Annotated in this window: 47 protein-coding genes and 2 rRNA genes (1 of these 49 running past the window's edge); 35 read left to right on the forward strand and 14 right to left on the reverse strand. The window is 65.3% G+C overall.

The genetic code is table 11. The annotated features are described in order from the left end of the window. From AC56LU_RS03465 to AC56LU_RS03475, 3 genes are all read left to right on the forward strand, one after another. A 23S ribosomal RNA gene (locus AC56LU_RS03465) occupies nt 1-96 on the forward strand; the annotation flags it as partial. 134 nt (nt 97-230) lie between these two features. After that, nucleotides 231-343, forward strand: a 5S ribosomal RNA gene (gene rrf, locus AC56LU_RS03470). A gap of 413 nt (nt 344-756) precedes the next feature. Then, the gene (locus tag AC56LU_RS03475) at nt 757-1,299 is read left to right on the forward strand and encodes a hypothetical protein (RefSeq protein WP_497174212.1); all 543 of its coding nucleotides are present in this window, start codon (nt 757-759) and stop codon (nt 1,297-1,299) included. 467 nt (nt 1,300-1,766) lie between these two features. Here the strand turns inward: AC56LU_RS03475 and AC56LU_RS03480 are convergent, their stop codons facing one another. Continuing rightward, on the reverse strand, nt 1,767-3,209 hold the full coding sequence (locus AC56LU_RS03480; protein WP_497174213.1) for a DHA2 family efflux MFS transporter permease subunit: 1,443 nt from the start codon (nt 3,207-3,209) through the stop codon (nt 1,767-1,769). 86 nt (nt 3,210-3,295) lie between these two features. After that, entirely contained in the window at nt 3,296-3,868 is a 573-nt protein-coding gene (locus AC56LU_RS03485) for an acyloxyacyl hydrolase (RefSeq protein WP_497174214.1), read from the reverse strand. A 142-nt stretch (nt 3,869-4,010) separates the two neighbouring features. Between AC56LU_RS03485 and AC56LU_RS03490 the strand changes: the two genes are divergently transcribed. Next, a complete protein-coding gene (locus tag AC56LU_RS03490; RefSeq protein WP_497174215.1) occupies nt 4,011-4,709 on the forward strand; it encodes a suppressor of fused domain protein in 699 nt (232 codons plus the stop codon). After that, a complete protein-coding gene (locus AC56LU_RS03495; protein WP_497174216.1) occupies nt 4,709-5,602 on the forward strand; it encodes an NAD(P)-dependent oxidoreductase in 894 nt (297 codons plus the stop codon). The genes AC56LU_RS03490 and AC56LU_RS03495 overlap by 1 nt, the downstream gene beginning before the upstream one ends. Nucleotides 5,603-5,726: 124 nt before the next feature. Here AC56LU_RS03495 and AC56LU_RS03500 read toward each other — a convergent pair whose 3' ends face one another. Beyond that, a complete protein-coding gene (locus tag AC56LU_RS03500; protein WP_497174217.1) occupies nt 5,727-6,920 on the reverse strand; it encodes a M20 aminoacylase family protein in 1,194 nt (397 codons plus the stop codon). Nucleotides 6,921-7,068: 148 nt separating this feature from the next. Between AC56LU_RS03500 and AC56LU_RS03505 the strand changes: the two genes are divergently transcribed. The 4 genes from AC56LU_RS03505 to AC56LU_RS03520 all read left to right on the forward strand — a co-directional run bounded on the left by AC56LU_RS03505 (nt 7,069) and on the right by AC56LU_RS03520 (nt 13,904). Then, nucleotides 7,069-9,171, forward strand: coding sequence for a molybdopterin-containing oxidoreductase family protein (locus AC56LU_RS03505; protein ID WP_497174218.1), 2,103 nt, complete (start codon nt 7,069-7,071; stop codon nt 9,169-9,171). Nucleotides 9,172-9,196: 25 nt separating this feature from the next. Beyond that, entirely contained in the window at nt 9,197-10,273 is a 1,077-nt protein-coding gene (locus AC56LU_RS03510) for an aminopeptidase (RefSeq protein WP_497174219.1), read from the forward strand. A gap of 155 nt (nt 10,274-10,428) precedes the next feature. Further along, entirely contained in the window at nt 10,429-12,111 is a 1,683-nt protein-coding gene (locus tag AC56LU_RS03515) for a long-chain-fatty-acid--CoA ligase (protein ID WP_497174220.1), read from the forward strand. A gap of 110 nt (nt 12,112-12,221) precedes the next feature. Next, nucleotides 12,222-13,904 (forward strand): long-chain-fatty-acid--CoA ligase, encoded by a 1,683-nt coding sequence (locus AC56LU_RS03520; RefSeq protein ID WP_497174221.1) that lies wholly within the window; start codon nt 12,222-12,224, stop codon nt 13,902-13,904. A 42-nt stretch (nt 13,905-13,946) separates the two neighbouring features. Here the strand turns inward: AC56LU_RS03520 and AC56LU_RS03525 are convergent, their stop codons facing one another. Then, the gene (locus AC56LU_RS03525; protein WP_497174222.1) at nt 13,947-14,387 is read right to left on the reverse strand and encodes an acyl-CoA thioesterase; all 441 of its coding nucleotides are present in this window, start codon (nt 14,385-14,387) and stop codon (nt 13,947-13,949) included. Nucleotides 14,388-14,449: 62 nt separating this feature from the next. Here AC56LU_RS03525 and AC56LU_RS03530 point away from each other — a divergent pair, with 62 nt between their 5' ends. Continuing rightward, nucleotides 14,450-16,297: an ABCB family ABC transporter ATP-binding protein/permease gene (locus AC56LU_RS03530; protein WP_497174223.1), complete on the forward strand. Its 1,848-nt coding sequence runs from the start codon at nt 14,450-14,452 to the stop codon at nt 16,295-16,297. A gap of 137 nt (nt 16,298-16,434) precedes the next feature. Here AC56LU_RS03530 and AC56LU_RS03535 read toward each other — a convergent pair whose 3' ends face one another. Both AC56LU_RS03535 and AC56LU_RS03540 read right to left on the reverse strand, forming a co-directional pair. Further along, nucleotides 16,435-17,721 (reverse strand): metal-dependent hydrolase family protein, encoded by a 1,287-nt coding sequence (locus tag AC56LU_RS03535; protein ID WP_497174224.1) that lies wholly within the window; start codon nt 17,719-17,721, stop codon nt 16,435-16,437. An 80-nt stretch (nt 17,722-17,801) separates the two neighbouring features. Further along, on the reverse strand, nt 17,802-19,064 hold the full coding sequence (locus tag AC56LU_RS03540; RefSeq protein WP_497174225.1) for a dicarboxylate/amino acid:cation symporter: 1,263 nt from the start codon (nt 19,062-19,064) through the stop codon (nt 17,802-17,804). A gap of 196 nt (nt 19,065-19,260) precedes the next feature. Here AC56LU_RS03540 and AC56LU_RS03545 point away from each other — a divergent pair, with 196 nt between their 5' ends. The 7 genes from AC56LU_RS03545 (at nt 19,261) to AC56LU_RS03575 (ending at nt 24,514) form a co-directional block, all read left to right on the forward strand. Then, nucleotides 19,261-19,986, forward strand: a complete 726-nt coding sequence (locus tag AC56LU_RS03545) for an amino acid ABC transporter ATP-binding protein (RefSeq protein ID WP_497174226.1) — start codon at nt 19,261-19,263, stop codon at nt 19,984-19,986. Nucleotides 19,987-20,080: 94 nt separating this feature from the next. Continuing rightward, entirely contained in the window at nt 20,081-21,130 is a 1,050-nt protein-coding gene (pyrC, locus tag AC56LU_RS03550) for a dihydroorotase (RefSeq protein ID WP_497174227.1), read from the forward strand. A 5-nt stretch (nt 21,131-21,135) separates the two neighbouring features. Continuing rightward, nucleotides 21,136-21,930, forward strand: coding sequence for a DUF3025 domain-containing protein (locus AC56LU_RS03555; protein ID WP_497174228.1), 795 nt, complete (start codon nt 21,136-21,138; stop codon nt 21,928-21,930). A 10-nt stretch (nt 21,931-21,940) separates the two neighbouring features. Next, entirely contained in the window at nt 21,941-22,957 is a 1,017-nt protein-coding gene (locus AC56LU_RS03560; RefSeq protein WP_497174229.1) for a Gfo/Idh/MocA family protein, read from the forward strand. Between the two features lie 64 nt (nt 22,958-23,021). Next, entirely contained in the window at nt 23,022-23,360 is a 339-nt protein-coding gene (locus AC56LU_RS03565; RefSeq protein ID WP_497174230.1) for a hypothetical protein, read from the forward strand. A 1-nt stretch (nt 23,361) separates the two neighbouring features. Further along, nucleotides 23,362-23,730, forward strand: coding sequence for a glyoxalase superfamily protein (locus AC56LU_RS03570; protein WP_497174231.1), 369 nt, complete (start codon nt 23,362-23,364; stop codon nt 23,728-23,730). Between the two features lie 16 nt (nt 23,731-23,746). Then, entirely contained in the window at nt 23,747-24,514 is a 768-nt protein-coding gene (locus AC56LU_RS03575; RefSeq protein WP_497174232.1) for an NYN domain-containing protein, read from the forward strand. On the opposite strand, the gene AC56LU_RS03580 is transcribed toward AC56LU_RS03575, so the two are convergent. Next, nucleotides 24,507-25,280 carry a hypothetical protein gene (locus AC56LU_RS03580; protein ID WP_497174233.1) on the reverse strand — a complete coding sequence of 258 codons (774 nt, stop codon included), beginning with the start codon at nt 25,278-25,280 and terminating at the stop codon, nt 24,507-24,509. The two genes, AC56LU_RS03575 and AC56LU_RS03580, sit on opposite strands and share 8 nt — an antisense overlap. A 189-nt stretch (nt 25,281-25,469) precedes the next feature. On the opposite strand from AC56LU_RS03580, the gene AC56LU_RS03585 reads away from it, so the two are divergent. The 3 genes from AC56LU_RS03585 to AC56LU_RS03595 all read left to right on the forward strand — a co-directional run bounded on the left by AC56LU_RS03585 (nt 25,470) and on the right by AC56LU_RS03595 (nt 27,902). After that, on the forward strand, nt 25,470-25,925 hold the full coding sequence (locus AC56LU_RS03585) for a MarR family winged helix-turn-helix transcriptional regulator (RefSeq protein ID WP_497174234.1): 456 nt from the start codon (nt 25,470-25,472) through the stop codon (nt 25,923-25,925). A 106-nt stretch (nt 25,926-26,031) separates the two neighbouring features. After that, entirely contained in the window at nt 26,032-26,820 is a 789-nt protein-coding gene (locus AC56LU_RS03590; RefSeq protein ID WP_497174235.1) for an alpha/beta fold hydrolase, read from the forward strand. Between the two features lie 68 nt (nt 26,821-26,888). After that, complete coding sequence (locus AC56LU_RS03595; protein ID WP_497174236.1) at nt 26,889-27,902, forward strand: alpha/beta hydrolase; 1,014 nt, start codon at nt 26,889-26,891, stop codon at nt 27,900-27,902. Nucleotides 27,903-27,959: 57 nt separating this feature from the next. Here AC56LU_RS03595 and recG read toward each other — a convergent pair whose 3' ends face one another. Continuing rightward, nucleotides 27,960-30,023, reverse strand: coding sequence for an ATP-dependent DNA helicase RecG (gene recG / locus AC56LU_RS03600; protein ID WP_497174237.1), 2,064 nt, complete (start codon nt 30,021-30,023; stop codon nt 27,960-27,962). Nucleotides 30,024-30,202: 179 nt separating this feature from the next. Here recG and queA point away from each other — a divergent pair, with 179 nt between their 5' ends. From queA to secF, 5 genes are all read left to right on the forward strand, one after another. Then, the gene (queA, locus tag AC56LU_RS03605) at nt 30,203-31,234 is read left to right on the forward strand and encodes a tRNA preQ1(34) S-adenosylmethionine ribosyltransferase-isomerase QueA (RefSeq protein ID WP_497174238.1); all 1,032 of its coding nucleotides are present in this window, start codon (nt 30,203-30,205) and stop codon (nt 31,232-31,234) included. Between the two features lie 7 nt (nt 31,235-31,241). Beyond that, nucleotides 31,242-32,381, forward strand: a complete 1,140-nt coding sequence (gene tgt / locus AC56LU_RS03610) for a tRNA guanosine(34) transglycosylase Tgt (protein WP_497174239.1) — start codon at nt 31,242-31,244, stop codon at nt 32,379-32,381. 145 nt (nt 32,382-32,526) lie between these two features. Then, the gene (yajC, locus tag AC56LU_RS03615; protein ID WP_497174240.1) at nt 32,527-32,859 is read left to right on the forward strand and encodes a preprotein translocase subunit YajC; all 333 of its coding nucleotides are present in this window, start codon (nt 32,527-32,529) and stop codon (nt 32,857-32,859) included. Between the two features lie 83 nt (nt 32,860-32,942). Continuing rightward, nucleotides 32,943-34,829 carry a protein translocase subunit SecD gene (secD, locus tag AC56LU_RS03620; RefSeq protein WP_497174241.1) on the forward strand — a complete coding sequence of 629 codons (1,887 nt, stop codon included), beginning with the start codon at nt 32,943-32,945 and terminating at the stop codon, nt 34,827-34,829. Between the two features lie 2 nt (nt 34,830-34,831). Further along, nucleotides 34,832-35,854, forward strand: a complete 1,023-nt coding sequence (gene secF / locus AC56LU_RS03625) for a protein translocase subunit SecF (RefSeq protein ID WP_497174242.1) — start codon at nt 34,832-34,834, stop codon at nt 35,852-35,854. A 209-nt stretch (nt 35,855-36,063) separates the two neighbouring features. Here the strand turns inward: secF and AC56LU_RS03630 are convergent, their stop codons facing one another. The 6 genes from AC56LU_RS03630 to AC56LU_RS03655 all read right to left on the reverse strand — a co-directional run bounded on the left by AC56LU_RS03630 (nt 36,064) and on the right by AC56LU_RS03655 (nt 42,609). Beyond that, on the reverse strand, nt 36,064-37,476 hold the full coding sequence (locus AC56LU_RS03630; RefSeq protein WP_497174243.1) for an FAD-binding oxidoreductase: 1,413 nt from the start codon (nt 37,474-37,476) through the stop codon (nt 36,064-36,066). A gap of 358 nt (nt 37,477-37,834) precedes the next feature. Beyond that, entirely contained in the window at nt 37,835-38,452 is a 618-nt protein-coding gene (locus tag AC56LU_RS03635; protein ID WP_497174244.1) for a PEP-CTERM sorting domain-containing protein, read from the reverse strand. Between the two features lie 24 nt (nt 38,453-38,476). Beyond that, complete coding sequence (locus tag AC56LU_RS03640; protein ID WP_497174245.1) at nt 38,477-40,819, reverse strand: family 43 glycosylhydrolase; 2,343 nt, start codon at nt 40,817-40,819, stop codon at nt 38,477-38,479. Nucleotides 40,820-40,968: 149 nt separating this feature from the next. Continuing rightward, a complete protein-coding gene (locus AC56LU_RS03645) occupies nt 40,969-41,832 on the reverse strand; it encodes an HDOD domain-containing protein (RefSeq protein WP_497174246.1) in 864 nt (287 codons plus the stop codon). A gap of 76 nt (nt 41,833-41,908) precedes the next feature. Further along, nucleotides 41,909-42,190, reverse strand: a complete 282-nt coding sequence (locus AC56LU_RS03650; protein WP_497174247.1) for a hypothetical protein — start codon at nt 42,188-42,190, stop codon at nt 41,909-41,911. Beyond that, a complete protein-coding gene (locus AC56LU_RS03655; protein WP_497174248.1) occupies nt 42,187-42,609 on the reverse strand; it encodes a MarR family winged helix-turn-helix transcriptional regulator in 423 nt (140 codons plus the stop codon). The genes AC56LU_RS03650 and AC56LU_RS03655 overlap by 4 nt, the downstream gene beginning before the upstream one ends. A gap of 172 nt (nt 42,610-42,781) precedes the next feature. Here AC56LU_RS03655 and AC56LU_RS03660 point away from each other — a divergent pair, with 172 nt between their 5' ends. The 10 genes from AC56LU_RS03660 to AC56LU_RS03705 all read left to right on the forward strand — a co-directional run. Continuing rightward, on the forward strand, nt 42,782-43,723 hold the full coding sequence (locus tag AC56LU_RS03660; RefSeq protein ID WP_497174249.1) for a GlxA family transcriptional regulator: 942 nt from the start codon (nt 42,782-42,784) through the stop codon (nt 43,721-43,723). Nucleotides 43,724-43,874: 151 nt separating this feature from the next. Next, nucleotides 43,875-45,116, forward strand: a complete 1,242-nt coding sequence (locus tag AC56LU_RS03665) for an acetylornithine/succinyldiaminopimelate transaminase (protein WP_497174250.1) — start codon at nt 43,875-43,877, stop codon at nt 45,114-45,116. A 78-nt stretch (nt 45,117-45,194) separates the two neighbouring features. After that, on the forward strand, nt 45,195-46,235 hold the full coding sequence (locus tag AC56LU_RS03670) for an arginine N-succinyltransferase (protein ID WP_497174251.1): 1,041 nt from the start codon (nt 45,195-45,197) through the stop codon (nt 46,233-46,235). Between the two features lie 11 nt (nt 46,236-46,246). Further along, nucleotides 46,247-47,293: an arginine N-succinyltransferase gene (gene astA / locus AC56LU_RS03675; RefSeq protein ID WP_497174252.1), complete on the forward strand. Its 1,047-nt coding sequence runs from the start codon at nt 46,247-46,249 to the stop codon at nt 47,291-47,293. Beyond that, nucleotides 47,286-48,767, forward strand: coding sequence for a succinylglutamate-semialdehyde dehydrogenase (astD, locus tag AC56LU_RS03680; RefSeq protein ID WP_497174253.1), 1,482 nt, complete (start codon nt 47,286-47,288; stop codon nt 48,765-48,767). Before astA ends, astD begins: the two co-directional genes overlap by 8 nt. A gap of 5 nt (nt 48,768-48,772) precedes the next feature. Further along, complete coding sequence (astB, locus tag AC56LU_RS03685) at nt 48,773-50,116, forward strand: N-succinylarginine dihydrolase (RefSeq protein WP_497174254.1); 1,344 nt, start codon at nt 48,773-48,775, stop codon at nt 50,114-50,116. 120 nt (nt 50,117-50,236) lie between these two features. After that, the gene (locus tag AC56LU_RS03690) at nt 50,237-54,946 is read left to right on the forward strand and encodes an NAD-glutamate dehydrogenase domain-containing protein (RefSeq protein WP_497174255.1); all 4,710 of its coding nucleotides are present in this window, start codon (nt 50,237-50,239) and stop codon (nt 54,944-54,946) included. A gap of 4 nt (nt 54,947-54,950) precedes the next feature. After that, entirely contained in the window at nt 54,951-55,952 is a 1,002-nt protein-coding gene (locus tag AC56LU_RS03695) for a succinylglutamate desuccinylase (protein WP_497174256.1), read from the forward strand. Nucleotides 55,953-56,019: 67 nt separating this feature from the next. Further along, entirely contained in the window at nt 56,020-57,138 is a 1,119-nt protein-coding gene (locus AC56LU_RS03700; RefSeq protein WP_497174257.1) for an NADH:flavin oxidoreductase/NADH oxidase, read from the forward strand. A gap of 108 nt (nt 57,139-57,246) precedes the next feature. Further along, nucleotides 57,247-57,671, forward strand: partial view of a GIN domain-containing protein gene (locus tag AC56LU_RS03705; protein ID WP_497174258.1) — the start only. The gene runs 457 nt beyond the window's last position; only the first 425 of its 882 coding nucleotides appear in the window; it begins with the start codon at nt 57,247-57,249; the stop codon falls past the right edge of the window.

Here is a 57,671-nt window from a genome sequence, read left to right on the forward strand (position 1 = left end):
AAGGGTCGTTCGAGACCAGGACGTTGATAGGCTGGGTGTGGAAGTGCAGTAATGCATTAAGCTAACCAGTACTAATTGCCCGTACGGCTTGTCCCTATAACCTTGGTAGGCTATAGATCAAGTCAAGAATACAGCTGCAGTTTGTTGATACTGCTACCCCAAACAAGAAAAACTACTTCTTCCCGGATTGCGAATTTTGACCGTGTGGTCAAAGTTCGGACAAGTCAAAGCCTGATGACCATAGCAAGTCGGTCCCACCCCTTCCCATCCCGAACAGGACCGTGAAACGACTTTGCGCCGATGATAGTGCTGCAACCAGTGTGAAAGTAGGTTATCGTCAGGCTAGTTATAAGAAAAACCCCACCAGATGATTCTGGTGGGGTTTTTTGCTTTGGGCAAAGCAAAAAAACCCGCAGCACTGCGCATCTTTACGCTGAGCAGGCTGTTGTTTTTGGCATTGAGAATCCCGATTCCCGGACTACACTGAATCAGGGTCACCATTTCTGCAGGGGGCTGCCATGCATGCTCGACACCTGTGTGCGCTACGACGCGCGGCTACCGCCCTGTTGCTCGCCGCAAGCCTGGGGGGATGCGTCTACGATCCGGCCTATACCGCCTACGATCCCTATTACCCCACCTACGGTTACCCCACTTACGGTTACCCGACCTACGGTTACTCCGCCTATGGCTATCCGACCTACGTCGGTCCGCCGGTCGCCATCGACCTCGGATTCAGCTACTACAGCGGCCATCGCCATGGTCATCATTATGGCCACCGTGGCTACCACCACGGCGCCCATCATGGAGGACACCACCGTCGTCATCACGGAGGACAGCTCGGCGGCCACCACGGGAAACACCACGGAGGACACCACCGGGGACACCACGGCGGCGGGCATGGCCACGGCCGGCACTGAGCAAGCGCACGCGGCAGTTTGCCGACCGTCATCCCTTCTCGCCCCAAGCTCCTGCAAGATAGTTCCGGTAATCAACCACTGGAGAATGTGCATGAGCGACACCACGGAACAGGCTGGCCTGGGCGACAAGCTGATCGGGCCTATCTCCACCGTCATCGACAAGAAGCGGGCCGAGTTGCTGCCCATGCTCGGCGGCGGTGCCGGTCAGGCGGCCCAGACCGCCTTGCGCGACGATGACTGCGTGCGCAAGGTGGCGAGCTTCTGCTATCCCTTGCTGCCTGGTTTGGTGCGGCTTGCGATCAAGGAGCCGGTGTTCGTCGACTTCGTCATGAACAACCGCGAAAAGGTGTTGGGCAAGCTGACCCAGTCAGCGGCGGCATGAACGCGGCTTCCGCCTGCCGCCCTGGCAGGCGGACCATGCCCAGACGGGCAAGTGCCCGGTTAGCAAACGTAACTGTCGTTGAAATCACCCTGCATGAGCCTAGACTGGACAACAGTTCACCATCAGGGGGCTCAGATGATTGCTCGAAGCAAAGGTGTGTTGAAACGATGTGCGGCCGGCTTGCTGCTGGCTGCGGGACTCGGCGGATGCGCGGTGTATGGGCCGCCATACGCCGGCTATGATCCTTACTATGGCGGCGGCTATTCGACCTATGCCGGTCCTCCTGTTGAATTGAACCTGGGGCTCGGCTACTACGGCGGTTCGCGCCATGGCTATCATCGCGGCCATGGATGGCGCGACGACCGCGGACACCACCGAGGCCGCGGAGGTCCTGGCCGGGGCCGGGGCCGTCACTGACACCCGGGTTCCATCCCCGATTCCGAAAGCCCGCCCAGCGGGCTTTTTACTTACACGCCTTCGCTCGCCACCGGCTCCGCTTCCTTGGCCTTGGCCTGGCCACGGCTGATGCTGTCGCCGTCGTTGCGGCGCAGGCGCCAGAACACCGCCGAGGACAGCAGCGTCAGCACCGCCAGGGTCGCGAAGCCGTGGTGCAGCGCCTGCGCCACCTGCTCGCGGTTGTCCTGCGCCACCGGTCCAAGGAACCACGCGGTCACGATCGAACCGGCGGCCAGGCCGAAGCTCATCGACAGCTGCTGGAAGGAGCTCGACATCGTGCTCGCCATGCTCGAATCCTGCGGTTCGATGTCGGCGTAGGCCAGCGTGTTCATGCTCGAGAACTGCAGCGAATTGAAGAAGCCCTGCGCCAGGCTGATGGCGACGATGACGTAGAAGGGCGTACCCGGACCGACCAGGGCGAACAGCGAAATCGTCAGTCCGATCAGCACCGTATTCACCGTCAGCACCTGGCGGTAGCCAAAGCGCGCCAGCAGCCTGGGCGCGAACATCTTCATGCCCATCGCCGCGGCCGCCGCAGGCATCATCAGGAGACCCGACTGCCAGGCCGGCAGGCCGAGCCCGAGCTGGTACAGCAGCGGCAGCAGGAAGGGAAGGGCGCCCACGCCCAGCCGGGTCAGGAAGCCGCCCGCCACCGAGATGCGGAAGGTCCGCACCTTGAACAGCGTCAGCCGGAGCAGCGGATGCTTGATGCGCAGCGCGTGCCAGGCGTAGGTGCCCAGCAGGCCGAGCGACAGCGCCAGCAGCAGTGCGGCGCTGAGCATGTCGAGCCGGTGCTCGCCGAATACTTCCAGCAGCCAGGACAGGATCGCCGTACCGCTGCTGAACAGGAGCAGGCCGAGGACGTCGAGCGGCCGTTTCTCCAGGCCCCGGTAGTCGGGCATGTGCTTCCAGACCAGGTAGAGCGCAGCCAGCCCGACCGGTACGTTGACGAAGAAGATCATCCGCCACGACGTCCAGTGCACGATCAGCCCGCCCAACGTTGGTCCCAGCAGCGGCCCGATCAGCGCCGGAATGATGACGAAATTCATCGCACCCAGCAGCTCGTTCTTGGGGAAGGTGCGCACGATGGCCAGGCGGCCGACCGGCATCATCATGGCGCCGCCCAGGCCCTGCAGCAGGCGCGCGGCCGTCATCATGTGCGCGTTCGGCGACAGGCCGCACAGCACCGACGCGATGGTGAAGATGGAAATGGCGATGAAGAACACGCGCCGGGTGCCGAAACGGTCCGCCATCCAGCCGCTGAGCGGGATGCCGACGGCCAGGCCGAGGATGTAGCTGGTGACCACGGACTTCAGGCTCAGCGGCGTGACCTGCAGGCTGGCTGCGATGCTCGGGATGGCGGTATTGAGGACGGTGGCGTCGAGCTGCTCCATGAACAGGGCAGTCGCGACGAGCCACGGCAGGTAGCGTTTGATGGTGCTGGGATCAGTCAATCGGGCCTCGTGATACCGGCAGGCCGGGCGGCCCGCCTTAGCCCGATTGTGTCATAAATCGCCTCCAGGCCGCGTCACACTACCGATCAGAAACGGTAGGCCGCCTTGGCGACGATCCAGTTCGCGCCGCCGTTCGGGCTCTTGATGCTGGCGTTCGAGTAGTGCTGGAACTTCAGGCCAAAATCCCACTTGGCAGTGGTATAGCCCACGCCGATGTGATCGCCGAACTGGAAGGCGGTGGAGAGTTCCTTGTCCTCGTTCTTGTACAGCGTGGAAAAGAGACTCACGCCGACGCCGACCTCGCCGTACAGGCCGAGCTTGCTGTCGCTCTGGTAGCGAAGCACCGGGGTAAAGCCGATCACGGCGATGTTCTTCTTGCGGCCAGGGACATTCTGATAGGCGCTCAGGCGCCACAGGGCCAGGTTGGTGTCCCAGTAGCCCGACAGGTGATAGCCGTTGCGGGCGAACCAGCGCTGCTCCCAGTCGCTCTGCACGGCGACGCGGAGCATGCGCTGCTCGGGATTCGTGCCGAACTCGACCGACGCCGAATCGACCCAGCCGCCCAGCGGCTTTACCGTGGCTTGCGCCTGCGCAGCCTGGGCGCAGAAGGCTGCCGCGAGCGCAGCAGCGAGGCCGGCAATTTTCTTCACAAGAGACATATTCTTCTTTCTTGGCAATGAGGAAATATTGTGCACCGCACTATTGTACTAGCGTGAACGAATCGGTGCTGCCCGCCACCTTGTGCTGCCGCGAAGGTATGATAGACCCCCCGCAGAACGCGCATTTCACACCTCTATCCGCATGACCGAACCGACCATCACTCCCCTGTATCCGCTTGCCGCGCCGACCCAGCAGCAGGTGACGCCCGCCGTCCTGCCGCATGACCCTGTTGCGGAGCACATTGCCGCCCACCTCGGCCGGATCGACACCGTGTTCCACGACACCATCGCCGACCCGGTGCAGGTCGACATCCACGTGGTGCCGGCCAACGGGCGCACGCCCTTCCTGCGCCTGGTGACGTCCGGCATGAGCAGCCGCCCGATGATGGTACCGGAAGGCGCTCCGCCATTTGCCGAGCTGATGATGGCCTTGCCCGCGGACTGGAAGCTGGACGAGCAATCGGTGCGGGACGAGCGCTGGTACTGGCCGGTGGCCCTGCTGCGTCACCTGGCGCACTATCCGCACCAGCATGCGACCTGGCTCGGCCTGGGCCACACGCTGCCCAACGGTCATCCCGCCAAGCCGTATGCCAAGGGTGTCGGATTCACCGGCGCCATCCTGCTGCCGCCAGCCTCGGCGCCGGACGCCTTCGCCGCGCTCGAGCATGACGGCAAGGACATCTATTTCCACTGCGTCGTGCCGCTCTACGACGCCGAGCTGAACCTGGTCAAGCGCAAGGGCTTCCCGGCGCTGCTCGACGGCTTCAACGACAAAGGCGTGACCGACCTGGTGGTCCCGGGCCGCAAGAACACCGTCAAGAAATTCCTCGGACTGTTTTGATGACGACCATCGCCTTCCTCGGCATTGGCCTGATGGGAGGGCCAATGGCTGCCCGGCTGGCCCAGGCCGCTTATCCGGTGCGTGCCTGGAACCGGACCTTTGCCAAAGCAGAGGCACTGCGCGGCAGCGGGGCCGCGCCGGTGGCGGAGCTGGCGCAGGCGGTGCGCGGGGCGCAGGTGGTCATCTCGATGCTCGAGGCCGGGCCGGTGGTGGGCGAGGTGATCGCCGCCGCCCTGCCGGCGCTCGCGCCGGGCACGCTCTGGATCGACATGAGTTCGACCCGGCATGACGAAGCGCTGATGTTCCACGCGACCCTGGCCGCCCACGGCTGCCGCTTCATGGATGCGCCGGTGTCGGGCGGCGTCGGCGGCGCCGAAGCGGGGACGCTGGCCATCATGGCCGGCGGCGATCAGTCAGATTTTGAACAGGTGGTCAACATTCTCGAAGCCCTGGGCCGGCCACAGCGGGTCGGTCCGGTGGGCAGCGGGCAAGTGGCCAAGCTGTGCAACCAGCTGATCGTCGGCGCCACCTTGAACGTGGTGGCCGAGGCGCTGCTGCTGGCGCAGGCGGCGGGCGCCGATCCTGCCGCGGTGCGCGAGGCGATCCGCGGCGGCTTTGCGGGCAGCCGCATTCTCGAGGTGCATGGGCAGCGCATGCTGGAGCGGAATTTTGTCCCAGGCGGGCAGGTCAAAAGCCAGCTGAAGGATTTGCGCAATGTGCTGGCTGCCGCCGGGGCGGCGGGATTGACGCTGCCGGTGACGGAGCTGGTGACGCGGCAGTATGAGTCGATCGAACAGACCTTGCCGACAGCCGATCATGCGGCGGCCTTGCTGGCGCTGGAGCGGATGAATCCTGGATCAAGGCTGAGAAGCGAGCCGGACCAGCTCCCGTAGGGTGGGCGGCTTTGCCGCCCACGCGTTCAAACTTAGGTAATGCTGCCCGCTCGCCTCTTCGTCGGCTGGTTGAACGCGCGGGCGGGAGACCCGCCCACCCTACGAAAAGCAGCCCGCAACAAGATCACGCCTTCGGCAAACTCATCTCCACCAGCTTCACCCAATAACTCGCCCCGATCGGCAGCAGCGCATCGTTGAAGTCATAACTGGTGTTATGCAACTGGCACGGCCCCAGCCCATGCCCGCTCGCGCGGTGCGCACCTTCGCCATTGCCAAGGAACACGTAGCACCCCGGCTTCTCCTGCAGCATGAAGGCGAAGTCTTCCGCTCCCATGGTCGGCTCGACATCCGTGTCCACGCGCTCCGCCCCCGCCACCGCCCGCATCGCCTCGACCGCGAACGCGGTCTGCTCCGGATGATTGATGAGCGGCGGATAATTGCGCTTGAAGCTGAAGTCGACCGAGGCATTGAACGCCGCCGCCACACCCGCAGCGATCTCTTCCATGCGGCGCTGGATCAGATCCAGTACCTCGACCGAGAAGGTACGCACGGTGCCCACCAGTTCGGCCTCGTCGGGAATGACGTTGGTGGCGCTGCCGGCGTGGATCTGGGTGATCGACAGCACCGCCGACTCGAGCGGATTCTTCTCGCGCGACACGATGGTCTGCCAGGCCTGCGCGATCTGCACCGCCACCATCACCGGGTCGACGCCGCGGTGCGGCTGCGCCGCGTGGGCGCCCTTGCCGCGCACGACGACGCGGAACTCGTTACTCGACGCCATCATCGGTCCCGCCACCACGCCGAAGTTCCCCTCCGGGATGCCCGGCCAGTTGTGCATGCCGTACACCGCGTCCATCGGGAATTGCGTGAACAGGCCATCATCCATCATGCGGCGCGCGCCGCCGCCGCCTTCTTCGGCCGGCTGGAAGATCAGGTACACGGTGCCGTCGAAGTTGCGGTGTTGTGAAAGATGGTGGGCCGCGCCGAGCAGCATGGCGGTATGGCCATCGTGGCCGCACGCATGCATCTTGCCCGGGTGGCGCGAAGCATGGTCGAAGCCGTTGATCTCTTGCATCGGCAGCGCATCCATGTCGGCGCGCAGGCCGATCGCCCGGTTCGACGTGCCGTTCTTGACGATGCCGACGACGCCGGTCACGCCCAGGCCGCGCACGATCGGGATGCCCCATTCGGTCAGCCGCGCCGCCACCACGTCGGCGGTACGCTGCTCTTCGTAGCACAGCTCCGGATGCGCATGCAGGTCGCGCCGGATCGCTTGCAGTTGCTGTTGGAAGGCGAGGATAGGTTCCACGAGTTTCATCTGGCTCTCCATGTTTTGTCATGCTTGCATTGCATGTTTAGAACCATTGTAGCCTGCCTCAAACAGTGAGTGAAAGAGGAGGGTACGGACCTCGCCAAGATCGGATAGAGTATTGGTTTCACGAAGTATTTTCCTCTTGTTCCCACCCATGTCAGTCACACAAGTCCGCGCCGCCTGTCCCCACGATTGCCCCGATACCTGCGCCATCCTCGTCACCGTCGACAATGGCGTGGCGACTGAAGTGAAGGGCGATCCGGAGCATCCGACCACGGCCGGGGTGCTGTGCACCAAGGTGTCACGCTATGTGGAGCGCACCTACCACCCGGAGCGCGTGCTGACTCCGATGCGCCGGGTGGGGCGCAAGGGCGAGGGCAAATTCGAGCGCATCAGCTGGAGCGAAGCAATCGACGAGATCGCCGCGCGTTTGACAGAGATCGCGGCGCGCGACCCGCAGGCCATTCTCCCGTACAGCTATGCCGGCACCATGGGACTGGTGCAGGGCGATTCGATGTCTTTGCGCTTCTTCAACAAGCTCGGGGCCTCGCTGCTGGACCGCACCATCTGTGCCACCGCCGGCGCCACCGGCTACAAGTACACCATCGGCGGCTCGATCGGCACCGACATCGAACAGTTCCAGGACGCGAAGCTGATCCTGATCTGGGGCGGCAACCCGATCGCCTCCAACCTGCACCTGTGGACGCGCGTGCAGGAAGCCAAGCGCCGCGGCGCAAAATTGATCGCGATCGACCCCTACCGCTCCTTGAGCGCCGAGAAGTGCCACCAGCATATTGCCCTGCTGCCGGGCACCGATGCCGCGCTGGCGTTGGGCATGATGCACGTGCTGATCCAGGAAAATCTGATCGACCACGACTACGTCGCGAAGTACACGCTCGGCTACGACGAACTCAAAGCGCGCGCCCTCGAATGGACACCGGAACGCACCGCCGACACCTGCGGCATCACGGCGGAGGAGGTGGTCGAACTGGCACGCCTGTACGGCGAGACCGCACGCCGCGGCGAGGGCGTTGCGATCCGCATGAACTACGGCCTGCAGCGCGTGCGCGGCGGCGGCATGGCGGTGCGCAATATCGCCTGCCTGCCGGCCCTGGTGGGCGCCTGGCGCCACAAGGCCGGCGGCGTGCAGCTGTCGACCTCGGGCGCCTTCCCGGCCGACCGCGCGGCGCTGCAGCGCCCCGACCTCCTGGCGGGCCGCATGCCGCGCACCATCAACATGAGCACCATCGGCGACGACCTGCTCAAGGAGGCCTCGCCCGCGTTCGGCCCGAAGATCGAAGCCGTCATCGTCTACAACGCCAATCCGCTGGCGATCGCGCCGGAGTCCAGCAAGGTGCAGCAGGGCTTCGAGCGCGAAGACCTGTTCACCGTGGTGCTGGAACACTTCCAGACCGACAGTGCCGACTATGCCGACATCCTGCTGCCGGCCACCACCCAGCTCGAGCACGTCGATGCCCACCTGGCCTATGGCCACCTGTACATGATGGCGAACAACGCCGCCATCGACGCCGTCGGCGAAGCCAAGCCCAACACCGAATTCTTCCGCCTGCTGGCAGCGCGCATGGGCTTCGACGATCCCTGCTTCAAGGAGACCGACGACGAACTGGCCGCGCAGGCCTTCGACAAAAAACACGAGCGCGCGGTGCACTTCGACTGGGAGTCGCTCAAGCGCAAGGGCTGGCAGAAACTCGACATGCCGGAGGCGCCGTTCGCCGAGGGTGGCTTCCCGACGCCGTCGGGCAAGTGCGAATTCTATTCGAGCAGCATGGCGCGCGACGGGCTCGACCCGGTCCCGGCCTATATCCCGCCGTACGAGTCGCGCGCCTCCAATCCGGAGCTTGCCAAAAAATACCCGCTGGCGATGATCTCGCCTCCGGCAAGGAACTTCCTGAACTCGACCTTTGTCAATGTACAGAGCCTACGCGCAACTGAGGGCGAGCCGCACCTCGACATCCACCCGAACGACGCCGCACGACGCGGCATCAATCACGGTGACATGACGCGTATTTTTAACGACCGCGGCTCATTCGTTGCCCGTGCACGCGTCACCGACAAGGCGCGCGAAGGACTGGTGGTGGGTTTGTCGATCTGGTGGAAGAAACTCGCCAGCGACGGCAAGAATTCCAACGAAGTGACCAGCCAGCGCTTGACCGACATGGGCAGGGCGCCTACTTTCTACGACACCCTGGTGCAGGTTGAAAAATCTGCGCCTATCACGCGAGATGAAACCCTCTAGATTTTCCCAGGCCTTCAGGCCATTCATGGTCGCCGCAGCCGCGGCCCTGATGTTGTCAAGCTGCTCATCCCTCTCCTACTACTCCCAGGCCGCACAAGGCCAGCTCGAACTGCTGACGGATTCCCGTCCGATCGACGACTGGCTGGCCGACCCTTCCACCAACAGCAAGCTGCGCCACCGCCTGGAGAGCGCGCGCCAGATCCGCCGCTACGCGATCCAGGAAATGAAGCTGCCCGACAACGGCAGCTACACCAACTTCACCAACCTGAAGCGTCCCTATGTGCTGTGGAACGTGGTCGCCACGCCCGAGCTGTCGCTGAAACCCATGCAATGGTGCTTCCCGGTGGCCGGCTGCGTGAACTACCGCGGCTACTACAGCAAGCAGGAAGCCCAGGACTACGCGAAGGAGCTACGCAGGCAGGGCCACGACGTCGAAGTGGGCGGCGTCAGCGCCTATTCGACCCTGGGCTGGTTCAGCGACCCCTTGATCTCGACCTTCATCAACTACCCGGACGCCGAACTGGCGCGCCTGATCTTCCACGAACTGGCGCACCAGGTCGTGTACGTACCGGGCGATTCGAAGTTCAACGAATCCTTCGCCAGCGCGGTGGAGGCGGCCGGTGTCGAAGGCTGGCTGGAACGCTTCGGCAATCCGGCCATGGTCGACGCCTACGAACGCTACACCGTGCGCAAGAAGGATTTCATGGCGCTGCTGGTGCGTTATCGCGGCGAGCTGGAGCGGACCTATGCAGGCGGCCAGAGCCGCGACGAAAAGCGCGCCACCAAGACCCGCCTGTTCATCGCGCTGAAGGACGACTACCAGGTGCTCAAGGCGAACTGGGGTGGTTATGCCGGCTACGACCGCTTCTTCGCCGAGCCGCTGTCGAATGCCCACCTGGCGTCGATCGCCACGTATAACGACTTCGTCCCGGCCTTCCGCGCCCTGCTGCGCAAGGAACGGTCGTGGGGCGCCTTCTACAAGTCGGTCAATCGGATTGCCAAGCTGGACAAGACAGACCGGCACCGTGTGCTGGCCAGGCTGGCTGCGCCGGCTCCAACCGCGCCGCTTGTGGTGCGGCGCACCATGGGTGACGGAAAATAAGACAGGTAGAGTACACGTTCCAATCGACTTAAAAGAACTTGCGCGCATTGGCGCTGCCCGATAGCATCACAAACAGGCGATGGCAAAGGCGCAAGCTTCGCTCGCGCATGGCCGCTCGGACCACAACGATAATTACTCGAGACAAAGGGCATCCGATGGACAAGATCTGGTTGAAGTCGTACCCACCGAACGTACCCAGCGAAATCAATCCGGACCAGTACGGTTCGCTCGTGCACATGCTGGAGGAATCCTTCAGCAAGTACGCCGACCGCAACGCCTACGTGTGCATGGACAAGCACCTGACCTACGGCGAGCTGGATGCCTACTCGAAGAAGCTGGCGGCCTGGCTGCAGAGCCGCGGCATGGAGCGCGGGGCGCGCGTGGCGATCATGATGCCGAACGTGCTGCAGTACCCGGTCGCGATCGCGGCCGTGCTGCGCGCCGGCTACACCGTGGTCAATGTGAACCCGCTGTACACGCCGCGCGAGCTCGAACACCAGATCAAGGACTCGGGCAGCGAAGCGATCATCGTGCTCGAGAACTTCGCGCACACGGTGCAGCAGGTGATCGGCAAAACCCCGATCAAGCACGTGGTGGTGGCGAGCATGGGCGAGATGCTGGGCGGCGCCAAGGGGATGCTGGTCAACTTCGTGGTCCGCAACGTCAAGAAGATGGTGCCGGAGTTCTCGCTGCCGAACATGGTGCGCTTCAAGGAGGCGCTCTCGCAGGGCGCCAGGATGCCGTTTTCGAAGGTCGAGCTCAAGTCCTCCGACGTGGCCTTCCTGCAGTACACCGGCGGCACTACCGGCGTCTCGAAGGGCGCCACGCTCACGCACCGCAACGTGATCGCCAACGTGCTGCAGACCGAAGCCTGGTCGGCGCCGGCCATGGGCCAGTCGAACGAGCAGACCGTGATCGTGTGCGCCCTGCCGCTGTACCACATCTTCGCGCTGACGGCCTGCGCGATGTGGGGCATGCGTACCGGCGCGCTGAACATCCTGATCGTCAACCCGCGCGACATCCCGGGTTTCATCAAGGAGCTGGGCAAGTACAAGATCAACATGCTGCCGGCGGTGAACACGCTGTACAACGCGCTGGTGAACCACCCGGACATCGGCACGGTGGACTTCTCCGGCCTGAAGATATCGAACGGTGGCGGCATGGCGGTGCAGAAGGCAGTCAACGACAAGTGGAAGCAGGTCACCGGGAGCAGCATCATCGAAGGCTACGGCCTGTCCGAGACCGCGCCGGTGGCGACCTGCAACCGCGCCGATGTGAAGGAATTCACCGGCACCATCGGCCTGCCGATCCCGTCCACCGACATCGCGATCCTGGACGACGACGGCAAGCCGATGGCGATCGGCCAGATCGGCGAGATCGCGATCCGCGGCCCGCAGGTGATGGCGGGCTACTGGAACCGCCCGGACGAAACGGCCAAGGTCATGACGCCGGACGGTTTCTTCAAGTCGGGTGACGTCGGCATCATGGACGAACAGGGCTACGTGAAGATCGTCGACCGCAAGAAGGACATGATCCTGGTGTCCGGCTTCAACGTCTATCCGAACGAACTGGAAGGCGTGATCGCCGCCCACCCGGGCGTGCTGGAATGCGCCGTGATCGGCGTGCCGGACGAGAATTCCGGCGAAGCGGTGAAGGTGTTCGTGGTGCGCAAGGACCCGAACCTGAGCGCCGAGCAGCTGATGGACTACTGCAAGCAGCAGTTCACCGGCTACAAGAAACCGAAGTACATCGAGTTCCGCGACGAGCTGCCGAAGACCAACGTCGGCAAGATCCTGCGGCGCGCACTGAGGGACGAGAAGCAGGCGGAACACGCCTGAAGGCAGCACGACGGCCGGCACGCCAGCGCGTAGACCGGCCTGCAGAAGCCGCCATACCGGGCGGCTTCTGCTTTTATTGGACAGCATCGAACAAAGAAGGCGAGGCACGGATGGACAAGTTTTGGCTCAAGTCGTATGAGGGCGGCGTACCGGCGGAGATCGACCCGACGCAATACCGCTCCCTGACGCATCTGCTGGAGGAGGCGTTCCGCAAGTACGCCGACCGCAAGGCCTATGCGTGCATGGGCAAGACCCTGACCTTCGCCGAGCTGGACCGCCTGTCCGGCCGCATGGCCGCCTGGCTGCAGGGCCGCGGCCTGAAGCCCGGCGCGCGCGTGGCCATCATGCTGCCGAACGTGCTGCAGTACCCGGTGGCGATGGCCGCCGTGCTGCGCGCCGGCTACGTGATCGTCAACGTCAATCCGCTGTACACCCCGCGCGAACTCCAGCACCAGCTGGCCGACTCGGGCGCCGAGGCCATCGTGGTGCTGGAAAACTTCGCGCACACGCTCGAGCAGGTGATTGGTAACACCCAGGTGAAACACGTGGTGGTCGCCACCATGGGCGACCTGCTGGGCGGCCTGAAGGGCACGCTGGTCAACCTGGTGGTGCGCAAAGTGAAAAAAATGGTGCCGGCCTGGTCGCTGCCGGGCTCGATCGGCTTCAAGCGCATGCTGGCCGAAGCCTCGGGTGCGACCCTGCGCCCGGTCGCCATCGGCCACGACGACATTGCCTTCCTGCAGTACACCGGCGGCACCACCGGCGTGTCGAAGGGCGCGGTGCTGCTGCACAAGCACGTGATCGCCAACGTGCTGCAGAACGAGGCCTGGTTCGCACCGACGCTCGGCAAGATCAAGGCAGGGGAGCAGCCGCAATTCGTGTGCGCGCTGCCGCTGTATCACATCTACGCGCTGACCGTGTGCGCGCTGCTCGGCCTGCGCGTGGGCGGCATGAATTTGCTCATCCCGAACCCGCGCGACATCGCCGGCTTCATCAAGGAGCTGGGCGGCTACCGCGTCAACATCTTCCCGGCCGTGAACACGCTGTACAACGGACTGGTGAACAACCCGGAATTCGCCAAGCTCGACTTCTCGGGCATGCTGGTATGTCCGGGCGGCGGCATGGCGGTGCAGAAGGCGGTGGCGGACAAGTGGCTCGCCATCACCGGCACCCCGATCGTCGAAGGCTATGGCCTGTCGGAGACCTCGCCGGTGGTCACCGCGAACCGCTGCGACATCAGCGAGTTCACCGGCACCATCGGCCTGCCGCTGCCCTCGACCGAGATCCGCATCCTGGACGAAGCGGGCGTTGAGGTCCCGTTCGGCACCGCTGGCGAGATCGCCGTGCGCGGCCCGCAGGTGATGGCCGGCTACTGGCAGCGCGACGACGAAACCGCCAAGGTCATGACCCCGGACGGCTTCTTCAAGACCGGCGACGTCGGCATCATGGACGCGCAGGGCTATACCCGCATCGTCGACCGCAAGAAGGACATGATCCTGGTATCGGGCTTCAACGTGTACCCGAACGAGATCGAAGGCGTGGTCGCGGCCATGCCGGGGGTGCTCGAAGTGGCCTGCGTCGGCGTGCCGGACAAGAATTCGGGCGAGGCGGTGAAGCTGTACATCGTCAAGAAGGATGCATCCTTGAGCAGCGATGACGTGATCGCCTACTGCAAGGAACAGTTCACCGGCTACAAGCGTCCGAAGTACGTCGAATTCCGCGAGACGCTGCCGAAGACCAATGTGGGCAAGATCCTGCGGCGCGAACTGCGCGACGAGAAAACGTCGGCATAAGCAGCCGACACGGGCCGGCGCGCAATGCGCCGGCGCCGCCGCTTAGCCATGTGAGATCAGCGAATCCAGCGGCGGCAACTGCCTCGGCTTGCGGTCCGGCCCGGTGGCCACATAGGTCAGCTGCGCCTCGGTCACCTTCACGACGTCCGCCTGCAGGCGGTTGCGCTCCGCATACACTTCCACGCACACGGTGATCGAGGTATTCCCGACCTTGACGATCTCGGCATAGAAGGACAGCAGGTCGCCCACGAACACGGGCTGCTTGAACAGGAAGGAATTCACGGCGATGGTCGCCACGCGTCCGTTGGCGCGGCGGGTGGCCGGCAGCGAGCCGGCGACGTCGACCTGGGCCATGATCCAGCCGCCGAACACGTCCCCGTACACGTTGGCGTCGGACGGCGTGGGCATCACGCGCAGTTCGGGCATCTTGCCTTCGGGAAGGCGGGTGCGGGGGGCGGCAGGGGCATTTTGTGGCGTGGTCATCTTGTTTTCTCGGTAAAAGCTACAATCGTCCCGAATTGAACCATAAATCCCCCAGCCCTGCCATGCGACGCACTCCCGCTTCATCCGTACCATTGCCGCCCGATTCGAAGGGCGTGCCCCGCAACGACTGGGCCACCCTGCGCACCCTGTTCCCCTACCTGTGGGTCTACAAGTGGCGTGTGCTGGCGGCGCTCGCCGCGCTGATCGGCGCCAAGATGGCCAACGTCGGCGTGCCGCTGGTGCTCAAGCAGCTCATCGACCAGCTCGCCATCGACCCGAAAGACCCGCAAGCGCTGCTGGTGCTGCCGCTCGGCGCGCTGGTGGCCTACGGCCTGCTGCGCCTGTCCACCACGGTATTCACCGAGCTGCGCGAATTCCTGTTTGCGCGCGTCACCCAGCGCGCGGTGCGAACCATCGCCCTGCAGGTATTCCGCCACCTGCACGCGCTGTCGCTGCGCTTCCACCTGAACCGCCAGACCGGCGGCATGACGCGCGACATCGAACGCGGCACGCGTGGCGTGAACTCGCTGATCTCGTATTCGCTGTTCAACGTGCTGCCCACGCTGGTGGAGATCACGCTGGTGCTCGGCTACCTGGTGCTGAACTACGACATCTGGTTCAGCGCGATCACCGCGGTGGCGCTGGCGAGCTACATCGCGTTCACCGTGATCGTGACCGAGTGGCGCACCCACTTCCGCCGCACGATGAACGAGCTCGACTCCAAGGCCAATACCAAGGCCATCGATTCGCTGCTCAACTACGAAACGGTGAAATACTTCGGCAACGAGGAATACGAAGCCAGGCGCTACGACCAGGGCCTGCAAAGCTACGAGAACGCCGCGGTGCGCTCCCAGACCTCGCTCTCCTTCCTGAACACCGGCCAGTCCCTCATCATCGCCACCGCCGTGACCCTGATCCTGTGGCGCGCCACCGAAGGCGTGATCGCCGGGACCATGACCCTGGGTGACCTGGTGCTGGTCAACTCCTTTATGATCCAGCTGTACATTCCGCTGAACTTCCTCGGTGTGATCTACCGCGAGATCAAGCAGAGCCTGGCCGACATGGAGCGCCTGTTCTCGCTGCTCGACCAGAACCGCGAAGTGGCCGACAGCCCCGGCGCACAGCCCCTCGTCACGCGCGGCGCCCAGGTGGAGTTTTCGCACGTCGAGTTCAGCTACGAGGCCAAGCGCCAGATCCTGTTCGACGTCGACTTCAGCATCCCGGCCGGCACCACGACCGCCGTGGTGGGACACAGCGGCTCGGGCAAGTCGACCCTGTCACGCCTGCTGTTCCGCTTCTATGACGTGAACGGCGGGGCGATCCGCATCGACGGGCAAGACCTGCGCAACATCACCCAGGCGTCGCTGCGCGCGGCGATCGGCATCGTGCCGCAGGACACGGTGCTGTTCAACGACAGCATCGAATACAACATCGCCTACGGCAAACCGGGCGCGTCGCACGAGGACATCGTGGCGGCGGCGCGGGCGGCCTCGATCCACGACTTCATCGAGAGCCTGCCGGATGGGTATCAAACCATGGTGGGCGAGCGCGGCCTGAAGCTGTCGGGCGGCGAGAAGCAGCGCGTGGCGATCGCGCGCACCTTGCTGAAGAACCCGGCGATCCTGATTTTCGACGAGGCGACCTCGGCGCTGGATTCGAAGTCGGAGCAAGCCATCCAGGCGCAGCTGAAGGAAATCGCAAAGGACCGCACGACCCTGGTGATCGCGCACCGGCTGTCGACCATCGCGGATGCGCAGCAGATCATCGTGCTGGATCACGGGCGGATCGTCGAGCGGGGAACGCACGGGTCACTGCTCGCTGCGCGCGGGCTGTATCAGCAGATGTGGGAAAGGCAGCTGGCGCGGCCGGATGAGGAGCTGGCGTCGCCGCCGCTGGAGATCGCGAAGTAGAGCAGAAAGGTATTCCAGGTTTGGTGGAACGCGTGGGCAGGAGACCTGCCCACCCTACGGTATCGGGGGTTTCGCAGGGTGGGCGGCTCGTGTTCAAACAGTCGTCGATCAGTGGATAAGCAGTCTCGGTTCGCTTCTTACGGCTTCTTGTAGACGACGCCGTCTTTCATGACGAACTTCACCTGTTCTAACACCTTCACATCGCGCAGCGGATCGCCTTCGACCGCGATGATGTCCGCGGCGAAGCCCGGTTCGACGGCGCCCAGGCGCTTGTCCTGGTCGAGCAGGGCGGCTGCGTGCAGGGTGGCCGAACGGATGGCTTCAGTCGGCGACATCCCTGCTTCCACCATGTAGCCAAACTCCTTGGCGTTCTCGCCGTGCGGGAACACGCCGGCGTCGGTGCCAAAGGCGATCTTCACGCCGGCCTTGTGGGCGCGCGCAAACGTGGCCTGCAGCTGCGGGCCGATCGCGGCCGCCTTCGGGCGCACCAGGGCCGAATAGTAATTCGGATCCCTGGCCTTGTCCGCCACGTAGCGGCCGGCCGAGATGGTCGGCACATACCAGTGGCCGGTCTTCTTGAACAGGGCGATGGTCTCGTCGTCCATCAGGGTGCCGTGCTCGATCGAATCGACCCCGGCGCGCAGGGCGCGCTTCATGCCTTCGGCGCCGTGCGCGTGGGCCGCGACGCGGAAGCCGTAGTCCCTGGCGGTGCTGACGATGGCCTTCAGCTCGTCCTCGGTGTACTGCGAGTTCTGGCCGTTGGCGGCCTGGCTCAGCACGCCGCCGGTGGCGGTGATCTTGATCAGGTCGGCGCCTTCCTTGTAGCGCTGGCGCACGGCCTGGCGGCCTTCTTCCGGGCTGTCGATCACGCCTTTTTCGGGGCCGGGGGCGCCGATCTTCTCGCTCAGGAAGTGCGACAAATTGTTGGTCGGGTCGGCGTGGCCGCCGGTGGTGGCGATCGATTTACCGGCAGTGAACATGCGCGGCCCCGGAACCTCGCCGGCGGCAATCGCGCGCTTGAGCGACACGTTCAGGCCGTCGGCGGCGCCGAGGTCGCGCACCGTGGTGAAGCCCGCCATCAGGGTACGCTGGGCATACTTCACCGAACGGAAGGCCATGTCCTGCGGATCGGCGGTGAGGCGGTCGCGGTAGGCGTCGACCACCGGTGCGGTCTCGCTGGTCAGGTGCACGTGCATGTCGATCAGGCCGGGCAGGCAGCTATGGCGCGACAGGTCGACGTTCCCCGCAGCCTGGGTCATCGGGCCGACGGATTTCACGACGCCGTTCTCGACCACGATGCTGACGCGCTCGCGCCAGGTGCCGTTCTTGACGTCCAGCAGGCGGCCGCAGTCGATCGTCTGGGTGGCGGCGTGGGCGCCGCTTGCAACCAGCAGCAGTCCTGCCGCCACATAAACCTGTTTCATGTCTCGCTCCTCATTGTCGTTATGTGAAAAAGGCCCCCCATCGCTGGAAGGCCTTTCGTGGTGAAACCTGTCTTATTGAATCAGCGCAGCGGCGCGATGGCCGGATCCTTGTTTGGTTCGGCCAGGTCGCCTTCCCACTTCGCGACCACGGCGGTGGCGATGCCGTTGCCGATCACGTTGGTGGCCGAACGGGCCATGTCCAGGAAGTGGTCGATGCCCAGCAGGAGCAGCAGGCCGGCTTCCGGGATGTTGAACTGGGCCAGGGTGGCGGCGATGACGACCAGCGAGGCGCGTGGCACGCCGGCCATGCCCTTCGAGGTCAGCATCAGCACCAACATCATGGTCAACTGGGTCGCCAGGTCCAGCTCGATGCCGTAGGCCTGGGCGATGAACACGGCGGCGAAGGTGCAGTACATCATCGAGCCGTCGAGGTTGAACGAGTAGCCGATCGGCAGCACGAAGGCGGCCAGGCGGTTCTTGACGCCGAAGCGTTCCAGGCCTTCCAGGGTCTTCGGGAACGCCGCTTCCGACGAAGCGCAGGTGTAGGCCAGGATGGTCGGTTCCTTCAGTTCGGAGATCAGGCGCAGCACGCGGCGGCCGAGGAAGATGCCGCCGATCGCGATCAGGATCACCCACAGCAGGATGATGCCGAGGTAGAACTCGGCCATGAAGATGCCGTAGGTCGACAGCACGCTCAGGCCGCTCTTGGCGATGACGCCGGCGACTGCCGCGAACACGGCGATCGGGGCGAAGTTCATCACGTAGCCGGTGACCTTCAGCATGATGTGGGCGATGCCGTCCACCGCATCGACCAGCGGGGTGGCGCGCGCGCCGACGGCCGCCGCGGCGGTGCCGAAGAAGACCGAGAACACCACGATCTGCAGGATCTCGTTCTTGGCCATGCCGTCGAAGATCGAGGTCGGGATCAGGTGGGAGATGAAGTCCTTCAGGGTCAGGCTGGAGGTGGTGATGCCCGACGAGGCGCCGATCGGCGGCACCGCGCCCGACAGGGCCATCGCGTCGCCCGGACGGAACAGGTTCACCAGGACCAGGCCCAGCGACAGCGAAATGATCGAGGCGATGACGAACCAGCCCAGCGCCTTGACGCCGATGCGGCCGACTTCCTTGGCGTCGCCCATCCTGGCGATGCCGACCACCAGGGTCGAGAACACCAGCGGCGCGATGATCATCTTGATCAGGCGGAGGAACATGGTGGTGATCAGCGCCATCGTGTCCGCGAACCCGGTTGCGTCGGCGAAGCTGGTGTTGGCGACATAGCCGACAATGATCCCGAGCACGAGGCCGATCAGGATATAGGTTGTCAGGCGGTTCTTTTTATCCATAATGCTTCGTGCTTTCCTTGATAAAGGACTTGTGCATGACCCGCGGCAGGGGATGGCACTGTCGCAAGGCGAATTTTTGGGTATTTACTTAGGGAGAACGGTGAGTCGTTCTGGTAGGTAAGGCAAGTTCCGAAGTATCCTTGTCGCTAGAAATGCTGTCAAGCACGCTTACACGAGTACAACAGAACAGGCGCAGATGATCGAAATCGAGAATGTCAGCAAGTGGTACGGCAACTTCCAGGTGCTGCGCGAATGCAGCACCTGGGTCGCGCGCGGCGATGTGGTGGTGGTATGCGGGCCGTCCGGGTCGGGCAAGTCCACCCTGATCAAGACCGTCAACGGCCTGGAACCCTTCCAGCAAGGTGTCGTGCGGGTGGACGGCATCTCGGTGGGCGATCCGAAGACCAGGCTGTCGCAGCTGCGCGCCCGCATCGGCATGGTGTTCCAGAACTTCGAGCTGTTCCCGCACCTGTCGGTACGCGACAACCTGACGCTGGCCCAGGTCAAGGTGCTGGGCCGCAGCAAGGATGAAGCACTCGAACGCGGCCTGAAATACCTGGACCGCGTGGGGCTGCTGGCGCACAAGGACAAGTACCCGAGCCAGCTCTCGGGCGGCCAGCAGCAGCGGGTGGCGATCGCGCGCGCGCTGGCGATGGACCCGGTGGCGATGCTGTTCGACGAGCCGACCTCCGCGCTGGATCCGGAGATGATCGGCGAAGTGCTGGACGTGATGGTCGGGCTGGCGCAGGAGGGCATGACCATGATGGTGGTCACCCACGAGATGGGCTTCGCGCGCAAGGTGGCGGACCGGATCGTCTTCATGGACCACGGCAGCATCGTCGAGGACAGCCCGAAGGAAGACTTCTTCAGTGCCCCGCGTTCCGAGCGGGCGCGCGAGTTCCTGGCCCGTATTATTCATTAGTTAATCCGATGCGGTAAACAGCGGTGGCGCGCTGTGCGGGCGGCGCTGCGGGTAAAATGTCGGGATCTGAACCCCGCGCAATCCGAGAGCCGCCATGTCCCCCATCGAGACCCCAGACACCATCACCATCACCCGCCCCGACGACTGGCACCTGCACCTGCGCGACGGCGCGGCGCTGGCCGACGTCCTGCCGCATACCGCACGCCAGTTCGCGCGCGCGATCGTGATGCCGAACCTGAAGCCGCCGGTCACCACGACCGCCGCCGCCGCGGCCTACCGCGACCGTATCCTGGCGGCGCTGCCGGCGGGCGTCCGCTTCGAACCGCTGATGACGCTGTACCTGACCAATAACACCGATCCGGACGAGATCCGCCGCGCCATGGACAGCGGCTTCATCCACGCGGTGAAGCTGTACCCGGCGGGCGCCACCACCAATTCGGATGCCGGCGTCACCGACCTGCGCAACTGCTATAAGGTGCTGGAAGTGATGCAGGAAGTCGGCATGCCCCTGCTGGTGCACGGCGAAGTGACCGACAACGACATCGACCTGTTCGACCGCGAGGCCGTGTTCATCGAGCGCGTGATGCGCCCGCTGCGCCGCGACATGCCGACCCTGAGCGTCGTGTTCGAGCACATCACCACCAAGGAAGCGGCCCAGTACGTGGCCGAGGCCGAAGGCCCGATCGCGGCCACCATCACCGCCCACCACCTGCTGTACAACCGCAACGAGATCTTCCGTGGCGGCATCCGCCCGCACTACTACTGCTTGCCGGTGCTCAAGCGCGAGGAACACCGCCTGGCGCTGGTCACGGCCGCCACCAGCGGCGACGAGCGCTTCTTCCTCGGCACCGACTCGGCGCCGCACGCGGTGCACACCAAGTATGCCGCCTGCGGCTGCGCCGGCTGCTACACCGCGCTGCACGCGATGGAGATGTACACCGAAGCCTTCGCCCAGGCCGGCGCGCTCGACAAGCTCGAAGCCTTTGCCAGCCTGAACGGCCCGGCCTTCTACGGCCTGCCGGTCAACGAAGGCACGATCACCCTGAAGCGCGAAGCCTGGACCCTGCCGGAAACCCTGCCATTCGGCGAACACCAGCTGGTGCCGCTCAACGCCGGCGAAACCATCAACTGGAAGATGGTCTAGGTTTCATGCTGTCGCAGATCGACTGGTCGCACCCGTGGTACGACGCGGTGCGGCCGGCGTATCAACGCCTGGCGCTTGACGGGAATGACTTCCTCGACGCCTTCAACCGCAACGCCGCGGCGCTCGACCTGCGCAACCATGCCGGCCTGCCGCTGCGCTTCGTGCCGCAGTCGGCGCTGCCGGAAGGGACGGCCTACGAAGCGTTCATCGGCGCCACCGGCCAGGTGCCGACCCGCGACAACCTGCACGACTTCTTCAACGGCCTGGTGTGGCAGAGCTTCCCGCTCATCAAGCGCCGGCTGAACGCCTTGCAGGCGGCGCAGATCGCCCAGGCCGGCATCGGCAAGTCGCGCGGTCCGGCGCGCGACGCCGCCACCATCTTCGACGAGAACGCCGCCCTGCTCATGGTGCGTGACAGCAGTGCCGGGCGCGCCCTGGTGGACGCGCTGCGCGCCCACGGCTGGCTCGCCGCCCTGCATGAGAAGCGCGCCATGTTCGGCAGCGATGTACGGGTCTGGCTGTTCGGCCACGCGCTGATGGAAAAACTGGTGGCGCCGCGCAAGGCCATCACCGCACATACGCGTGTCATCTTCGTGGGCGATAATGTGCTCGCACTGGCGCCCGGCGCCCAACGCGCCTGGCTCGACGCCCACGTGGCTGAACAGCTGGCGGGCGAAGGATTGACAACTGCCGGCTTCACGCCGCTGCCGGTGCTCGGCGTGCCCGGCTGGTGGCCGGGGCAGGACCAGGATTTTTATCTCGACACGACGGTCTTCCGCCAAAAACGGCAGACCACCTGAAAGGAATACGATGGCAAACGCAGTACGCTGGGGCATCCTCGGCACGGGCAAGATCGCGCGCGCCTTCGCCAACGCATTGGCGGATGTGCCGGGCGCCGTGCTGGCGGCGGTGGCATCACGCAGCCTCGACAAGGCCCAAAGCTTCGCCCAGGAGTTCGGCGGCAGCGCTGCCGCCTACGGCTCCTACCAGGCGCTGGCCGACGCCGCCGGCATCGACCTGGTCTATGTCGCCACCCCGCATCCCCAGCATGCCGATAACGCCCTGATGGCGCTGCGCGCCGGCAAGGGTGTGCTGGTCGAAAAGCCGTTCACGATGAACCTGCGCGAAGCCGAGCAGGTGGTCACGCTGGCGCGCTCGCGCCGCCTGTTCCTGATGGAAGCCATGTGGACGCGCTTCCTGCCGGCCTTCGACGAGGTGCGCCGCATCATCGCCTCGGGCGAGATCGGCACGGTGCGCCAGGTGGTGGCCGACTTCGGCTTCACCGCCAACTTCGGCCTCGAGCACCGCGTGTTCAATCCGGAGCTCGGCGGCGGCGCGCTGCTCGACCTGGGCATCTACCCGCTGTCGATCGCCACCGCGCTGCTCGGCCCGGTCACCCAGATCAAGGCCCAGGCCGAGCTGGGCACGACCGGCGTCGACGTACAGACCGGCTTCACGCTGCGGCACGAAGGCGGCGGCCTGTCGGTATGCAGCTGCTCGTTCCAGGCACGCACGCCCTGCGAGCTGACCGTGTCGGGCTCGCGCGGGCATGTGCGCATGAACACCATGTTCCACCGTGCCAAGAGCGTCACCGTGTCCCTGGAGGACGGCAGCACGCGCACCGTCGACACGCCGTATATCGGCAACGGCTACGTGCACGAAGTGATGGAAGCGCAGCGCTGCTTCGGCGCCGGCCTGCTGGAAAGCCCGGGCATGCGGCTGGAGGAAACGCTGGCCCTGATGGGCGTGATGGACGAGATCCGGCGCCAGGTCGGGCTGGCCTACGACAGCGATCGCCGGAGCGTGCGCCCGGCGCATGCGGCCTGAATTGACAAGCCGGGAGCCTGCGCGAATACTGGAGCGGCATCCATCACCATCCAGCGGAGTCTCCATGCGCATTCTGTCATCCCTCGTCCTGGCCGCCGGCCTGGTTTCCAGCGCCGCCGCCTGGGCCGATCCCGTCCCGGCCGATAAAATGGATTACGTCGGCGACTGGCAGGGCAAGGACATGCAGCTGTCGCTGACAAAGGAAGGCAAGGTCGAGTACAAGCGTGGCCGGCCGAACGACCAAGTCAACCTCAGCATCGACCTGAAGGGCTTCAAGGGGAACAGCTTCGAGGCCGGCGTCGCCTTCGTGCGCACCACTTTCAAGGTCGGCAAGCCGCCGCACCGCGAGGACGGGAAGTGGAAGATGACGGTCGACGGGGTCGAGCTGACCCGGGCCGAGTGAGATGGCGCTGCGCAGCGTCGTCCCCATCCTGCGGATCTTCGACGAAACGAAGGCCCGCGAATTCTACATCGGCTTCCTCGGTTTCCGGGTCGACTGGGAGCACCGCTTCGAGCCCGGCCTGCCGCTCTACCTGCAGGTCGCGCGCGACGGCTGCATCCTGCACCTGAGCGAACACCACGGCGACTGCTGCCCGGGCGCGGCGATGCGTATTCAGGTCGACGACATCGATGCCTACCATGCCGAGCTGGCGGCGAAGGAATATGGCTACGCCCGGCCGGATATCGGCGCCACGCCCTGGGGTTCGCGCGACATGTCGGTGAAGGATCCGTTTGGGAACCGGCTGACCTTCACCAACGCCATCAGCACCTGATCCTGGAATCTCCTGGATGAATAATGAATCCCGTGTAGCTGTCTTGGTCGATTGCGACAACACGAACCCGGCTGCAGTTGAATTTGCATTACTCAATGTAGCCAAATTCGGCCGCGTCGTAGTGAAACGCGGCTACGGAAATCACGCGACCTTGGCCAACAAATGGCGAGAGACACTGGTATCGCTCGCGTTCACGCCCTGCCTGCAGTATCAGTATGCAGCAGGGAAGAACACCGCAGACATGGCATTAGCACTCGACGCGCTGGAAATCCTGTTTGACCAGCGCGCCGACTGCTTTTTCGTCGTCACCAGCGATTCCGATTTCGTTTATCTGTGCCGCAAGCTGCATGAGCGCGGCGCAACCGTCTATATCGTTGGCGAAGCGAAGACACCGGATGCGCTACGCAACGCGAGTGACCAATTCTTCGAATGGATACCTGTCCCCGTTGTGGCAGCTGCATGCAAGCCGCCCGCAAACGAACCTCAGGTGCGAACCAAGTCCGATACTCCCAAACCGCCGGCACCAAAGTTCAGACCGAGGTTCGTTGTCGATGCGGTGGCCCTGCTGACAAGCGACACCCCCGAAGGGAAGGTGTCGCTCGGTACCTTAGGCTTGTATCTAAGGCGAACTGATCCTGGTTTTTCGCCCAATAATTTCGGTCATACAGGGTTGCTCGATATGTTGAAGACCTATGACCTGCTTTACCTGAAGAAGGAAGAAGGAGGGCACTACACCGTTCGTTTGGCAAGCAATCCCTCCTCCGACGAGCAGGTGGTCAAGTAGATGCAGGCTTTCCAGTCGGTTTAGCGCCGGCGACTGCGGCATCCAGGCGCCGGAACAGCTCCCGGTGCAGCGCGAGCGTGTGTCGCGTCATGTGCCGGCGCGCGTGCTCGATTTCCTTGAGTTCGCGCTGCGCCACCGCCTCCTCGCGGTTGGCGATCGCCCACAGCGCCAGCTCGACGCGCGCCTCGATGCTGCCGAAACGCTCCACGACCGCGCTGAACCGGGCGCCGGCCTCGTCCTGCCAGCCCACGGCAGCGTAGGCGCGGCCCAGCACCAGGCCGGTTTCTTCGGGACGGTAGCCCGGCTGCTTTTCCTGCAGCGGCGCCAGCAGCGCGATCGCCGCTTCTGCCTGGCCGTTGGCCGCCCGCGCGCACGCCGCGCCCAGGATCACTTCAGCGTCTCCGGCAAACGGTCCCTGCAGACAGGCGTCGTACTGGGCCACGGCTTCGGCGGTTTGCCCGGCTTCAAGCAGGGCGGCAGCCAGGCGCATCTGGTTGTGCGCGGTCGGCGTCAAGTCGAAGGCGTCACGGGCTTCACGCACGTCGCGGCCGGGATCGAGCTTCTTCTGCAGTGCATGCCCGGCCATCCTGGCCTGGCGCTCGAGGCGCGAATGCGGCAGGAACACCGCGGCGAAATAGACGAAGCTGCCGAGCAGGGGGAAGGAAAAGAGGATCAGCAGCCAGTACATCTGTCGCCCGGTGCGCACGGCATGGACGGCGAAGAAGATGGCAACGATCAGGTGTAGTCCGAGTCCGAGGAAGGGCATGGGTGTAAGGGAAAGTGGTTTGTCGTAGCGGCGTCCCTGGCAAACGCTGCCGGAACGTAGCGGTCCAACGATATTCTTTCCTGTGGTGCAGATGTCTATCGGATTGTCACCGCGAAGCAATCAGGCCGGCATGTAAAATTTTTCAGAAATAGCTTGCAATTCAATAGCGCGCTATATAAACTGTTTTACATGGACAGCAAACATACCCCGGCAAGCCCGACACCCCTGCTCGATGAGCAGTTGTGCTTCTCGCTGTATTCGACTTCACTGGCGATGAGCAAGGTGTACCGCAAGCTGTTGAAGAAGATGGGCGTCACCTACTCGCAATACCTGGTGCTGATGGTCTTGTGGGAACAGGACGAGCAAACGGTATCGGGCATCGGCGAACGGCTGCAGCTCGACTCTGCCACCCTGACGCCGCTGCTCAAGCGCATGGAACAGGCAGACCTGGTCCAGCGCGTGCGTGCAACCGGCGATGAGCGCCAGGTGATCGTTTCCCTGACCGGGCATGGCAGTGAATTGCGCAAGGAAGCCGCGGCGTTTCAACCGCAGCTGCTGTGCGCCACCGGGTGCGCGCTGCCGGACGTCGTGGCGCTCAAGCAGCAGCTCGATGCACTGCGCGGCAACCTGGCAAAGAATTCGTAACACGGCAGTAAGAAGCATAGGACAGGCCGGGCCTCTTGTGTCCGGACTATCCGAACAAATAAGTAGTGCACGATCTAATCGCTAACAAACAATGAAAGGACTCACCATGAAAGCCATCACCAGCATCGCCCTCGCCCTGTCGATCACCGCCGCTGCCGCGGCGCCGGCACTGGCTGCTCCCGCGGCGAGCGTCAAGCCGACCGTCATCCTCGTGCACGGCGCCTTCGCCGACGCGACCAGCTGGAACGGCGTCGCCACCAGGCTGCGCGCCGATGGCTACACGGTGATCGGCGCAGCCAATCCGCTGCGCAGCGTGAAGGGCGATGCCGGCTCGGTGGCCAACATCGTCAAGAGCGTCAAAGGGCCGGTCGTGCTGGTGGGTCACTCCTACGGCGGCGCCGTCATCTCGGCGGCGGCAAACGGCCAGCCGAACGTGAAGAGCTTGGTGTACGTGGCCGCCTTTGCGCCGGAACAGGGCGAAACCGCGCTCGAACTGTCCGGACGCTTCCCGGGCGGCACCTTGGGCGGCGCACTGGCCGAGCCGGTCGCCCTGGCCGACGGCGGCAAGGACTTTTACATCCTGCAGGACAAGTTTCACCAACAGTTCGCAGCCGACCTGCCGAAGGCACAGGCCGAACTGATGGCAGTCGCGCAGCGCCCGATTGCCGAAGCGGCCCTGACCGAAGCGTCCGGCGTCCCGGCCTGGAAGAAGCTGCCGTCGTACTTCATCTACGGTACTGGCGATAAGAACATCCCGGCCGCGGCACTGGGCTTCATGGCCGAGCGCGCCAAGTCGGTCAAGACCGTCGCGTTGCCGGGAGCGTCCCACGTGGTGATGACGTCGCATCCCGTGGCCGTCGCCCGCCTGATCGAAGAAGCGGCCCAGGCCAAATAAGCAGCTCCAACCCCGTCATCCACCTGAAAAAGTAGTGCACGATCAAATAACAAGCAAAGGAAAATACCATGAGCACCGCTAAAACCCTCCTCGCCGCTGCCCTCCTGGCCGTTACCGCAAGCTACGCCAGCGCTGCCAGCCTGCCGGGTGTCGAACGCCAGACCGCCGGCTTCCTGCAGGCGATCGAAGGCGGCAAGCCCATCGAACAGATGAGTCCCCAGGAGGCGCGTGGCGTGCTGGTGGGAGCGCAGGCAGGCGCGACGGCGAAACTGGCCCCGGCCGAGGTGAGCGAAAAGACCGTCACCCTGGATGGCAAGCCGGTCAAGCTGACCATCGTGCGTCCTGCCGGCGCCAAGGGCACCCTGCCGGCCTTCATGTACTTCCACGGCGGCGGCTGGGTGCTGGGCGACTTTCCGACCCACGAGCGCCTGGTGCGCGACCTGGTGGCCGGGTCGGGTGCGGTGGCGGTGTTCGTCAACTACACGCCTTCGCCGGAAGCCGGGTATGGCGTGGCCATCCGCGAAGCCTATGCCGCAACCCGCTGGGTGGCCGAGCACGGCGCGCAGATCGGGGTGGACGGCAAGCGCCTCGCCGTGGCAGGCAATAGCGTGGGCGGCAACATGGCTGCCGTGGTCAGCCTGATGGCGAAAGAGCAGGGCGCTCCGGCCCTGCGTTCCCAGGTCCTGCTGTGGCCGGTCACCGATGCCAACTTCGATAACGCGTCGTACAAGCAGTTCGCGAACGGCCACTTCCTGACGCGCGACATGATGATCTGGTTCTGGGACAACTACACCCGCGATGCCGCCGCCCGCCGCGAGATCCATGCCTCGCCCCTGCAGGCTTCCACGTCGCAGCTGAAGGGCCTGCCGCCGGCGCTGATCCAGACCGCTGAGTTCGACGTGTTGCGGGACGAAGGCGAAGCCTATGCCCGCAAGCTCGATGCCGCCGGTGTCGAGGTCAAGTCGGTGCGCTACAACGGCATGATCCACGATTTCGGCCTGCTCAACGCTCTGAGCGAGGTTCCGGCCGTGCGCAGCGCCCTGCAGCAGGCGTCGCAGGAACTGAAGCAGCGCCTGCAATAAGCACAGGAAGGCCCCGCGCCACGCCGCAGACTGCCGGCGGGGCGCAGGCGCATGTGGCTACACCTTCAGGAATTCTTCCCGTCCGCCCAGCCAGCGCGTCAGGTGCGCATCCACGATCGCCATGTATTCCGGCCGATCGGCATTGTCCAGCAGGTACTGCGCCACATCGCGCGCCTTGTCCACGATCCACTGGTCGGCTTCCAGGTCGGCAAAGCGCAGCATCGCTTCGCCCGACTGGCGCGCTCCCAGGAATTCGCCGGGGCCGCGGATCTCCAGGTCGCGCCGTGCGATCTCGAAGCCATCGGTGGTTTCACGCATGGTCAGGAGGCGCTGCTTGGCCACCTGGCCCAGCGGGCTCTGATACAGAAGCAGGCACACGCTCGCGGCCGAGCCCCGGCCCACACGGCCGCGCAGCTGGTGCAGCTGCGACAGGCCGAAGCGCTCGGCATGCTCGATCACCATCAGCGAGGCATTCGGCACATCGACCCCGACCTCGATCACGGTGGTCGCCACCAGCACGTGGATCTCGCCGGCGATGAAGGCGTCCATGATGATCTGCTTTTCGGCCGGCTTCAGGCGGCCGTGCACCAGGCCCACCACCAGGTCCGGCAGGGCTTCGGCCAGGGTCTCGTAGGTTTCGGTGGCGGTCTGCAGCTGCAGCACCTCGGATTCCTCGATCAGCGGACAGACCCAGTACACCTGCCGGCCTTCCTGCGCGGCCGCATGCACCCGTTCGATGACCTCGTCGCGCCGGTTCTGGTCGATGGCGCGCGTGACGATCGGGCTGCGCCCCGGGGGCAGCTCGTCGATCACCGAGACCTCGAGGTCGGCGTAATAAGTCATGGCCAGCGTGCGCGGGATCGGCGTGGCCGACATCATCAGCTGGTGCGGCACCAGGCCGTCGCTGCCCTTGTTGCGTAGGGTGAGGCGCTGGCCTACGCCGAAGCGGTGCTGTTCGTCGACGATCACCAGGCCCAGGCGCGCGAACTGCACCGTGTCCTGGATCAGGGCGTGGGTGCCGATCACCAGGTTCGCCGCGCCGGATTCGATCAGCTCCTTGGCCGCGTCTTTTTCCTTCTTTTTCAGGCTGCCGGTCAGCCAGGCCACCTTGACGCCGAGCGGCTCCATCCAGGCCGCGATCTTGCGGAAATGCTGCTCGGCCAGGATTTCGGTGGGCGCCATCAGCGCCGCCTGGTAGCCGCTGTCGATCGCCTGGGCGGCGGCAAGCGCCGACACCACGGTCTTGCCGCTGCCGACGTCGCCCTGCAGCAGGCGCTGCATCGGGTAGCGTTCGCGCATGTCGGCGCCGATCTCCTTCACCACGCGCTGCTGGGCGCCGGTAAGCTGGAAGGGCAGGGCCGCCAGGAAGGCCTCGGACAGCGCACCGACCGCTGCCAGCTGCGGGGCGCCTTTCTCGCGCCGGGCGCGCTGCGCCCGCTTCAAGGAAAGCTGCTGCGCCAGCAGCTCGTCGAACTTCATGCGCGTCCAGGCCGGGTGGCTGCGCTCGGTGAGCGCGTATTCGTCCACGTCGGCCGGCGGGTAGTGCAGCAGGCGCACCGAGGGCTCGAAGTCCCACAGCTGCAGGCGACTCAGGAAAGCGTTGGGCAGGGTGTCGCGCCAGTCGACCCGCTTCATGGCGTCGGCGATGGCGCGCCGCATGAGGGTCTGCGACAGGCCTTCGCCGGCCGGATACACCGGAGTGAGCGAGGTGGGCAGGGGCGCCCCCTCGTTGATCACCTTATAGGCCGGGTGGACCATCTCGGCGCCGAAGAAGCCGTGTTTCAGCTCGCCGCGCGCGCGAAGTCGCACGCCTTCGGCCATCTGCTTGAGCTGGCTGCCGTAGAAATTCATGAAGCGCAGCTGCAGCTCGCCGGTCTCGTCGGCGATCTGCACCAGCAGCTGGCGCCGCGGCTTATGCGTGATTTCGTTCTTGACCACGACACCTTCGACCTGCCAGGTCTGCAGGCCGCGCATGCAGGCATCACGGATGGAGACGACCTTGGTCTCGTCCTCGTAGCGCATCGGCAGGTGCAGCACCAGGTCCATGTCGGTGCGCAGGCCCAGCCGGGCGAGCTTGGATTCTGTCGTTTTAGGGGCGGATGGGGTTTTGGTGGCGGGCATATTGCGAAATTTGTTGGGCGCCTCGAGAACCGTAGCGAGCATCGCAGGCCGCCAGTGCAACGCGCAGTAGGTTTTTCGAGGCGACCAAGGCTTTGCTGGCGTAAAATAGAGGGTTCGCCGCACGCACTGCAGCCCCTATTGTAAGGGTGACAGCACCCATTTTCCCAGAATTGACAAGAATGTACTCGCTTTCCGATTTCGATTTCGAACTGCCGCCAGAACGGATCGCGCAGCTTCCGCTGCCAGACCGCAGCGCCTCGCGCCTGCTGCAGCTCGACGGCGACCAGATCCTTGATCGCCATTTCGCCGACATCATCGACCAGCTCCAGCCGGGCGACCTGCTGGTGATGAACAATACGCGGGTGCTGAAGGCGCGCTTCTTCGGCGTCAAGGAAACCGGTGGCCAGGTCGAAGTGCTGGTCGAGCGCGTGCTGGACAGCCGCACGGTGCTGGCGCAGGTGCGCGCCTCGAAGTCGCCCAAGCCGGGCAACCGCATCCGACTGGCCGACGCGTTCGACGTGACGACCGGCGAGCGCGCCGGCGAGTTCTTCACGCTGCACTTTCCCGACGAGGGAGGGGACGTGTTCGAGCTGGTCGAGGCCCACGGCCGCCTGCCGCTGCCGCCCTACATCGAGCACAGCGCCGACGAATTCGACGAGCAGCGCTACCAGACCGTGTATTCGAAAGAACCGGGCGCGGTGGCCGCGCCGACCGCCGGCCTGCACTTCGACCAGCCGCTGCTGGACCGCCTGGCCGGGAAAGGGATCAAGCTCGCGTACGTGACCCTGCACGTGGGCGCCGGCACCTTCCAGCCGGTGCGGGTCGAGAACCTCACGGAGCACAAGATGCATACCGAGTGGTACACCATCCCGCAAGAGACGGTGATTGCGGTGCGCGCCGCCAAAGCCGCGGGCCGCGACGTGGTGGCGGTCGGCACCACATCGCTGCGCGCGCTGGAATCGGCCTCGCAAGCGGGCGAACTGGCGGCCGGCAGCGGCGACACCGCGCTGTTCATCACGCCGGGCTACACGTTCAAGACCGTCACCCGCCTGATCACCAATTTCCACCTGCCGAAGTCGACGCTCATGATGCTGGTGTCGGCCTTTGCCGGATATGAAGAGATTCGCAAGGCCTACCAGCATGCGATCGCCAACGAATACCGCTTCTTCAGCTATGGCGATGCCATGCTGCTGACGACCACTTCCCGTTAAGACCACGATGCTCGAATTTACCCTCCTTAAAAAAGACACCAGCGGCCTGTCGCACGCACGCCGGGGCCGCCTGAAACTCAACCACGGCACCATCGAAACCCCGATCTTCATGCCGGTCGGTACCTACGGCTCGGTCAAGGCAATGGACCCGATCGAGCTGAAGGAAGTCGGTTCGCAGATCATCCTGGGTAACACCTTCCACCTGTGGCTGCGCCCGGGCACGGCGGTGCTCGATAAATTCGGCGGCCTGCACAAGTTCATGGGCTGGGACGGTCCGATCCTGACGGACTCCGGCGGCTTCCAGGTGTTCTCGCTGGGCGCGATGCGCAAGATCACGGAAGAGGGCGTCAAGTTCGCCTCGCCGATCGACGGTTCGCGCCAGTTCCTGTCGCCCGAAGTGTCGATGCAGATCCAGCGTTCGCTGAACTCGGACATCGTGATGCAGTTCGACGAATGCACGCCGTATGAGATCGACGGCCGTCCGGCCACCAGCGAAGAGGCGGCCAAGTCGATGCGCATGTCGTTGCGCTGGGCCCAGCGTTCGATGAACGAATTCAATCGCGGCGAAAACCCGAACGCGCTGTTCGGCATCGTCCAGGGCGGCATGTACGAACACCTGCGCGACGAGTCGCTGGCGGGGCTGGAGGATATCAACTTCCCGGGCCTGGCCATCGGTGGCCTGTCGGTGGGCGAGCCGAAGGAAGACATGCAGCGCATCCTGGCCCACGTCGGCCCGCGCCTGCCGGAGAACAAGCCGCACTACCTGATGGGCGTGGGCACGCCGGAAGACCTGGTGGAAGGCGTGGCCAACGGCGTCGACATGTTCGACTGCGTGATGCCGACCCGGAATGCCCGCAATGGCTGGTTGTTCACGCGCTTCGGCGACGTCAAGATCAAGAACGCGCGCTACAAGGATGACATGGCGCCCCTGGACGAGAGCTGCGATTGCTATTGCTGCAAGAACTTCTCGCGGGCCTACCTGCATCACCTGCACCGCTCGAACGAGATCCTGGGCGCGCGGCTGAACACCATCCACAACCTGCACTTTTACCTGAAGATCATGCAGGAGATGCGCGATGCGATCGATGCGGACAAGTTCAATGAGTTCCGCATCCAGTTCCGGGCGGACCGGACGCGTGGGGTGTAAGCGATCGGCAGGCATTAAATTTCCTGCAACATCTTGCAATTTGGAATTGCAAGCCTACATACCTCCAGATTGTCTCCGGCATCATTGCCGGTGCTAGAATACACCGCTTATTTTTTAATCCTCACTGTACAACAACGGAGTCCTTGTGTTCATTTCTAACGCTTACGCGCAAACCACGGCCGCAGCTGATCCAGGCATCATGGGTAGCCTGACCACTTTCCTGCCGCTGATCCTGATGTTTGTGGTCATGTATTTCCTCATGATCCGTCCGCAGCAGAAGCGCCAGCGCGAGCTGAAAGCGATGATGGACGCACTGACCAAGGGCGACGAAGTGGCAACCGCCGGTGGCATCCTGGGTCGCGTGGTCAAGGTGGCCGACACCTATGTGACGATCGAGATCGCCACCGGTACCGAGATCGTGGTCCAGAAAAATGCAGTGGTGACGCTGCTGCCGAAGGGCACCATCAAGGCCCTGTAATTCCGTAAGCCAGTCAGCATCATCCGCGGCCCCGAAGTTCAACCAGGGGCCGCAGCGTGCACAACTTTGAACGCTGGAACACTATGAATCGCTATCCCGTCTGGAAATATCTACTGATCGCCGTCGCGCTGCTGCTGGGCGCGCTGTTCACGGCGCCGAACTACTTCGGCGAATCGCCGGCACTGCAGGTCACCACCGGCAAGACGACGGTGAACATCACCAGCGCCACCGTCGGCCTGGTCGAGGAAACGCTCAAGCGCAACGGTGTTCCAGCCACCAAGATTGGCCTGGAAGGGACCGGCAACAGCACCTCGGTGCGCGCCCGCTTCGCCAGCACCGACGCCCAGTTCAAGGCCAAGCTGGCCCTCGAACGCGACCTCAACCGCGACCGCGAGAACCCCGACTACATCGTCACCGTCAACCTGGCCAAGAACACTCCGGCCTGGATGGAATCGATCGGCGCCAAGCCCATGAACCTGGGCCTGGACCTGCGCGGCGGCGTCCACTTCCTGCTGCAGATCGACAGCAAGGCCGTGCTCGAGACCAAGGTCAAGGGCCTGCAGGCCAGCATCCGCAGCCAGCTGCGCGACCAGAACATCCGCCACGCCGGCATCGAGCGCATCGGCAACAGCATCGAAGTGCGTTTTCGCGACGCGGCCACCCGGACCGCCGCCCGTACCGAGCTGTCCAAGCAGGCCGACCTGGCCTTTGCCGACGCCGCCGACGGCACCGAGCTGAAACTGGTCGTTACCATGAAGCCGGACGCGCTCAAGCGCACCGTCGAAGAAGGCGTGAAGCAGAACATCGCCACCCTGTCCAAGCGGATCAACGAGCTGGGCACCAGCGAACCGCTGATCCAGCAACAGGGCGCCGACCGCATCATCGTCCAGCTGCCCGGCGTGCAGGACGTGGCGCGCGCCAAGGACATCATCGGCCGCACCGCGACCCTGGAACTGCGCATGGTCGATTCGACCGTGACCCCGGGTACCGAACAGACCGCCGCCATCCCGCTGAATTCGGAACTGTTCACCGAAGGCCGCGGCGCGCCGGTGGTGGTGTCGAAGGACATCATCCTGACCGGCGACTACATCTCGAGCGCCGTCGCCAGTTTTGATTCGAACCAGCAGCCGGCCGTCTCGATCGACCTGAACGGCGACGGCGGCCGCAGGATGCGCCTGGCCACCCGTGAAAACGTCGGCAAGCGCCTGGCGGTCCTGCTGAAGGAAAAAGGCGTGTACAGCGTGCCGACGGCCCCGACCATCAACCAGGAACTGGGTTCGACCTTCCAGATCACCGGCATCGGCAGCATCGAAGACGCCAACGAGCTGGCGCTGCTGCTGCGCTCGGGCGCGCTGTCGGCGCCGATGGAATTCATCGAAGAGCGCGTGATCGGCCCGCAGCTTGGCGCCGAGAACATCGACCGCGGCCTGAAGTCCACCATCTGGGGCTTCGTCGCGATCGCTGTCTTCATGATCGTCTACTACCACCTGGTGGGCTTCGTCAGTGCGCTGGCACTGGCCGCCAACGTGCTGTTCCTGCTGGCGCTGCTGTCCATGATGCAGATTACCCTGACCCTGCCGGGTATCGCGGCAATCGCGCTCACGCTCGGTATGGCGATCGATGCCAACGTCCTGATCAACGAGCGCATCCGCGAGGAGCTGCGCGCGGGCGCCGCGCCGCAGGTGGCGATCAACGCCGGCTTCAAGCACGCCTGGGACACGATCTTCGACTCCAACGTCACCGCCCTGATCGTCGGCCTGGCGCTGCTGATCTTCGGTTCGGGCCCGGTGCGCGGCTTCGCGGTGGTGCACTGCCTGGGCATCATGACCTCGATGTTCTCGGCCGTGTTCGTGGCCCGTGGCCTCATCAACCTCTGGTATGGCCGCAAGAAGAAACTGACCCACATCTCGATCGGCACGGTCTGGAAAGAAGGCTTCACGCCTAACAAGCAAAACGCGACTCAGGAATAACCATGGAACTTTTCAAGATCAAACGGGATATCCCGTTCATGCGTCATGCCGTGATCCTCAATGTGATCTCGGCGGTGACCTTCCTGGCGGCCGTGTTCTTCCTGGTGACCAAGAACCTGAATTACTCGGTGGAGTTCACCGGCGGCACCGTGATGGAGTTGAGCTATCCGCACGCGGCCGACCAGGAAAAAATCCGCGGCACGCTGCGCGGCATCGGTTATGAAGCGCCGGAAGTGACCAGCTTCGGCAACGCCCAGACCGTCCTGCTGCGCCTGCCGATCATCGAAGGCCAGGCCGCCGCCGGCGCCTCGACCAAGGTGTTCAATGCCGTCTGCACCTCGGAGCAAGGCACCCCTAAAGTCGCCCAGGTCACGACCGACAAGGGCGAGACCGTCAACCGCACCAGCTGCGTAAGCGCAAGCGGCCAGGAGCTGGCGAGCCTGCAGCGCGTCGAGTTCGTCGGCCCGGCGGTCGGCGAAGAGCTGGCCCAGAACGGCCTGAACGCGCTGCTGATGGTGATCATCGGCGTGATCATCTACCTGTCGGTCCGCTTCGAGTGGAAGTTCGCGGTCTCGGCGATCATCGCCAACCTGCACGACGTGGTCATCATCCTGGGCTTCTTCGCCTTCTTCCAGTGGGAATTCTCGCTCACGGTGCTGGCGGCGATCCTGGCGGTGCTGGGCTACTCGGTGAACGAATCGGTCGTCATTTTCGACCGGATCCGCGAGATGTTCCGCAAGCACCGCAAGATGACCGTACCGGAAGTGATGGACCACGCGATCACCAGCACCATCTCGCGTACCATCATCACCCACGGTTCGACCCAGATCATGGTGCTGTCGATGCTGCTGTTCGGCGGCCACGCGCTGCACTACTTCGCGCTGGCGCTGACCATCGGCATCTGCTTCGGCATTTACTCGTCGGTGTTCGTCGCCGCGGCGCTGGCCATGTGGCTGGGCGTGAAGCGCGAAGACCTGATCAAGCCGGTCAAGGAGAAAGACGAGACCGACGGCGCCGTCGTCTGACGTTATTTCGCTCCAGAAACGCCGCCCCAGCTCTGCTGCGGCGGCGTTTTTACTGTCCAGATCAAACCCGTGCACGCAAATTTCAATTTGCGTGTGGTAACGCACAGAGCCGTATTTTGGCGTTCCCTATAGTGGACCTGTCTCTTTCAGGACATCCCTAGTTTTGGACTTCACCCGCTCCCCAACCGGAGCGGGTTTTTTTTTTGCGCTTACAGGTACCTGGCCCACAATGCGTTGGTGAAGCGGCCTGCCGGGTCGACCCTGCGCTTGAGCGCGCGCAATTCCTGCGCTTCGGGATAGGCGCGCGCGAACTGGTCCTGCGTGGCGTGCAGCTGGTAAGGCAGGTAGTAGCGTCCGCCGAAGCCGAGCGCGGTCTCGATCATCGCGCGTGTCCACTCGCCCGCCTTGCGCCTGGCCGCGGCGTGGGTGCGCTGCTTGTAATACACTACGAAGGAAAACACCTCTTCCTTGGCCCAGGGCAGCAGGGCGGTGGTATCCGCGGGCGAATGCCGCACCGAGACATTCAACACCTCGGCATCGTGTTTGCGGATGGTCGCCGCCATGGCGCGGGTCCAGGCGGCAAAATGGCGCACCGGGATGAAGTATTCCTGCAGCACATAGGTCGAGACCCGGCGCGTACGCGGTTCCAGCTCCGCGACGTCGAGGCTGGCTTCATGGTTGCGCCACTTCACGGCCGGGCGGGCCATCAGCAGCGGGTGGATGAGTTTGCTGCGCAGCAGATCGCCGCGCGGCAGCTCGGTCATGGCGAACAGCAGGTTCTGCTCCAGGCCGTAGGATTGGCCGCGCGGCACCAGCCTGGCCGGTTCGGTCAGGGCCTTGGCGCTGGTGCGCCACGAGACCGCGACCGGCGCGTCGAACATCGGCGGCAGCAGGTCGGCGTTATGAAAGATGCAGCCGCCGGCCGCATGCATGCGCCCGAACCAGGCCGGATAGTCGTCCAGCGCCACCGCCTCCACGCTGCGTTCGATGCGGGTGTTCTGTGCCAGATCAAGCTCGACCTCGGTGATGACGCCCACCGCCCCGTAGCCGCCCGCCGCGGCGCGGAACAGGTCGGCGTGCCGGCTGCGCGTCGCTTCCACTACCGTGCCGTCCGCCAGCACCAGTTGCAGGGCGCGCACCGAATTCACCAGCGGCCCGTTGCCGACGTAGCGGCCATGGGCATTGACCGACACGGCGCCGCCGACCGTGAAGTTGGCAAAACTCTGCATCGTGTGCACGGCCAGGCCGAGCGGGTCGAGGGCATCCTGCAGGTCGCGCCAGCGCATCCCGGCCTGGACCCGGGCCACGCTTGCCCGCGCATCGAGACGGATGAGCCGGGTCATGCCGCGCATGTCGAGGTGCAGCCCGCCTTGAATCGCGACCTGGCCGCCCATGCTGTAGCGGCCGCCACCCACGGCGATCTTCCCGGGCCAGTCACGCACCGCCTGCGCGACCTCCTGCGTGGTGCTGGGGGCGGCCACGCGCGCCACCTCGACCGGATACAGGCCGGTGATGTTGGGAATGGCGATCCCGGGCGCGGCCAGGGCATGGGGCGGCGACAGGGACAGCAGGCCCGCCCCGGCCATGGCCTGGACGAGGAAGCGGCGGCGTGATGGATGCATGAGGTCCACAAGTAAAGGTAACGGAAGGGTGAAGTTTCCGATAACGATACTTCTCTGGCAAACAGTCTTGCGCCGGTAGCATTGCGCGATACCGGAGGTATTGCCTGGATATGCGCCGGCCCGCCTGGCGCAAACCTTGTTGCGGGAAAGCCGACAAAGTTGCCACTAAGTGAATCAGCGCACCGAACCGATGGGAATGAAGCCCTAAAGTGGAACCGTCTCTTTCAGGACATCCCTAGTTTTGGACTTCACCCGCTCCCCAACCGGAGCGGGTTTTTTTTTGCTGCTGCCGCCGCGAGGCCACGACGAGAGTGACGCGCTGTGTGAACCAGCGTACGGAAGCGGCCTCGTGCGGAGCTTATAGTGGAACTGTCTCTTTCAGGACATCCCTAGTTTTGGACTTTGCCCGCTCCACCCGAGCGGGCATTTTTTTTCTGCGCGACAGGGCCAGGCCGGCCAGGGTCGCGCCGAACAGGGCGATCGATGCCGGCTCCGGCACGGTGAACTCATCCATGGCCCATTGGGTACCGCTGCTGTTGTAGATGACCAGCGTATCGATGCCGGACCAGCCCAGGCCGATCCACAGCGGCGTGCTCGTATCCAGCACAAACGACGTGGCAGTGGAATACAGCAACTGCCCGCCGCGGTAGCCCTCGAAGGCGAGTTCCTGCTCGATCCAGGCCGAAGTGAAAAATGCGCCGACGAAGTCGAAGCCGTCCGCCCTGGAGATGGCCGCGATGCCGCCGTCGCGGTTGAAGGCGGTGTTGGCCAAGGAAACCGCTCCCGCGGCATAGCCGCTGCCGGGGTAGGCGCCGGCGCCGATCGCGCCCAGGTTGTCCCAGTCGAAGCCCTGGTAGCCATTGGCGATCGCCACGGTTTCGTCGCCGGGCAGGTCGTCGAAGCCGATGACGCCGGCCGAGGCGCTGGCCGATGCCAGCAGACAGAGGGAAAAGAGGGAAAAAAGGATGTTCTTCATGATCGTTCCTCGTTGAATGCTTGATCAGCGCGCCAGGGCGCTCACGTCGGCGTCGCCCAGCGCGCTGCCGTAGATGCGCAGTTCGTCCATTGATCCCCTATAGGGCGTATCCCACCAGTTCACGCCCAGTGCGAACACGCCGGCCGTATTGGTGAACACGTTGGGGAAGTTGGCGCCGCTGAAGCGCTTCACGCCGTCCACATAGACGTTGACGGCCCCGTTGCGGACGGTGAAGGCCAGGTGCGACCAGCGGCCGGCCGGGATGTTCATGCCCAGCCCGGCGTCGTACCAGGCCGTTCCCGACCACAGCATCGATGCGCCGTTGACGAAGCCGTGCCCCATCGGCAGCAGGCTGATCCAGGATTCAGGCGTGCGCGCACCAAAGAAGGTGGTCGAGAATGCCGTCAGCTGCGCCGGCTTGAGCCAGAGCGACACCGTGTAGTTATTGGACGAGATCAGGCCGTTCGGCAGGCGGATGCCGCTGGCGCCGTTGAAGACGGCGGCATTGCCGCGCACGCCCGCCTCGAAGCCGATGCTGCCCCCTGCGCTGTCGATCCGGCTGCCGACGACGCTGCCCGGCGCCGAGCCGCCGCTGCTGTCGAGCAGGTTGCCGTCGAAGGCGTAATGCGCCAGCAGGCCGCCGGCCTTGCGTACCGTGACAGTGAACGTCTTGATCGCGCTGGCCGTGCCCTTGCCGATGCGCGCGCTGAGGGTCAAGCTGACGTCGTTGGCGGCCGGGGTGACCACGCCGGTATGGCTGACGACTGCGGGGTTGGACGAGGTCCAGGTGATCGTCGTGCCGCGGGTGGCCGAGGTCGGCAGGGCCAGGTTGGCGCTGACAGCCGAGGTGTTGCCCAGGCTGAGCTCCGCATGCACGGCGGCGACCACCTGGGCATCGGTGCGCGGGATCAGGCGGCTGCCGAATACCGCTACCCCTTCGCGCGACAGGGCCGACAGGGTCATGACGTAGCTTCTCGAGGTCTCGTTCCACTGGTTCAGGAACCTGCCCTTGTAGGGCGAGGGGGCCCCGGCCAGGTGCAGCTCGACGCCGTTGGCGCCGGCCAGCTGCCAGGTGCCCGTCACCGCACCCGTGATCCTGCCGTCGCCGGCCAGCGTGATCGACTGCGATTTCTTGATCGCGGCGGAGATGTCCTTGCCATGGTTGACGAACAGGTAGTCGCCGACCACGAATTCGCGACGCACGGCCGCGGCCTTCTCCCTGGCGTAGCGGTAAGGCGCGACGACCGGCCAGCCGTCGGCATTCATGAGCATCTGGTGGACCCGGATCTCGTGCTGTTCGCCGCGTTCGGGGAAGCGGGCGTGGAAGACCAGGAAATGCTGGCCGGTCGCGGCATCGTAATACGCCGAGTTATGGCCTGGCGACACGTAACCGGTACCGATGCCGGCGCCCGGCTCGCCAAGCTTGCGCTCGAACAGGAAGTTCCCCATCAGCTTGACGCCATGGGGCGCGATCGAGGCGTCGTCGAACAGCGGCCTGGCGGGATCCGAGCGGACCTCGGCCATGTCCTTCCCTTGGGCGTCCAGGTAGGGACCGTCGGGCCTGAGCGAGCGCGCCACGCGCATGTTGTAGCCGCCGTTCGCATCCAGGCCGCCGAAGGAGGTGAACATGTAGTAGTAGGACGTCTCCGGGCTGTACATCACGAAAGCCCCTTCGATGCGGCTGTGGTTGCCGCCCATCAGGCGCTTGCCGTAGCCCTGGCCGGGCAGCGGCATGCCATTGCTGGGGTTCATCTGCATGATGAAGATGCCGCCCGAATACGACCCGTAGATCATCCACAGGCGTCCCGCATTATCGGAAAACACATGGGGATCGACCGCGTTCGGATGCTTCAGGGCGTCGTAGACCGTGCCGTCATGGCTGGCCTGGCCCCACATGCCGGAACGCAGGAAGATGCCTTTGTCGACATATGGGCCCTCGATGCGGTCGGCAACGGCGATGCCCAGCGCGGAACGGGGCGAATCGCCCTTGCAGGCGTTGTAGTACATGTAGAACTTGCCGTCCGCCAGCTGCCTGACGTCCGCCGCCCACAGGGTATTCGACTGCGCCCAGCTGAAGGTCTCGCTCAGCTCCGTCAGGACGTTGGCCGCGCCGTTCAGGAACAGCGGATTGTTGGCGCTGACGCCGTCGCTCACCTGTTGCCAGTTCATCAGGTCGGTGCTCTTGGCGGCGGCGAGGTGCGAGCCGAACACGTAGAAGGTATCGCCGGATTTCACGATCGAGGGATCGTGGACGGACGCGTTCTTGAAGCTGATCGGGGTGAATCCGGCCTGGGCCGCGGCATTCGGGGCAAGCAGGGACGAGGCCAATAACGCCCCCATCCCCCACAGCGTAAGGGTGTTCTTCATTGCATGTCTCCGTGATCGTTTTTATCGTCGGAAGGGCGGGTGCCCTATCTACGGTGCATACAAAGAGTGAAGAAATTTGGGTTGTGTGACCAATCAAATTAATCCGCGGGGCGATACCGGTATCGGTATCGGCCGGCGTCATGCCCTGGTCAGAGCAGGGCGGCAGTGAGGCTTTTGACTTCGTCGGCCGATTCGGCCAGCACCTGCGCCAGGGTGCCTTCGCCGACCGTGAAATCGATGGTGGCGGCCGAGTCGAGCGTGGTGGCGCCGGGGCGTTCGTGCAGCGGGGAGGGGAAGGGCGCCAGGTCCTTGGCCAGCAACAGGGTGTCGCCGAGGGTTTCCGGTGGCAGGGCGCGCATGCCGTTCCACAGCGCCTCGATGGCGCCCATCACGGGCACCGGCACGCCGAGCTTGAGCAGCACGCCGCGGCCGATCGCCACTTCGCCATGCTCGATCCAGTCGTCGGCGCTGCAGCTGGCGCCCACGGCGCCATCGGCCGCATCGTCGAGCAGGCCCGGGAATTCTTCGGCGCGCGAGAGCAGGTAGAAGCCGCCGACTTCGTGCACGATACCGGCGAACATCGCGGTTTCCGGATCGACGAAGGAGACGCGGCGCGCGATCACTTGCGCCAGCGCGGCCACGTGGGCCGAGTGGATCCACAGGGCGTCGGCCTTGGCGCGCAGGTCGGGGGCGACGATTTCGCTCGCCAGCTGGCGCACGATGACCGACGCCGCCAGCGCCCCGAGGGTACGGAAGCCGACGCGCTGCACGGCTGCGCGGACATTGGTGACGTCGTGGCCGGCGCGGTTGTAGGCCACCGAATTGGCGATCGCCACGGTGCGCGCGGCGAGCAAGGGTTCGGCCTGGACCAGGCGCGCCGCCATCTCGGTATGGCAGTCGGGTTCGTTCAGGGCGCGCTGCAGCCTGAGCGTCGCGTCGACGTTCGTAGGAAAGCTGAGTTCGCCACGGCTGGCCTGGGCGGCGATGCTCTTGAGAGCGGAGAGTCGGTCCATCGAAAAATTATACTCCGATCGCCTGCTCCCGCTCAAAAAGATTGCCTTAAAGTATTAATTTAACGCTTGAGCTACATCAAGGTTCGCCAAAGATGGCGTCGCAGCCTTCCTTTTGTTCTTCATTGTCCTGCAGCTCGTCCACCAGGCCGAGATCCAGCAGCTCTTCGCTTGCGTTCATGAAGCTGTTGAGCTTGGTGGCGCCGATCAGGCGGTAGATCTCGCCGGCTTCGTTGCGCACGCCGATCAGCATCGCTTCCTGCTTGACTTCGTCCAGCGGCGCGACGTCGAGCAGGATGTTGCCGATGATGTGCTTGTCGAAATGGGCAGGCTTTTTGCCTTCGATCAGGGATGTTTTCAAGGCAATTCCTTTGTTTGTGTTGAGTGGGGAGGAACGCCGCCGGCGGCGATCTGGTCGCGCAGCCTGCGCAGCACGCTTTCGAGGGCGTCGAAGTCGGCGTTGGCGTAGCTGGCGAACAGCTGCCTGCCGTGCGCCACGACCTTGGGGAACACGTCGCGGAATACCGCTTCGCCCGCGGGCGTGAGGCGCACGAAGAAGGAGCGCTTGTCGTCGCTGCTGCGTTCGCGCACTACCAGGCCTTTCTGTTCCAGCCGTTCGATCACGCCGGTGAGCGTGCCCTTGGTGATCAGGGTGCGCTCGCCGAGCTCCTTGTAGCTCATGCCGGGCGTGTTGCCCAGCGTGGCGATGATATCGAACTGCGCGTGCGTCAACCCGTGCTGGCGCACCGATTCGCCGGAAAAACGCTCGAAGCCTTGCATGCACTCGGCCAGCAGCCGGACACTCTTTAAATATCGTTCCCCCATGGGGGAGGATTATAGCTGGCCGGGCCAGGATTGTTCGTTGCTCAAGTATCTCCGGTATCATTACGCCCGATGCGTACCGCCACGGACGATGTCCACTTCTCTTCCATGACACTGCCAGTTCGTCCCGATGCAGCCTGCTGACCTGTCCGCCCTGGCGCAGGAGCGTCCGTTGCGCGTGCTGCTGGTAAACGCGGGCGAGCCGGACATGCTGACCTGGTCCGGCCTGGTCCAACCGCTGCGCCTGGCGGCCAAGCTGCTGGGGCCCGAACTGCTGCACGTCGACGTCCGCAGTCCCGACAAGTTCAGCGCCGACGCCGGGCGCCTGTGGCACCTGGTGCTGCTGGTGGCCGACGAGGCCGAGGCGGCCCTGAAACCCGCCAACTGCCGCGCCCTGGTCGAGCGCTGCCGCGCCGCGCCGTTCTGGGGCGGCGTCGGCGCCGGCGTGCTGTGGCTGGCCGATGCCGGCGCGCTGCACGGCGTGCGCACCGCGCTGCCATGGGCGCTGTACCCGGACACCAATGCGCTGGCCGAGCAGGCCCTGTTCACCCCCAACCTCTTCGAATTCGACCGCAACCGCCTGACCTGCTGCGGCGGCGCGGCCAGCATCGATTTCGCCCTGACCCTGGTCGAGATGCTGTTCGGCGCGACGGTGCAGGCGCAAGTGAAGGAAATCCTGTGCGTCGACCGGGTGCGCGGCAAGGACGAGCGCCAGCGGGTGGCGCTTCAGGCGCGCTTCGGCACCCTGCAGCCGAAGCTGACCGAGGCGGTGGCCCTGATGGAAGCCAACATCGAAGAGCCGCTTTCCACCGACGACATCGCCCAGCTGTCGGGCATTTCGCGGCGCCAGCTGGAGCGCCTGTTCAAGCAGTACCTCGGCAGCCTGCCGTCGCGCTATTACCTGGAGCTGCGCCTGCAGCGGGCGCGCAAGCTGCTGATCGAAACCAACTACTCGATCGTGCAGGTGGGGCTGATGTGCGGCTTCTCGTCCGGCTCGCATTTTTCCACTGCGTTCGGGGCCCTGTTTGGAAATACTCCCAGGGAAGAACGGCAGCGCAAGCTGGGGCAGTAGTGTGTACTTGTCACTTCCATAATATTTCTCTGGCCAAAAACGAAAATCCCTGTCGCACTTCTGCAAGAACTTGTCGAGGTGGCTTTCTATAATGGATCGAACCTGCGCGGCACCTGGTCCGCGTACAACCGTCATTGAAGAGGAAGAAGCCATGAACGCAAACCTTGACTCCGGTGTCACCACGCGGCCTGTCACCCGGCAGACCTTCGACGAAGTCCTCGTCCCCACCTATGCCCCGGCCGCGATGGTGCCGGTGCGCGCGGCGGGCCTGGATGTGTGGGACCAGGAAGGCAAGCGTTACCTCGACTTCACCTCGGGCATCGCGGTCTCGAGCCTGGGCCACTGCAACCCGGCCCTGGTCGCGGCAGTGACGGAGCAGATCAACACCCTCTGGCACCTGGGTAACGGCTACACCAACGAACCGGTGCTGCGCCTGGGCCGCGCCCTGACCGAAGCCACCTTCGCCGACCGCGCCTTCTTCTGCAACTCGGGCGCCGAAGCCAACGAAGCGGCCCTGAAGCTGGCCCGCAAGTATGCGCACACCAAGTTCGGCCCGCACAAGTCGCGCATCGTGTCCTGCCTGTCGTCCTTCCACGGCCGTACCCTGTTCACCGTCTCGGTCGGCGGCCAGCCGAAGTACACCGAAGGCTTCGAGCCGCTGCCGCAGGAAATCAACCACATCCCGTACAACGACATCGAGGCCGCGCGCGCCGCGATCACCGACGATGTCGCTGCCGTGATCGTCGAACCGATCCAGGGCGAAGGCGGCGTGATCCCGGGCGACCACGCCTACCTGAAAGCGCTGCGCGAGTTCTGCGACCAGACCGGCGCACTGCTGGTGTTCGACGAAGTGCAGTCGGGCGTGGGCCGCACTGGCGCCTTCTTTGCCTACATGGATACCGGCGTCACTCCGGACATCCTGACCTCGGCCAAGGCCCTGGGCAACGGCTACCCGATCGGCGCCATGATCACCACCGAAGAAATCGGCATGCATCTCAACGTCGGCTCGCATGGCACCACCTACGGCGGCAACCCGCTGGCCGGCACCGTCGGCCTGAAGGTGGTCGAGACCATCAACACCCCGAGCTTCCTGGCGCGCGTGCGCGAAGCCAGCGCCAGGATCTTCGCCAACCTCGAGAAGCTCGCCGGCGAGTACCCTCAGGTGTTCGGCAAGCCGCGCGGCCTGGGCCTGCTGATCGGCCTGCCGATGGCCGGCGAGTACAAGGGCCGCTCCAAGGACTACACCAAGATCTGCGAAAAGATGGGCCTGATGCTCCTGATCGCCGGTCCGGACGTGGTGCGCCTGGCCCCGGCCCTGGTGGTGTCGGACGAACAGATCGCGGAAGCGGACCGCATCATGCGCGAAGCCGTCAAGGCTTTCATCGCAGGCTGATCCAGCATCTGCATCCGGCCGGCGCACTGTCCAGCTGCGCCGGCTTCGCTGTTGAGTAGACCTCTTCCAGGAGTTCGCATGTTTGTAGTCCGACCGGTTGAACGCGCGGATATCGGCGCCCTCGAGGCGCTGGGCGCGGTGACGATCCCCGGCGTGCACACGCTGCCGCGCACGCGCGAAGCCATCGTCGCGGCGGTCGAGCGCTCCATCGCCTCGTTTGCCGCCCACGTCGATATCCCGAGCGAGGAGTCGTACCAGTTCGTGCTGGAAGACCTGCGCACCCGCGAAGTGGTCGGCACCTCGTCGATCCATGCATCGGCCGGTTCGAACGGCACCTATTTCGCGTTCCGCAACGACGTGATCCAGCAGGTCTCGCGCGACCTGAACATCAGCCACAGCGTGCATGCACTCACCCTGTGCTCGGAACTGACGGCCTACTCGCACCTGTCGGGCTTTTATGTCCGCAACCGCGAGGGCGCCGGTCTTGAGGCCGCGCTGCTGTCGCGCGCACGCCTGCTGTACGCCGTGCTGGCGCCGCACCGCTTCGGCGACCGCTTCTTCGTGCCGCTGGCCGGCGTCACCGATCCGGATGGCCAGTCGCCGTTCTGGAATGCGCTGGGCCGCAAGTTCTTCAAGATGGACTTCCTCGACGCCGAGCGCGTCATCGACGGCGCGCGCAACCGCACCCTGATCGTCGAGCTGATGCCGCACTACCCGGTCTACGTGCCGCTGCTGCCGGGCGACGCCCAGGCCGCGCTGGGCCAGATCCACCCGAGCGGCCAGTTGGCCTTCCAGCTGCTCACGCAAGAGGGCTTCGAGGCCGACGAATACATCGACATCTTCGACGGCGGCCCGATCCTGCAGGCGCATCGCAATGCCCTGCGTTCCTTCTGCGCCTCGCAGGTGCGCCAGGTCGAGAACGCCGGGCGCGCCGCGGGCACGGCCAATGGGCAGGATGAACTGGTCACGTATGCGGTGGCCAGCAGCGAACAACACTTCCGCGCGGTCATCGCCGCCTGCCCGCCAGCCGATTCAGCGCAGGTGATCTGCCTGCCGCGCGAGGCCCAGCAGGCGCTGGGCGTCTCGGCCGGTGACAGCGTCACTTGTGTACGCATCTGAAAGAGGACCCGATGCTCGTAATCCGTGCAGTGAAAACCGACGACCTGGACGCCCTGATCGAGATGGCGCGCCAGGCCGGCAGCGGCATGACCACGCTCAAGCCCGACCGCAAGATGCTGGGCGACCGGGTCGCGACCGCGGTGGCCTCGTTCAACCAGAGCATCCCGCCCGAGCAGCGCGACTACATGTTCGTGCTCGAACACACCGCGCAGGGTGAAGAACCCGCGAGCATCGCCGGCGTGTGCGCGATCAAGGGCGCGGTCGGCCTCACCGAGCCGTTCTACAACTACCGCATCGGCACCCTGGTGCACTGCAGCCGCGAACTGAACGTGTTCACGCGCATGGAAACCCTGTACCTGTCGAACGACCTCACCGGCTCGTCCGAATTGTGCTCGCTGTTCCTGCTGCCGCAGTTCCGCGCAGGTTTCAACGGCAAGTGGCTGTCGAAAAGCCGCTTCCTGTTCATCGCCCAGTTCCAGCAGCTGTTCACCGAGAAGATCATCGCCGAGATGCGCGGATTCCAGGACGAGAATGGCGTCTCGCCCTTCTACGAAGGCCTGGGCCGCCATTTCTTCAAGATGGACTTCGACCACGTCGACGGCCTCACTGCAATCGGCAAGAAGTCCTTCATCGCCGAACTGATGCCGCGCCAGCCGCTCTACGTCGATTACCTGCCGCAGTCGGCGCGCGAAGTCATCGGCAAGGTCCACACCTCGACCCAGCCGGCGCGCAAGCTGCTGGAAAACGAAGGCATGCACTACGAAGGCTATGTCGACATCTTCGATGCCGGCCCGGTGCTGCAGGGCCGCGTGTCCGAGCTGCGCGCGGTGCGCGACAGCGTGCTGGCCGTCGCCGCGGAAGGTCAGAACGAAGGCGAGACTGATCACCTGCTGGTGTCGAACACGAAGCTCACCGATTTCCGCATGATCCTGACCCGCGCCGTTCCCGGCGCCACCCGCGTCGCGCTGTCGGCCCAGGAGCTGTCGCAGCTGCACGTGCAGGCCGGCGACGAAGTGCGCACGCTGCCCCTCAATCCAAGGAAGAACGCGAATGCCTGAACTCTCGAATTACATTGGCGGCGAATGGCTCGCCGGCAGCGGCCCGGAGCTGGCCACTATCGATCCCTCGACCGGCAAGCAGACCTGGACCAGCAACGCATCCACGGAAGAAGACGTGGCGCGCGCGGCCGCAGCGGCGCGCGACAGCTTCGAATCCTGGGCGCTCACGCCGCTGGAGGAACGCATCGCCGTCTGCACCCGTTTCCGCGACCTGCTCAAGGAGCACGCCGAGGAACTGGCGTTGATCATCGCCGAGGAAGTCGGCAAGCCGCTGTGGGAAGCACGCACGGAAGTAACGACCATGGCCGCCAAGGTCGACATCTCGGTCCAGTCCCATGGCGCGCGCACCGGCGAGACGCTGGCGAAAGTCGCGGACGGCAATGCGGTGCTGCGCCACCGTCCGCACGGCGTGTTTGCCGTCTTCGGCCCCTACAACTTCCCGGGCCACCTGCCGAACGGCCACATCGTGCCGGCCCTGATCGCCGGGAACACCGTGGTGTTCAAGCCGAGCGAGTACGCGCCGCGCACCGCGGTGAAAACCGTGCAGCTGTGGGAACAGGCCGGCCTGCCCAAGGGTGTGCTGAACCTGGTGAACGGCGGCCGCGACACCGGCGTGGCGCTCGGCCAGCAGCCCGACATCGACGGCATCCTGTTCACCGGCAGCAGCCAGACCGGCATGGCCCTGCACAAGCAGTTCGGCGGCAAGCCGGGCAAGATGCTGGCGCTGGAAATGGGCGGCAACAATCCGCTGGTGGTGTGGGACATCCCTCAAGATTCGAAGCTGCTGGACGCCGCCGTGCACCACGCCGTGATGTCGGCCTTCATCTCGGCCGGCCAGCGCTGCACCTGCGCGCGCCGCCTGATTATTCAAGACACGCCGGCGGGACAGGCATTTCTTGACCGTTTGCTAAAAATCGCATCGACCCTGCAGCCGGGCCCGTCGAAGGCCGATCCGCAGCCCTTCATGGGCCCCGTGGTCTCGAGCGCGGTCGCCGCCCGCCTGGTGCAGGCCCAGGCCGACATGGCCGCGAAAGGCGGCACCGTGCTGCTGCAGATGACGCAGCTTGATCCGAACGCCGGGTTTGTTACCGCCGGCATCGTCGACACCACCGGCGCGCAGGGCATCCCGGACGAAGAGTGGTTCGGCCCGCTGCTGCAGGTGATCCGCGTGAAAGACTTCGACGAGGCCCTGCGCGTGGCCAACGCCACCGAATACGGCCTGGCCGCGGCGCTGCTGTCGCCGTCCGAGGCGCTGTGGAAGCGCTTCTCGGTGCGCGCCCGTGCCGGCATCGTCAACTGGAACCGCCCGACCACCGGCGCGGCCAGCTCGGCCCCGTTCGGCGGCGTCGGCAAGTCGGGCAACCACCGCCCGAGCGCCTACTACGCCGCCGATTACTGCGCCTACCCGGTCGCCTCGATCGAGACGGCGGAACTCGAACTGCCGGCCAAGCTGTCGCCCGGCCTGACCTTCTGAGACCTATGCTTACTGCGCGCGAATACAACTTCGACGGCCTGGTTGGACCGTCCCACAACTACGCCGGCCTCTCGTTCGGCAACGTCGCCTCGTTCAGCAATGTGCGCAGCGCCTCGAACCCGCGCCAGGCCGCCCTGCAGGGCCTGGCCAAGATGCGCGAACTGGCGGCACGCGGCTTCGCGCAGGCGGTGATGCCGCCGCAGGCGCGCCCGAATTTCCGCCTGCTGCGCCGCATCGGCTTCTCCGGCACCGACGCCGACGTGCTGGCGCGGGCCTGGCGCGACGCGCCGGTGATCCTGGCCTGCGCCTACTCGGCGGCGCCGATGTGGACCGCCAACGCCGCCACCGTCAGTCCGTCGGCCGATACGCTCGACGGCCGCGTGCACTTCACGCCGGCCAATCTGAACAACAAGCTGCACCGCTCGGAAGAGCACCTGCAGGCCACGCGCACCCTGCGCGCGATCTTCAAGGACTCGAGCCGCTTCGTGGTGCATGACGCGCTGCCGCCGGTGCCTGCTTTTGGGGACGAGGGCGCCGCCAACCACACCCGCTTCGCCGCCGCGCATGGCGCGGCCGGCGTGGAATTCTTCGTGTACGGCCGTGCCGAGTTCGACCCTTCGGCGCCGGCCCCGAAAAAGTACCCGGCGCGCCAGACCCTGGAAGCCTCGCAGGCGGTCGCGCGCCTGCACGGCCTGGACCCGGCGCGAACCGTGTTCGCCTCGCAGAACCCGGACGTGATCGACCAGGGCGTGTTCCACAACGACGTGATCGCGGTCGGCAACGGCAACGTGCTGTTCTATCACGACCAGGCCTTCGTCGACGAAGCGGGCACCCTGGACGCGCTGCGCCGCGCATTGGGGGCGGTCGACACCGACCTGGTGCCGGTGCGCGTCGCGAGCAGCCAGGTGCCGGTGGCCGACGCCGTGGCCAGCTACCTGTTCAACAGCCAGCTGCTCACCAAACCGGACGGCCGCATGGCGCTGGTGGTGCCGCACGAATGCCGCGAGAACCCGGCGGTCTCGCGCTACCTGGCCGCCATGGTCGCGAGCGGCGGCCCGATCGGCGAGCTGCTGGAATTCGACCTGCGCCAGAGCATGCGCAACGGCGGCGGACCGGCCTGCCTGCGCCTGCGCGTGGCCCTCACCGACGACGAAGCGCAGGCCATGCATGGTGGCGTGATCATGACCGAGACGCTGCATGCGCTGCTGGCCTCGTGGGTGGAAAAGCATTATCGCGACCGTGTCGAGCCGAAAGACCTGGCCGACCCGCAGCTGGCCATCGAATGCGCCACGGCGCTCGAGGAACTGGAACGCATCCTCGGCCTGCCGGGACTGTACGACCTGTCGTAAGAACCCGCGGCCATGTTTTAATAACGGATTCGGACGGGACACCCCCGCCCATATAAAGCCGGGGCGGCGCGAAGCCACAAGCAAGAGCGCGCCCGGGCACACAAACTTTGGAGAAGCAACATGAAAGACATGCCTCAAGATTTGCGCAGCCAGACGCTTAGCCTGGTTAACGCAAACCAGTCCGCCGCCGGCGCCAACGCCCAGGTGGGCGCGCTCATCAGCGCATGGCTCGGATCGCTCGACGACGAAGACCTGGCCGGCACCGCGCCCGAGAGCCTGGCGCCGGTGCTGTGGGAAGGATTCTCGCAGCTGGCCCAGCGCACCGGCCCTGGCTGCCAGATCGCGCAGATGCGCTACTCCGACGGGCGTGGCGGCATGGCGACTGCCCTGCTGATCCTGAACGACGACATGCCTTACCTGGTCGATTCCTTCGTCATGGCCCTGCGCAAGGAGCGCCAGACCGCCGCCGGCGTGATGAACGCCGTGCTGGCCGTGCGCCGTGACGCCAATGGCCTGGCCACCGGCGTCGGCGAAGCCGGCGCGCCGCTGGAGTCGATCGTCCTGATCCTGATGAGCGACGAGCTCGAATTCGGCGAACTCGATTCCCTGACCGCGCGCATCCGCATGGTCGCCAGCGACGCCGCCACCGTGCAGGGCGACGCCGTCAAGATGGCCGACCGCATGACCGCGGTGGCTGCAGCAAGCGCCAATGCCGGTACCCCCGAAGGCCAGGAAGTGGCCGCCTTCCTCGAGTGGGCCAAGAACGAAGGCTTCGAACCCTTCGGCTACGCCTACTACGCAGTGAAGGAAGGCGTGCGCGAACTCGAACGCGACATCCCGAGCCGCATCGGCGTGCTGGCCAACACCGCGCACCCGGTCTACGGCACCTGCCTGGCCAACATCCCGGGCGACTTCGAAACCCTGTCGCGCCGCGCCGACACCCTGTCGATCGTCAAGGCCGACGTCGAAGGCACCCTGCACCGCGACCAGCCGCTCGATTTCATCGGCGTGCGCAACACCGATGCGCAAGGTCGCATCCTGGGCGAACACTGCTTCGTCGGCCTGTTCACCCGCGCCGCCACCGCGACCCCGCTGGCGCGCCTGCCGTTCGCGCGCGGCCGCGTCGCCAAGGTGCTGTCGATCGCCGGCGTGCGCCAGGAAGGCTTCCGCGCCGAGAAATTCGTCGAGATCCTCGAATCGTTGCCGCGCACCGAAGCGCTGGAAGCCGATCCGGAATGGCTGGCCCAGGTGTGCAGCTCGGTCGTGTCGATGTACAAGCAGCCGCGCCCGAAAGTCTTCGCGCGCCGCGACGTGTATGCGCGCCACCTGAACGTGCTGGTCTACCTGCCGCGCGAGCGCTACAGCGCCGCGGTGGCCTCCAGCCTCGCCTCGGCCCTGAAGAACAGCTCGGGCGCGGTCGACGTGCGCGTGCAGACCCTGGTGGCCGACGGCCCGCTGGCCCGCGTCTACCTGATCGCCCAGGCCGCGCGCTACCCGCTCGACCTCGAAACCGACATCCAGCAGCCGCTGCTGGCGGTGCTGGACGGCTGGCACGACCGCTTCGCCGCCGTCACCAACAGCATCGAAGACGCCGGCCTGCGCAGCAGCCTGCGCAAGCTCGGCGCCAACCTGCCGGTCTCGTTTGTTACCAACACCGCGCCGGAAACCGCGTTCCGCGACCTGCAGGCCCTGCTGAAAAACTGCCAGCCTGGCCGTGTGGTCGCGCGCGTCGAACCGGGCGACGCCGCCAACGGCATCGACGCCTCGATCCGCCTGTATTCGGGCGAAGTCGTGCCTTCGCTGTCGCGCATCCTGCCGGCGCTGCAGAACGCCGGCATCGCCGTGGACCGCGAGCAGACCTGGTCGTTTACCACCGCCGACGGCACTCGCCACCACGTCACCGCGCTGGCCGTGGACGACGAGAGCGGCGCCAAGCTGGTCAAGCCGGGCATCATCTCGGTGGCCGAAGAACTGTTCACCGCGCTGTTCAACGACGAAGCCGAAGACGGCCGCATGAACGGCCTGACCATCGAGGGCGGCCTGTCGACGCGCGAAGTGCAGCTGGTGCGCGCCTACATCAGCTACTGGCGCCAGCTCGGCTCCAAGTTCTCGGTGCGCTACATGGCCGAGACCCTGCGCACCCAGTCGGCCCTGGTGAAGGAATTCGTCACCGGCTTCCTGCTGCGCTTCGATCCTAAACTGGGCGAAGCCGAGCATGCCGCCGGCACCGCCAAGCTGGCCGCGCTGAAAGCCGGCCTGTCGACGGTGAACCACGCCGACACCGAGGAAATCATGGCTGCCCTGGTTGACCTGGTCCTGGCCACCGTGCGCACCAACTACTTCCAGAACGCCGGCGAGAAGATCATCTTCAAGGTCGACACCAGCAACCTGGCGCTGGCCCCGGAGCCGCGTCCGTATCGCGAGATCTACGTGTTCTCGCGCCGTTTCGAAGGCGTGCACTTGCGCGGCGGCCCGGTCGCCCGCGGCGGCCTGCGCTGGTCGGACCGCATGGAAGACTACCGCACCGAAGTGCTGGGCCTGGTGAAGGCGCAGATGGTGAAGAACGCCGTCATCGTGCCGGCCGGCTCGAAGGGCGGCTTCGTGTGCAAGCAGATGCCGGCCGGCGCCGCGCGTGAAGTCGTGGCCGCCGAAGGCGAAGCATGCTATCGCGAGTTCATCGCCAGCCTGCTGGAAGTGACCGACAACCGCGTGCGCGGCGCCATCGTCCCGCCGGACAACACCGTGCGCCACGACCAGGACGATCCGTACCTGGTGGTGGCCGCCGACAAGGGCACCGCGACCTTCTCGGACATCGCCAACAGCATCGCCGTCAAGCGCGGCTTCTGGCTGGGCGACGCGTTCGCGTCGGGCGGCTCGAACGGCTACGACCACAAGAAGATGGGCATTACCGCCAAGGGCGCGTTCGAAGCGGTCAAGCGCCACTTCTACGAACTGGGCCACGACATGAGCAACAGCCCGGTGACCATGGTTGGCGTGGGCGACATGTCGGGCGACGTGTTCGGCAACGGCGTGCTGCTGTCGCGCCAGCTCAAGGTGGTGGCGGCCTTTGATCACCGCCATATCTTCCTCGACCCGACTCCGGATGTCGCGGTGTCGTTCAAGGAACGCGAGCGCATGTTCGCACTGCCACGTTCGTCGTGGGAAGACTACGACAAGAGCCTGATCTCGCAGGGCGGTGGTGTGTACCCGCGCACCGCGCGCTCGATCGACTTGAGCCCGGAAGTGCGCGCTGCGCTCGACATCAAGGAAACCTCGCTGTCGCCGGAAGAACTGATGCACCGCATCCTGCTGGCGCCGGTGGACCTGTTCTACAACGGCGGCATCGGCACCTACATCAAGTGCTCGAGCGAGACCCACGCCCAAGTGAAAGACCGCGCCAATGACCGCATTCGCGTCAATGGCAGCGAACTGCGCTGCAAGGTAGTGGCCGAAGGCGGCAACCTGGGCGCGACCCAGGCCGGCCGTATCGAATTCGCCCTGGCCGGCGGCCGCATCTTCACCGATGCGATCGACAACTCGGCGGGCGTGGACTGCTCCGACCACGAAGTGAACATCAAGATCTGGCTGGACACCGAAGTCAATGCCGGCGAGCTGTCCGAAGCGGACCGTAACCGCGTGCTGAACGAGATGACGGGCGCCGTGGAAGACCTGGTCCTGCGCGACAACACGCTGCAGACCCATCTGCTCACCCGCGAAGCGCAGGCGCAGGCCACCGCATCGACCGTGGACGGCTACGCCGCCCTGATCACCAACCTGGAGTCGGAAGGCGCGGTCAACCGCGAACTGGAACAGCTGCCGAGCGACACCGAACTGCAGCGCCGCAAGGCACTCGGCCTGGGCTTGACGGCGCCGGAACTGGCGGTGGTCATCGCCAACGTCAAGAACCGCTTCAAGCGCACCCTGGCGGCAATCGACCTGACCAAGGAAGTCTGGGCCGAGTCGCTGCTGCGTCCGTACTTCCCGGCCCAGCTGGTCGCCACCCGCAACCCGCTGAACCACCCGCTGGCCAACGCCATCCTGGCGACCGTGCTGGCCAACGAAGCGGTCAACCGCTGCGGTCCGCTGATGCTGCGCGACCTGGCGGCCGAACACCGCGTCGAGGAAACCGAGGTGGTCAAGGCCTGGGCACGCGCCTGGTCGGCGCTGCACCTGGCGCCGGTGTTCGACGCGCTCGACGCCGATGCGCTGAAGGTACCGCGTGACGTCTCGATGGCGGTCGATGCGCGTACCCGTGCGCTGCTGCGCGCCGTGATCGAAGGCGTGCTGTCGCTGCCGGCCGGCACCGACGGCATGGCCGAGCTGTCGACGCTGTTCGGCCAGGCCGACCAGCTGCGCGTCCTGAGCCCGACCCGTTCGGAAGCGGACGGCCACACTGGCCTGCCGACATCCTTCACCAGCGCCTGGAAGGCGGTCGAGACCATCGAGTCGCTGGCCACCTTCCTGTTCGCGGCGGTGTCGGTGCAGCGTCCGAGCGGCATGAGCCTGGCCCAGTTCCTGCAGGTCGGCATGGCGCTGCGCCAGCAGGCCGGCATCGACACGCTCGAACGCGGCCTGAAGCTGCCGGCGCAGAGCAAGGCGCAGGAACAGCTGCGCAACTACGCGATGCAGGCCCTGCGCCGCACCCAGCAGCGCCTGCTGCTGCAGGTGATCGAGCGTGCCGGCACGGGCGGCGATCCGCTGGAAGCCGTCAAGCAGGTCACGGAAGCGCGCGGTCTCACCGGCTTCGCACAGCCCGTCGAGCTCGAGCAGGCGATGCTGGACGTGTGGGCGCTGTCGGAAGGTTCGAGCCCGGACCGCCTGGCTGCCTGAGCAGATGAGCGCAGACCTTCCTGTTGCGCTGCCGGAAGCGGTGCGCGCGCTGGCCGAAGCTGATTTCGGTGCGGTCGCGCAGCGCTTCGCCGAGGCTGGCTTCGCGGTCAGCCTGCCGGCGAACGGCATCCTGGCCGTCAAGTCGGCCACACCCGACCAGGCACGCGCGAGCGTGCTGGTGTCGGTGGGCGTGCATGGCGACGAGACCGGGCCGATCGAAATGGTCGCCTGGCTCATCGAGGCCCTGTCGCGCACCCCAACCGAGCTGGCGGTGGACCTGATGCTGTGCGTCGGGAACATCGATGCCATCGCCCAGGGCAAGCGCTTCATCGATGCGGACCTGAACCGCATGTTCCGTAGCGAGCGCGGTTCGCTGGCCTCGGCCTTCGAGGCGGCGCGGGCCGATGCGCTGATTGCCGCCACCTGCGCCTTCTTCGAAGGGGCAGGGCCGCGGCGCTGGCACCTCGACCTGCACACGGCGATCCGGCCGTCGCACTATCCGATGTTCGCGATCGTGCCGGAGATCATTGCCGATGCGCCGCGCAAGGCGCTGATCGACTGGCTGGGGCAGGCGGCAATCGGCGCCGTCATCATGAACCCGAAGTCGGTCGGCACCTACAGCTACTATTCGAGCGAGCACCATGGCGCTGCCGGCAGTACCGTGGAGCTGGGGCGGGTCGGCACGCTGGGACAGAACGACTTGTCGCAGTTCGCCGATGCATCTACAGCGCTGGACCGGCTGCTGCGCGGCCGGCCCGGCGTCGATGCCTGCACCGCGCCGCACGTGTTTGCGACGGCAAGGCAGGTCATCAAGCTGTCGGAGGCGTTCAGCATGTCGGTGGGCCGCGAGACCTGGAACTTCACGCCGATGAAGAAGGGCGACGTCATCGCGACCGACGGCGACACCGTGTACCGCGTCGAGCATGAGGAGGAGCTGGTGGTGTTTCCGAATCCTGATGTGCGGGTTGGCTTGCGCGCGGGCCTGATGGTCGTGCGGATCGGCTGACGCGCTGCGGACAGCAGCAAAACCGGCACTGCTCTAGACTGACGCCTTTGCCCACCGCGGAGGCTTCATGAGCAGCATGCTTTTCTCCCCAGTATCCCTGGGCCCCCTGCAACTCCCCAACCGCATCGCCATCGCGCCGATGTGTCAGTATTCAGCCGTGGATGGCCTGCCGACCGACTGGCACACCATCCACCTCGGCGGCCTGGCCCTGTCCGGCGCCGGCCTGCTCATCATCGAAGCAACCGCGGTCACCCCTGAAGGCAGGATTTCGCCGGACGACCTGGGACTGTGGTCCGACGCCCACGCCGAGGCCCTCGCGCCGGTCCTTGCCGCGATCCGCCGCCATTCGCCGATCAAGGTCGCCATCCAGCTGGCCCATGCCGGCCGCAAGGCCTCGAGCGAAGTGCCGTGGGAAGGCGGCGCCAACATCCCGCCCGGCCAGCCGCGCGGCTGGCAGACCGTCGCGCCTTCGAATATGCCGCATGCCGAGGGTGAGACCGTACCAGTCGCGCTGGACGCCCAGGGCCTGGCGCGCATCCTGGACGGCTTCGTGGCAGCCGCCAGACGCGCCCTTGCGCTCGGCCTGGACGGCATCGAGCTGCACGGCGCTCACGGCTACCTGCTGCACCAGTTCCTGTCGCCTCTGTCCAATACGCGTGACGACGCGTATGGCGGTTCGATCGAGAACCGCATGCGCTTTCCGCTCGCGGTATTCGACGCCGTGCGCGCCGCCGTGCCGGCACGGATGGCGGTCGGCATGCGCATCTCGGGCACCGACTGGGTCGATGGCGGCTGGGAGATCGAACAGAGCGTGCGCTTCGCCCGCGAGCTGCAGGGGCGCGGCTGCGATTTCATTCACGTCTCGAGTGGCGGCCTGTCGCCGCTGCAGAAGATTCCCCTTGGACCGGGCTATCAGGTGGAATTCGCGCAGCGCATCAAGCGCGAGACCGGCATGCCGACCATCGGCGTGGGCCTGATCACCGAGGCGCAGCAGGCGGAAGACATCCTGCAGCAGGGCCAGGCCGACGTCATCGGACTGGCGCGCGCCATGTTGTACGACCCGCGCTGGCCGTGGCATGCGGCAGCCGTGCTGGGCGAGCAGGTGTTCGCGCCACCGCAGTACTGGCGTTCGCAGCCGCGCGAGTACAAGGCGCTGTTCGGGACCACGCGCCTGGGGCAGCGCTGAGTCGCAGCTCAGCACGCGATTCCTGCAGCCTGTCGCAAGACGCGGGTGGCCTGGCGAGGCGGTTGTTACAGTGATACCAGTTAATAACCAGAACAAAGGATTCCTGCCATGCGTACGCCGCGTACCCTTCTTGCCGTCGCTTCCATCGCCGCCGCTGCTTCCCTCGGCGGCTGCGCCATCATCGTGTCGCCGAACGACGGCGACGTGCGCATGCATACCGTGTTCAGCGACAGCACCGTCGAGGGTGACGGCATCGCGGCGCGCGACCAGCGCCAGGTGGCGGCCCACGGCGAGCTGGAAGTGAGCGGTTCGATGCAGGTCGAGGTCCAGGTGCGTCCGGGCCCGGCGTCGCTGCTGGTCGAAGCCGACGGCAACCTGCTGCCCTACGTCCGCACCGAGGCGCACGGCAATACGCTGAAGATCTTCAACGAGCGCAATCTGCGCAGCAAGACGCCGGTGCGCATCGTCTACACCACGTCGCGCCTGACCGAGGTGCGCGCCAGCGGTTCCGGCCAGGTTGCCGTGCGCGACCT

The organism is Telluria sp. PB2R4 (genome assembly GCF_059685695.1).

Excerpts from the sequence above, each read along its gene's own strand:
- AC56LU_RS03505 (WP_497174218.1), top strand. The coding sequence starts at position 7,069 with ATGTCAGTCACACAAGTCCGCGCCGCCTGTCCCCACGATTGCCCCGAT.
- AC56LU_RS03660 (WP_497174249.1), top strand. The coding sequence starts at position 42,782 with ATGCAGCCTGCTGACCTGTCCGCCCTGGCGCAGGAGCGTCCGTTGCGC.
- AC56LU_RS03530 (WP_497174223.1), top strand. The coding sequence starts at position 14,450 with ATGCGACGCACTCCCGCTTCATCCGTACCATTGCCGCCCGATTCGAAG.
- AC56LU_RS03560 (WP_497174229.1), top strand. The coding sequence starts at position 21,941 with ATGGCAAACGCAGTACGCTGGGGCATCCTCGGCACGGGCAAGATCGCG.
- AC56LU_RS03655 (WP_497174248.1), bottom strand. The coding sequence starts at position 42,609 with ATGCAAGGCTTCGAGCGTTTTTCCGGCGAATCGGTGCGCCAGCACGGG.
- recG (WP_497174237.1), bottom strand. The coding sequence starts at position 30,023 with ATGCCCGCCACCAAAACCCCATCCGCCCCTAAAACGACAGAATCCAAG.
- AC56LU_RS03510 (WP_497174219.1), top strand. The coding sequence starts at position 9,197 with ATGGTCGCCGCAGCCGCGGCCCTGATGTTGTCAAGCTGCTCATCCCTC.
- secD (WP_497174241.1), top strand. The coding sequence starts at position 32,943 with ATGAATCGCTATCCCGTCTGGAAATATCTACTGATCGCCGTCGCGCTG.
- AC56LU_RS03520 (WP_497174221.1), top strand. The coding sequence starts at position 12,222 with ATGGACAAGTTTTGGCTCAAGTCGTATGAGGGCGGCGTACCGGCGGAG.
- AC56LU_RS03525 (WP_497174222.1), bottom strand. The coding sequence starts at position 14,387 with ATGACCACGCCACAAAATGCCCCTGCCGCCCCCCGCACCCGCCTTCCC.
- AC56LU_RS03515 (WP_497174220.1), top strand. The coding sequence starts at position 10,429 with ATGGACAAGATCTGGTTGAAGTCGTACCCACCGAACGTACCCAGCGAA.
- secF (WP_497174242.1), top strand. The coding sequence starts at position 34,832 with ATGGAACTTTTCAAGATCAAACGGGATATCCCGTTCATGCGTCATGCC.
- AC56LU_RS03555 (WP_497174228.1), top strand. The coding sequence starts at position 21,136 with ATGCTGTCGCAGATCGACTGGTCGCACCCGTGGTACGACGCGGTGCGG.
- AC56LU_RS03635 (WP_497174244.1), bottom strand. The coding sequence starts at position 38,452 with ATGAAGAACATCCTTTTTTCCCTCTTTTCCCTCTGTCTGCTGGCATCG.
- AC56LU_RS03575 (WP_497174232.1), top strand. The coding sequence starts at position 23,747 with ATGAATAATGAATCCCGTGTAGCTGTCTTGGTCGATTGCGACAACACG.
- AC56LU_RS03590 (WP_497174235.1), top strand. The coding sequence starts at position 26,032 with ATGAAAGCCATCACCAGCATCGCCCTCGCCCTGTCGATCACCGCCGCT.
- AC56LU_RS03695 (WP_497174256.1), top strand. The coding sequence starts at position 54,951 with ATGAGCGCAGACCTTCCTGTTGCGCTGCCGGAAGCGGTGCGCGCGCTG.
- AC56LU_RS03570 (WP_497174231.1), top strand. The coding sequence starts at position 23,362 with ATGGCGCTGCGCAGCGTCGTCCCCATCCTGCGGATCTTCGACGAAACG.
- AC56LU_RS03495 (WP_497174216.1), top strand. The coding sequence starts at position 4,709 with ATGACGACCATCGCCTTCCTCGGCATTGGCCTGATGGGAGGGCCAATG.
- AC56LU_RS03670 (WP_497174251.1), top strand. The coding sequence starts at position 45,195 with ATGTTTGTAGTCCGACCGGTTGAACGCGCGGATATCGGCGCCCTCGAG.
- pyrC (WP_497174227.1), top strand. The coding sequence starts at position 20,081 with ATGTCCCCCATCGAGACCCCAGACACCATCACCATCACCCGCCCCGAC.
- AC56LU_RS03545 (WP_497174226.1), top strand. The coding sequence starts at position 19,261 with ATGATCGAAATCGAGAATGTCAGCAAGTGGTACGGCAACTTCCAGGTG.
- AC56LU_RS03630 (WP_497174243.1), bottom strand. The coding sequence starts at position 37,476 with ATGCATCCATCACGCCGCCGCTTCCTCGTCCAGGCCATGGCCGGGGCG.
- AC56LU_RS03640 (WP_497174245.1), bottom strand. The coding sequence starts at position 40,819 with ATGAAGAACACCCTTACGCTGTGGGGGATGGGGGCGTTATTGGCCTCG.
- AC56LU_RS03585 (WP_497174234.1), top strand. The coding sequence starts at position 25,470 with ATGGACAGCAAACATACCCCGGCAAGCCCGACACCCCTGCTCGATGAG.
- AC56LU_RS03665 (WP_497174250.1), top strand. The coding sequence starts at position 43,875 with ATGAACGCAAACCTTGACTCCGGTGTCACCACGCGGCCTGTCACCCGG.
- AC56LU_RS03645 (WP_497174246.1), bottom strand. The coding sequence starts at position 41,832 with ATGGACCGACTCTCCGCTCTCAAGAGCATCGCCGCCCAGGCCAGCCGT.
- AC56LU_RS03565 (WP_497174230.1), top strand. The coding sequence starts at position 23,022 with ATGCGCATTCTGTCATCCCTCGTCCTGGCCGCCGGCCTGGTTTCCAGC.
- AC56LU_RS03490 (WP_497174215.1), top strand. The coding sequence starts at position 4,011 with ATGACCGAACCGACCATCACTCCCCTGTATCCGCTTGCCGCGCCGACC.
- queA (WP_497174238.1), top strand. The coding sequence starts at position 30,203 with ATGTACTCGCTTTCCGATTTCGATTTCGAACTGCCGCCAGAACGGATC.
- astA (WP_497174252.1), top strand. The coding sequence starts at position 46,247 with ATGCTCGTAATCCGTGCAGTGAAAACCGACGACCTGGACGCCCTGATC.
- AC56LU_RS03595 (WP_497174236.1), top strand. The coding sequence starts at position 26,889 with ATGAGCACCGCTAAAACCCTCCTCGCCGCTGCCCTCCTGGCCGTTACC.
- tgt (WP_497174239.1), top strand. The coding sequence starts at position 31,242 with ATGCTCGAATTTACCCTCCTTAAAAAAGACACCAGCGGCCTGTCGCAC.
- AC56LU_RS03690 (WP_497174255.1), top strand. The coding sequence starts at position 50,237 with ATGAAAGACATGCCTCAAGATTTGCGCAGCCAGACGCTTAGCCTGGTT.
- AC56LU_RS03485 (WP_497174214.1), bottom strand. The coding sequence starts at position 3,868 with ATGTCTCTTGTGAAGAAAATTGCCGGCCTCGCTGCTGCGCTCGCGGCA.
- AC56LU_RS03700 (WP_497174257.1), top strand. The coding sequence starts at position 56,020 with ATGAGCAGCATGCTTTTCTCCCCAGTATCCCTGGGCCCCCTGCAACTC.
- astD (WP_497174253.1), top strand. The coding sequence starts at position 47,286 with ATGCCTGAACTCTCGAATTACATTGGCGGCGAATGGCTCGCCGGCAGC.
- astB (WP_497174254.1), top strand. The coding sequence starts at position 48,773 with ATGCTTACTGCGCGCGAATACAACTTCGACGGCCTGGTTGGACCGTCC.
- AC56LU_RS03475 (WP_497174212.1), top strand. The coding sequence starts at position 757 with ATGGTCATCATTATGGCCACCGTGGCTACCACCACGGCGCCCATCATG.
- AC56LU_RS03540 (WP_497174225.1), bottom strand. The coding sequence starts at position 19,064 with ATGGATAAAAAGAACCGCCTGACAACCTATATCCTGATCGGCCTCGTG.
- AC56LU_RS03500 (WP_497174217.1), bottom strand. The coding sequence starts at position 6,920 with ATGAAACTCGTGGAACCTATCCTCGCCTTCCAACAGCAACTGCAAGCG.
- AC56LU_RS03535 (WP_497174224.1), bottom strand. The coding sequence starts at position 17,721 with ATGAAACAGGTTTATGTGGCGGCAGGACTGCTGCTGGTTGCAAGCGGC.
- AC56LU_RS03580 (WP_497174233.1), bottom strand. The coding sequence starts at position 25,280 with ATGCCCTTCCTCGGACTCGGACTACACCTGATCGTTGCCATCTTCTTC.